Annotated in this window: 35 protein-coding genes (2 of these 35 running past the window's edge); 9 read left to right on the top strand and 26 right to left on the bottom strand. The window is 47.7% G+C overall.

All coding sequences use genetic code 11. From position 1 onward, the window contains the following. The 17 genes from ACOMG9_RS16815 to ACOMG9_RS16735 form a co-directional block, all read right to left on the bottom strand. Positions 1-695: the beginning of a tetratricopeptide repeat protein gene (locus tag ACOMG9_RS16815; protein WP_448217732.1), read on the bottom strand. It extends 1456 nt beyond the left edge of the window; the window shows 695 of its 2151 coding nt (coding positions 1-695); it begins with the start codon at positions 693-695; the stop codon falls past the left edge of the window. A gap of 108 nt (positions 696-803) precedes the next feature. Then, positions 804-3101: a hypothetical protein gene (locus tag ACOMG9_RS16810; protein ID WP_448217731.1), complete on the bottom strand. Its 2298-nt coding sequence runs from the start codon at positions 3099-3101 to the stop codon at positions 804-806. 378 nt (positions 3102-3479) lie between these two features. Next, positions 3480-4463, bottom strand: coding sequence for a transposase (locus ACOMG9_RS16805; protein WP_448217730.1), 984 nt, complete (start codon positions 4461-4463; stop codon positions 3480-3482). Positions 4464-4644: 181 nt separating this feature from the next. Next, positions 4645-7062 carry a hypothetical protein gene (locus ACOMG9_RS16800; RefSeq protein WP_494529135.1) on the bottom strand — a complete coding sequence of 806 codons (2418 nt, stop codon included), beginning with the start codon at positions 7060-7062 and terminating at the stop codon, positions 4645-4647. Positions 7063-7288: 226 nt separating this feature from the next. Then, a complete protein-coding gene (locus ACOMG9_RS16795) occupies positions 7289-8254 on the bottom strand; it encodes a hypothetical protein (protein ID WP_448217728.1) in 966 nt (321 codons plus the stop codon). Then, a complete protein-coding gene (locus ACOMG9_RS16790) occupies positions 8232-8762 on the bottom strand; it encodes a hypothetical protein (protein WP_448217727.1) in 531 nt (176 codons plus the stop codon). The genes ACOMG9_RS16795 and ACOMG9_RS16790 overlap by 23 nt, the downstream gene beginning before the upstream one ends. A 67-nt stretch (positions 8763-8829) precedes the next feature. Beyond that, the gene (locus ACOMG9_RS16785; protein ID WP_494529134.1) at positions 8830-11520 is read right to left on the bottom strand and encodes a tetratricopeptide repeat protein; all 2691 of its coding nucleotides are present in this window, start codon (positions 11518-11520) and stop codon (positions 8830-8832) included. A gap of 62 nt (positions 11521-11582) precedes the next feature. Then, complete coding sequence (locus ACOMG9_RS16780; protein ID WP_448217725.1) at positions 11583-13697, bottom strand: tetratricopeptide repeat protein; 2115 nt, start codon at positions 13695-13697, stop codon at positions 11583-11585. Between the two features lie 62 nt (positions 13698-13759). Beyond that, on the bottom strand, positions 13760-15895 hold the full coding sequence (locus ACOMG9_RS16775; protein ID WP_494529133.1) for a tetratricopeptide repeat protein: 2136 nt from the start codon (positions 15893-15895) through the stop codon (positions 13760-13762). Between the two features lie 67 nt (positions 15896-15962). Continuing rightward, positions 15963-18239, bottom strand: a complete 2277-nt coding sequence (locus ACOMG9_RS16770) for a tetratricopeptide repeat protein (protein ID WP_448217723.1) — start codon at positions 18237-18239, stop codon at positions 15963-15965. Between the two features lie 70 nt (positions 18240-18309). Continuing rightward, a complete protein-coding gene (locus ACOMG9_RS16765; RefSeq protein WP_494529132.1) occupies positions 18310-20775 on the bottom strand; it encodes a hypothetical protein in 2466 nt (821 codons plus the stop codon). Between the two features lie 69 nt (positions 20776-20844). Then, on the bottom strand, positions 20845-23433 hold the full coding sequence (locus ACOMG9_RS16760) for a tetratricopeptide repeat protein (protein WP_448217721.1): 2589 nt from the start codon (positions 23431-23433) through the stop codon (positions 20845-20847). Between the two features lie 70 nt (positions 23434-23503). Next, the gene (locus ACOMG9_RS16755; protein WP_448217720.1) at positions 23504-25966 is read right to left on the bottom strand and encodes a hypothetical protein; all 2463 of its coding nucleotides are present in this window, start codon (positions 25964-25966) and stop codon (positions 23504-23506) included. Between the two features lie 234 nt (positions 25967-26200). Further along, on the bottom strand, positions 26201-28660 hold the full coding sequence (locus ACOMG9_RS16750; RefSeq protein ID WP_494529131.1) for a hypothetical protein: 2460 nt from the start codon (positions 28658-28660) through the stop codon (positions 26201-26203). 78 nt (positions 28661-28738) lie between these two features. Next, positions 28739-31192, bottom strand: a complete 2454-nt coding sequence (locus ACOMG9_RS16745; RefSeq protein WP_494529130.1) for a hypothetical protein — start codon at positions 31190-31192, stop codon at positions 28739-28741. A gap of 234 nt (positions 31193-31426) precedes the next feature. Next, positions 31427-33685 (bottom strand): hypothetical protein, encoded by a 2259-nt coding sequence (locus ACOMG9_RS16740; RefSeq protein ID WP_448217717.1) that lies wholly within the window; start codon positions 33683-33685, stop codon positions 31427-31429. A 42-nt stretch (positions 33686-33727) separates the two neighbouring features. After that, a complete protein-coding gene (locus tag ACOMG9_RS16735; protein WP_494529129.1) occupies positions 33728-36301 on the bottom strand; it encodes a hypothetical protein in 2574 nt (857 codons plus the stop codon). Between the two features lie 55 nt (positions 36302-36356). Between ACOMG9_RS16735 and ACOMG9_RS16730 the strand changes: the two genes are divergently transcribed. Next, positions 36357-36704, top strand: coding sequence for a hypothetical protein (locus ACOMG9_RS16730; RefSeq protein WP_494529128.1), 348 nt, complete (start codon positions 36357-36359; stop codon positions 36702-36704). A gap of 27 nt (positions 36705-36731) precedes the next feature. Here ACOMG9_RS16730 and ACOMG9_RS16725 read toward each other — a convergent pair whose 3' ends face one another. Next, entirely contained in the window at positions 36732-39362 is a 2631-nt protein-coding gene (locus ACOMG9_RS16725) for a PABP-interacting PAM2 motif-containing protein (RefSeq protein WP_494529127.1), read from the bottom strand. A 188-nt stretch (positions 39363-39550) separates the two neighbouring features. Beyond that, positions 39551-41932, bottom strand: coding sequence for a tetratricopeptide repeat protein (locus ACOMG9_RS16720; protein WP_494529126.1), 2382 nt, complete (start codon positions 41930-41932; stop codon positions 39551-39553). A 55-nt stretch (positions 41933-41987) separates the two neighbouring features. On the opposite strand from ACOMG9_RS16720, the gene ACOMG9_RS16715 reads away from it, so the two are divergent. Next, entirely contained in the window at positions 41988-42335 is a 348-nt protein-coding gene (locus tag ACOMG9_RS16715) for a hypothetical protein (protein WP_494529125.1), read from the top strand. 32 nt (positions 42336-42367) lie between these two features. Here the strand turns inward: ACOMG9_RS16715 and ACOMG9_RS16710 are convergent, their stop codons facing one another. Further along, positions 42368-44917, bottom strand: a complete 2550-nt coding sequence (locus ACOMG9_RS16710) for a hypothetical protein (protein ID WP_494529124.1) — start codon at positions 44915-44917, stop codon at positions 42368-42370. Positions 44918-45036: 119 nt separating this feature from the next. Next, complete coding sequence (locus tag ACOMG9_RS16705) at positions 45037-45378, bottom strand: hypothetical protein (RefSeq protein WP_494529123.1); 342 nt, start codon at positions 45376-45378, stop codon at positions 45037-45039. Between the two features lie 36 nt (positions 45379-45414). Here ACOMG9_RS16705 and ACOMG9_RS16700 point away from each other — a divergent pair, with 36 nt between their 5' ends. The 4 genes from ACOMG9_RS16700 to tnpC are packed head-to-tail and all read left to right on the top strand — an operon-like array spanning position 45415 to position 48848. Then, positions 45415-46398, top strand: a complete 984-nt coding sequence (locus ACOMG9_RS16700; RefSeq protein ID WP_494530395.1) for an IS4 family transposase — start codon at positions 45415-45417, stop codon at positions 46396-46398. Between the two features lie 27 nt (positions 46399-46425). After that, positions 46426-46752 carry an IS66 family insertion sequence element accessory protein TnpA gene (gene tnpA / locus ACOMG9_RS16695; RefSeq protein ID WP_448215653.1) on the top strand — a complete coding sequence of 109 codons (327 nt, stop codon included), beginning with the start codon at positions 46426-46428 and terminating at the stop codon, positions 46750-46752. Further along, positions 46749-47117 carry an IS66 family insertion sequence element accessory protein TnpB gene (gene tnpB / locus ACOMG9_RS16690; RefSeq protein ID WP_448215654.1) on the top strand — a complete coding sequence of 123 codons (369 nt, stop codon included), beginning with the start codon at positions 46749-46751 and terminating at the stop codon, positions 47115-47117. The genes tnpA (ACOMG9_RS16695) and tnpB overlap by 4 nt, the downstream gene beginning before the upstream one ends. Positions 47118-47153: 36 nt before the next feature. Then, positions 47154-48848: an IS66 family transposase gene (tnpC, locus tag ACOMG9_RS16685; RefSeq protein WP_494529122.1), complete on the top strand. Its 1695-nt coding sequence runs from the start codon at positions 47154-47156 to the stop codon at positions 48846-48848. A 307-nt stretch (positions 48849-49155) separates the two neighbouring features. Here the strand turns inward: tnpC and ACOMG9_RS16680 are convergent, their stop codons facing one another. Next, positions 49156-49926 carry a LysR family transcriptional regulator gene (locus ACOMG9_RS16680; protein WP_494529121.1) on the bottom strand — a complete coding sequence of 257 codons (771 nt, stop codon included), beginning with the start codon at positions 49924-49926 and terminating at the stop codon, positions 49156-49158. Positions 49927-50079: 153 nt separating this feature from the next. Here ACOMG9_RS16680 and ACOMG9_RS16675 point away from each other — a divergent pair, with 153 nt between their 5' ends. Then, positions 50080-51978, top strand: coding sequence for an amidohydrolase (locus tag ACOMG9_RS16675; RefSeq protein ID WP_448217711.1), 1899 nt, complete (start codon positions 50080-50082; stop codon positions 51976-51978). 104 nt (positions 51979-52082) lie between these two features. On the opposite strand, the gene ACOMG9_RS16670 is transcribed toward ACOMG9_RS16675, so the two are convergent. From ACOMG9_RS16670 to ACOMG9_RS16660, 3 genes are all read right to left on the bottom strand, one after another. Next, a complete protein-coding gene (locus ACOMG9_RS16670) occupies positions 52083-52946 on the bottom strand; it encodes a hypothetical protein (RefSeq protein ID WP_494529120.1) in 864 nt (287 codons plus the stop codon). 343 nt (positions 52947-53289) lie between these two features. Further along, complete coding sequence (locus ACOMG9_RS16665) at positions 53290-53739, bottom strand: zinc ribbon domain-containing protein (RefSeq protein ID WP_494529119.1); 450 nt, start codon at positions 53737-53739, stop codon at positions 53290-53292. 570 nt (positions 53740-54309) lie between these two features. Then, positions 54310-54885 carry an IS607 family transposase gene (locus tag ACOMG9_RS16660; protein WP_494529118.1) on the bottom strand — a complete coding sequence of 192 codons (576 nt, stop codon included), beginning with the start codon at positions 54883-54885 and terminating at the stop codon, positions 54310-54312. Positions 54886-55093: 208 nt separating this feature from the next. On the opposite strand from ACOMG9_RS16660, the gene tnpA (ACOMG9_RS16655) reads away from it, so the two are divergent. Together tnpA (ACOMG9_RS16655) and ACOMG9_RS16650 are read left to right on the top strand one after the other, a co-directional pair. Next, complete coding sequence (gene tnpA / locus ACOMG9_RS16655) at positions 55094-55417, top strand: IS66 family insertion sequence element accessory protein TnpA (RefSeq protein WP_494529117.1); 324 nt, start codon at positions 55094-55096, stop codon at positions 55415-55417. A gap of 261 nt (positions 55418-55678) precedes the next feature. Beyond that, entirely contained in the window at positions 55679-56869 is a 1191-nt protein-coding gene (locus ACOMG9_RS16650; protein WP_494529116.1) for a Fic family protein, read from the top strand. 80 nt (positions 56870-56949) lie between these two features. On the opposite strand, the gene ACOMG9_RS16645 is transcribed toward ACOMG9_RS16650, so the two are convergent. After that, positions 56950-57671, bottom strand: a protein-coding gene (locus ACOMG9_RS16645; protein ID WP_448215008.1) for an IS3 family transposase (it continues 843 nt past the right edge of the window). Within the gene, positions 56950-57671 belong to an annotated coding region that runs on past the window's edge; the region does not span the whole gene.

Genomic DNA, 57671 nt, shown 5'->3' with positions numbered 1-57671 from the left:
GTAATGTCTGCAGCATAATGGCGAGAAGGTTTGCACAGGACCTCCTCATTGGCATTGCACCTTTTCTCTCTCAGTCTCAAAAGTCGTAGTTCGGCATCAAAGTGCCTTCCAAGTGCCTCTTCACAGAGGCTCAGGGTCAGATCAAGGTGATAAGTGGTCGAAGCCCCGAAGCTGGTGAATGTTCCATCTAACCTGAGTTCTTCCAGAATAGAGCAGGCTTCTATCTGTTTTTCGAAGGTTTGCTCTTTTAGCGATCTTGCAAGACCGATGGTTATGTTTTGCTTATCGAATGAACTCAGTATGCCCTGGTTTTTGTGTAAGATGATCCGGAATGCTTTTTCTGCCTCTGTGAAATTTTTGTTATTGAGTATTGCGAAAGCATCACTGACCTCTTCCTCAATAGCTTCAGGAGATGAGCTCTTAGTGCCCGGGTGAAAGGTCCGGGGAGTAACCCCCTGGTATTCAGAGGCCTGACGGTCTGAAAGAGTTGAGAGTATGTTCGAACGTTCTTGTACACCTTGATGAAGTCGCCTGCCTGGAATAAACGTTGGCGCTTCCGGATTTAAGGTAAGCCTGCGCCCTGTTGTTGCAGCCGCATCTGAACCTGACGCACCATACTGTGACCGTTGCGATGCCAAAGTGGTCGTTGAGTTCGAACTTGTGGTAGCACTGGTTGTTGGTAATCCGTAACTCATAGCCATTTAAACTCTCTGGAAAACATTACCCCGTCTGCCTGGAGGTGACACCTTCAGGCAGACGGGGTAGTCGTTGGACAGTCAATGGACAAAAAAGTTCATGGCTATCTACTTAACCTGTGAGGCCAGTAACTTTTGCAGAGCAGTGGTTTCGTTGCTTCGCCAAAAATCAGTTTTAACCTTATATGCCCGGCCGGGGTCGATGATTTCTGCTCTGTTAAACCATTCCCTCCATTCTTGCTCACTGCTTCCCAGCATTCTGAGACAATGCGCTTTTTGTGAATAAGCTCCCGCATTGAAAGGGTATTTTTCCAGTGCCGATTCAATAATCTCAAGTGCCTTCATCAGGTTATCGTTTCCTGACTTCGGACCTTTTTCTGCTATCTGTTCACACGCCAGGCTGAAATAATGGATCGAGGTAACCAGCAAGGTATTGGCACTTTCCGGATAGTTGCTAATCATTTCCATAAATCCTGCCTGCCCTGCAGATAAAGCTAACAGCGTATATTCACATTCATTCGTTTGATACATATCACGGCAACGCCTGAGCAGTATTTCAGCCCATTTATGTTTGCCTGTCTTTGCCCAGACACATACCAGAGCCAGATCAATGTCATGATGACCAGTGGGCTTGCAGAGGCTTTCTTCACTGACATTGAGGGACTTGCTACTCATGTTTAGCAATAGCCTTTCAGTCCGTTCAGGTTTATCCATGATCTGCCAGAGTCGCGCCCGAGTCAGGTCAAGATCATTATGTCCACTGGGCTCACACAGGATCTCTTCAGTGTTATTGGGTTGCATGCCAATCATGTTCAACAACAGTCTTTCACTCAGGTGATATTTGCCCACAACCTCCCAAAATCGCACCAGAGTCAGATCAATGACATAATTCCAGCAGGGCTTGCACAGAATCTCTTCACTGGCAACGGGATGCTTCCCACTCATGTTCAACAGCAGCTTTTCAGCTAATTTATATTTGCCCGTCAGCTCCCAATGTCGAACCAGAGCCAGGTCAATTTCATGATTCCCAGTGAGCTTGCACAGTTCATTCTCGCTGGCACAAGAGTGCTTTTTACTCATGTTTAGCAGCAGCTTTTCAGCTCTTTGAAGTTTGTATAACTTCTGCCAGAGTCGCACCAGAATGAGATCAGTGTCATGATGCCCACAGGGCTTACACAGGACCTCCTCATCGTCATTGAGGTGCTTACAACTCATGTTTAACAGCAGTTTTTCAGCCAGCTTATTTTTGTCTGTCTGTTCCCAGGTTCGCACCAGAGCCAAGTCAATGCCTTGATGGCCAGTGGGCCTGCACAGAATCTCCTCACTGTCATCGGGATGCTTGCGACTCATGCTCAGCAGCAGTCTCTCAGCCCGTTCACGCTTGTCACAATCCAGCCAGATAATAACCAGAGCCAGGTCAATGTCTTTACGATCGGAGTGCTTGCAGAGCTTGTCCTCATTGTCATCGGAGCGCTTGCCAATCATTTCGAGAAGAAGCTCTTCAGATTGTTGATGCTTGTTCATCAACGGCCAGATCCTTCCCAGAGCCAAATTGACGGTATCAAGGTATTTACGCAATCTTGCTGCTTTAGGCGCGTATAGTGTTTTCTGCAGCTCGTTAATCAGCTCTGTCTTTATGTTCAGTAAGAGTGTTTCAGCCAGCGTGTGTTTGCCCATAGACTGCCAGAGTCGGGCATTGGAAATATCTGCGGCATAGTAGCGAGAAGACTTGCACAGCTGGTTCTCATCGGCATTGCGATTTTTTCTTCTCAGTCTCAAAAGTCGTCTTTCGGCTGCAAAGTTCCTTCCAAGTGCCTCTTCACAGCGGCTCAGGGCCAGATCAAGGTTATGAATGGTTGAAGCCCCGAACCTGGTGAATCTTCCATCTAGCCGGAGTTCTTCCAGAATAGAGCAGGCTTCTTTCCGTTTTTCGAAGGTTTGCTCTTTTAACGATTTTGCAAGACCTATGGTTATGTCCTGCTTCTCGGATGAACTCAGTAGGCCCTGGTATTTGTGTAAGATGAGTCGGAATGCTTTTTCTGCCTCTATGAAATCTTTATTATTGAATATTGCGTAAGCCTCATTGATATTTTTCTCAATAGCTTTAGAAGAGGGTCTTTTCGCCACTGGTTGAAACGTCCGGGGAGTATGCCCCCGGTATGCAGTTGCTTGCCGGCCTGAAATATTTGAGGATCTGTTCGACGGTTGATGAACATCTTTTAGAAGTTGGGCTCGCGGAGCAAGAGATTTAGCTTCCCGGTCTGAGGTAGATGGTTGTTTTTTTACCGCATCAGCATATGAACCTGACGCACAATACTGAGACGGTTGCGATGTCACAGTGCCCGGACTGGTCGTGGTGCCCGAACTCGCGGCAGCACTGGTTGTTGTTGGTAATCCGTAACTCATAGCCATTGAAACTCTCTGGAAAATGGGTACCCCGTTTGCCTGAATGTGTTGCCTGAAGACAGAAGAGGTAGTTTTTGGACAGTCAACGGACAAAAAAGTTCAGGGTTATCTATTTAACCTGTGAGGCCTGCACCTTTTGAAGAAAATAAGACACCCATAAAAAAAAAAAGACACCCATTAAATAAATAAGACATTTAAAAACTGTATTCCCAAAAAAGGATCTGAAAACCTATCTTCGAATAGCCTATCAGCGAGCCACACAGGAGCATTCGACGAACAGAGGCTGCTCGAGCCATGTTCAGACGACACAAACTTATTCCGACTTAAAGTCGAGGAGGGATAAAGAGAAAGTGTTTAATTTCTTAACTGACTTCTACGCTAACTTGTCAGATACAACCGCCTGCAGGCGTTTAAACCTCGAAGCCACTTCTGTCCAACTTCAAGTGCAAAGGCCTTCATCGCTTCCAGACGGCCAACTGCCCGATAAAAACGATTATTCCATTGCATGGTTTTCAGCCACTCATCCGGATCAATTTCCAATCTTTCAAGAATCGGAGGGGTGCACGACGGGATGGAACCTTTCTTGTCTGTTCTGACAATGCGACCACTCCAGTCAACCAGTTCCAGATAGTCGTGAAGAAGGTAGGGAAGGGCAACGTCCGTATTCTGGCCCTGCAAACAGAAAGGTTTCAGCGTCAGTGGCTGCCTTTTGGTCTCAGAATGTGCAATCTGCTCCACTCGTTCCTGAATCGACGTGTAGTCCGACTCTTCGGGTGTTTCTACCTTTCCTGCCCGAATCGGATTCAAGTCAACGTAGGTCATGCAGGTCAGTAACGCTGCTTCGTCCAGCAATGCCTGGCTTTTAAAGCGTCCTTCCCAGAAGCGTCCTTTACACTCGTCTTCTTTGTTGGCCTCACGAGCAAGATGTTCATTCAGGCAGCGCATAAACCAGCTGATATCCGTTAAACGACGCCGGTATTCCTCAGCATATTCATCAATACGGGCCAATTCAGCGCTGCCCAGTTTGTCAGCGGCCAGATGCCTTTGCACCAGAAGTGGGCCTGTAAACAAGGTCGTCCAACGGTGAAGCACTTCATTCCGTGACCAGCCTCTGGCAGATGACTGATTGATGTGCAAAACCACGTGATAATGATTCGACATGACAGCGTAAGCGCAGACTTCGATAGCAAAGACTGAAACCAGTTCCCGAAGTTTATCCACCACCCACTGGCGGCGATGCTCGTAGTTCTTGCCAGTCAGATGGTTCTCTCCACAGAGGTAGGCTTGACGAACACATCTTGCCATGCAGTGGTAATAAGGCGTTGAGCCGGGATCAATCAGGGTGTTGCGAGCTTGGGCCATGAACTCACCTGTCTGGGCAAAAAATCAGTTGTAGGTGAAAAGTAGACTAGGTGGATGGTAAAGCAAATTTATGGGTGTCTTTTTTTCTTGTCTTTTTTTCTTTAGCAAATTTATGGGTGTCTTTTTTTTCTTTTCTCTTCGGCTGGACAGTCGGTGGACATAAAAGTTCATGGCTATCTATTTAAACTTTGAGACTGCGCAACTTCAGCAGAGCGGTGGCTTCGTTGTTTCGCCACAAATCAGTTTTCTCTTTATAAAGCCGACCGGGGTCAAGGGATGCTGCTTTTTCAAACCATTCCCTCCATTCTTGCTCACCTCTGCCCAGCATCCTGAGACAATGCGCTTTTTGCGAATAAGCTCCCGTGTATAGAGGGTACTTTTTCAGTATTGACTCAACAATCTCAAGCGCCTTTTCAAGGCTATCCTTTCCTGACTCCGGGTCGTCATTTGTTATCTGCTTACAAGCCAGGTTGAAATAGTGGATCGAGGTGACCAGCAAGGTATTGGCAGTTTCTGGATAGTTGCCAATCATTTCCATAAATCCTGCTTGCCCCGCAGAAAAACATAACAGCGTATATTCACATTCGTTCGTATGATACAAGTCACAGCAACGCCTGAGCAGCCTTCCAGCCCATTCATGTTTGCCCATCATCTCCCAGAGTCGTACCAGAGCCAGGTCAATGTCATGTTGGCCAAAGGGTATGCAAAGGCTTTCTTCACTGTCATTGGCGGACTTGCCACTCATGTTCAGTAGCAGTTTTTCAGCCAGCTCATGTTTTTCCAGTTTTTCCCAGAGTAGCACCAGAGCCAGGTCAATCTCGTTATGGCCACAGGCCCTGCATAGTTCTTGTTCACTGGCACAGGAGGACTTGCCACTCATGTTCAACAGCAGTTTTTCAGACCATTTATATTTGCCCATGACATCCCATTGTCGCACCAGGGTCAGATCAATGACATTTTTCCAGCAAGGCTGAAACAGAATCTCTTCACTGGCACCGGGTTGCTTGCCACTCATGTTCAGCAGTAGTCTTTCAGCCCGTTCATGTTTGCCCATTATCTGCCATAGTCGTGCCAGAGCCAGATCAATGTCATGATGACCAGAGGGTTTGCACAGGCTTTCCTCACTGTCATTGAGGGGCTTGGCACTCATGTTCAGCAGCAGTCTTTCAGCTCGTTCAGTTTTATCCATTTCCTGCCAGATTCTCGCCCGAACCAAGTCAATATCATGATGTCCGCTGGGCTCACACAGGATGTCCTCATCGTCATCGGGGTGCTTGTGAATCATGTTCAACAGCAGTCTTTCACTCAGGCTATGTTTGCCATTAGCCGCCCAATGTCGCACCAGTGTCAGGTCAATTTTAGTCTGCCAGCAGGGCTTGCAGAGAATCTCTTCACTGGCATCGGGATGTTTGCCACTCATTTTCAGCAGCAGCTTTTCAGCCAATTTATTTTTGCCTGTCAGTTCCCAATGCCTTACCAGAGTCAGATCAATGTCATGCTTACGGCAGGGTTTGCACAGTTCTTCCTCGCTGGCACCGGGGCACTTACCACTCATGTTCAGCAGCAGCTTTTCAGCACGGTTATTTTTGCCTTTTATCTGCCACAGTCGTACCAGAGTCAGATCAATGTCATGCTTACGGCAGGGTTTGCACAGTTCTTCCTCGCTGGCACCGGGGCACTTACCACTCATGTTCAGCAGCAGCTTTTCAGCCGATTCATGTTTATTCATCACTTCCCAGAGTCGCACCAGCGCCATATTTACGCTTTCGAGGTATTTCTGCAGCTTTGGTGCAATTGCAGCGGAGGGTTCTGACTGCAGCCTTTCGATCAGATCTGCTTTGATGTTCAGCAGGAGCCTTTCAGCCTGAGTGTTTTTGCCCATAGACTGCCACAGTCGGGCATTATTAATATCTGCGGGATAATAGCGAGAAGACTTGCACAAGGCTCTCTCATTGGCATTGGGACTTACTCTTCTCAGTTTCAAAAGTCGTCTTTCAGCCTCAAGTTGCTTTCCAAGGGCCTCTTCGCAAAGACTCAGGGTCAGGTCAAGGTTACAAATGGTCGAAGCCCCAAACCAGCTGAGTTTACCTTCCAACCTGAGTTCTTCCAGAAGAGAGCAGGCTTCTATCTGTTTTTCGCGGGTTTGCTCTTTTAGTGATCTTGCAAGCCCTACGGTTGTGTTCTCCTTTTCGAACGTAGTCAGTTCGCCCCAATTGTCGGTTAAGATGATCCGGAATGCTTTTTCTGCACCTATGAAATTTTGATTATTGAGTATTGCGTAAGCACTATCGATCTCTTTTGCAATCAGTTGTGAAGAGGCTTCCCTGACAGCTGGTTGAAACGGACGGGAAGTAGACTTCCGGTTTGCAGTTACTTGTCGTTCTGAAATATTTGCAGCCCTGTTCGAACGTTTGTGAACACCATGATGATGCGGAGCACTTGGAATAAACGTTCGAGTTCTCCTGTTAAAGGTAAATCCAGTCTCTGTTGTCGCAGGGGTATCAGTACCTGACGCACAATCCTGTTTCGGTTGTGATGCCGTAGTGGTCGAGGTGCCCGAATTTGCGGCGGCACTGGTTGTTGTTAATCCGTAATTCATAGCCATTTAAACTCTCTGGAAAGCGGTACACTGTCTGAATGTGACAGGTTCAGGCAGTGGGGTAATGGTTGGACAATCAATGGACATAAAAGTTCACGCTCATGTCTGAACCAGTACCGTTTGAAGAGCCGCGTATTCGTTGCTTCGCCAGGCGTCTGTTTTACCCTTATATTTGCGGGCGGAGTCAAGGGCATTGGCTTTTTGGAAGTATTCCCCCCATTCTTGCTCATTTTTCCCCATCATTCTGAGACAGTGCGCTTTTTGTGAATAAGCTCCAGCAGTCAGGGTACCTCTCAAGTGTTAATTCCACATGCTCAAGCGCCTTAATGAGGTTTTCCTCTCCTGACTTGGGACTGGCTTCTGATATCTCCTTACACGCCAGTGCAAAATAATGGATTGAGATAACCAACAACTGATTGGCACTTTCCGGATACCTGTTAATCACCTCCATAAAGCTTGCTTTCCCGACAGATAAGGACAAATGTGATAATTCACATTCATCGGAATGGTATAAGTCACAGCAACGCTCAATCAGTTTTTCAGCCTGTTTATCTTTGTCGATCATCTGCCAGAGGCGTACCAGAGCCAGATCAATATCATGATTCCCGCAAGGCATGCACAGGCTGTCCTCACTGTCGTTGAGGTGCTTGTTGCTCATGTTCAGCAGCAGCCCTTCAGTTAGATGATGTTTGTTTTCTATCTCCCAATGCAGCGCCAGAGCCAGGTCAATGTCATTGTTTCCACAGGGCCTGCAAAGTTCTTCTATAGCGGCATCGGGGCGCTTGTTACTCATGTTCAGCAGCAGCCTTTCGGCCCGTTGATATTGGCCCATTAGCTCCCAGAGTCGTGCAAGAGCCAGATCAATCTCATGTTTTCCAGAGGGCTTGCACAGGATCTCCTCAGTGTCATCGGGGTGCTTGTAAATGACATTGAGCAAGAGTTTTTCACTCAGTTGATGTTTGCCTGTCTCCTGCCAGAGAAGCGCCAGAGCCAGATTGAATTCGGGGTGCACAGAGGGTGTACAGAGGCTCTCGATACCGTCTTTGGAGTCTTTGCCACTCATGTTGAGCAGCAGTTTTTCAGCCCATTCATATTTACCCATCACCTGCCAGTGTCGTACCAGGTCTATGTCATGATGCCCAGAGGGTTTGCAAAGGGTCTCGATACTTTCATCGAGGTGCTTGCCACCCATGTTCAGCACCATGCACCCTGAGTTCTTCCAGACGAGTAAGGGCTTCTTTCTTCTTTTCCGAGGTTTGTTCTTTCAGCGATCTTGCAAGCCCTATGACGGTTCTCTGGTGGTCGAATTCATTCAGTTGTTCATCTTGCAAGATGGTCTGGAATGCTGCTTCTGCATTTATGTAATCTTGTTTTTTTAATAGTTTGAAAGCGCTATTGATCCTTTTAGCCGTTTCAGGACAGGATTTATTCACCCTTTGGTGGAACGTCCCGGGAGACGGCCACTGGTATGCCTTTGCTCGCCGGTCCAGGATATTTGAGGGTGCGCCAGGATCTTCCTGAACAGGTTGCATCCGTGGAACAAACGCTGGCGCTTTCGGGTTTAATTTAAACGGAGGCTTTGTTGTTTCAGTGGTGGCATTTGAACCTGAGGCACAATATTGCAGCGGCTGAGATCTGGCAACGGTTGCGGTGCACGAAAGGGGCGCGGAACGGGTTGTTGTTGGTAATTCGTAATTCATAGCCTCATTAATTCCCTGAAACTTTCACTTTATGACAGGCAGTGGATGTAATAAAGTACAAGGCCATCTAACCTGTGAGACCTCGTACTATCTCAAGAGCAATGTATTCATTCCTCCGCCAGAAATCAGCTTTCCCCTTTTGGGTTCGGCTGTAGTCAAGGGCTTGCGCTCTAGCAAAACATTCTGTCCATTCTTGCTTACTTCGACCCAGCATCCTGAGACAATGGGCTTTTTGTGAATAAGCTCCGGCATTCGGAGGGTACTTTTGTAACGCTGATTCAACCTGCTCAAACGCCTTTTCAAGGTTCTCCTTTGCAGACTCCGGGCCGTCTTTTTTTATCTGGTCACAAGCCAGGGTGAAATAATGGATCGAGGTAGCCACCAGAGTATTGACACTTTCCGGACAGCGGCTGATCATTTCCAGAAATCCCGCTTTCCCGGTAGATAAGCACAACAGGGTTAATTGACATTCATTCGAATGATATAACTCACAGCAACGCCTGGTCAGTCTTTCAGCCTCTTCACATTTGCCCGTAGTGTCCCATAGTCTTATCAAAGTCAGGTCAATCTGTTGATTCCCGGAAGGTTTGCACAGGCTGTCTTCATCGGCATTGAAGTGCTTGCCACTCATGTTCAGCAGCAGCCTTTCAGACAGTTCAAATTTGTTCATTTTCTGCCAGAGTCGCGCCCGAGTCAGGTCAATGTCATGATGCCCAAATGGTTTGCACAGCTCTTCTGCAATAGCTCCGGGGGGCATGCCAATCATGTTCAGCATCAGCTTTTCAGACCATTCATGTTTGCCCATCATTTCCCAGAGTCTCACCAGAGCCAGGTCAATTTCCATGTTCCCACAGGAGCTGCACAGGCTGTGTATATTGGCATTGGGGTGCTTGCCAGACATGTTCAGCAGCAGCTTTTCAGCCAGTTTATATTTGCCCGCCAGCTCCCAATGTCGTGTCAGAGTCAAATCAATTTCACGATTCCCACAGAACTTGCACAGTTCTTCCTCGCTGTCACCGGGGCGCTTTCCACTCATGTTCAGCAGCAGCTTTTCAGCCAGTTTATATTTGCCCGTCAGTTCATAATGTCGTGCCAGAGCCATATCAATTCCACGATTCCCAGAGAGCTTGCACAGTTCTTCCTCGCTGTCACCGGGGCACTTTCCACTCATGTTCAGCAGCAGTTTTTCTGCCAGCTCTTGTTTGTTCATTACTTCCCAGAGTCGCACCAGAGCCATATCAATTTCACGATTCCCACAGAGCTTGCACAGTTCTTCCTCGCTGTCACCGGGGCGCTTTCCACTCATGTTCAGCAGCAGCTTTTCAGTCAGTTTATATTTGCCCGTCAGCTCCCAATGTCGTACCAGAGCCATATCAATTTCAAGATTCCCAGAGAGCTTGCACAGTTCTTCCTCGCTGTCACCGGGGCGCTTTCCACTCATGTTCAGAAGCAGTTTTTCTGCTAGCTCTTGTTTGTTCATTACTTCCCAGAGTCGCACCAGAGCCAGGTCAATGTCACGATGGTTAATGGGGTTGCACAGAATCTCCTCACTGTCATCGGGACGCTTGCGACTCATGTTCAGCAGCAGTCTCTCAGCCCGTTGGTAGTTACCCCTCACTTGCCAGATTCGCACCAGAGCCAAGTCAATGTCGTTGTGGCTGGTGGAGTTGCACAGAGTTTCCTCACTGTCATCGGGATGCTTTTGGCTCATGCTCAGCAGCAGTCTCTCAGCCTGTTCATATTTACCCTTTGCTTGCCAGACTCGCACCAGAGCCAGGTCAATGTCTTTATGACCAGAGTGCTTGCAGAGCGTGTCTTCACTGTCACCGGAGTGTTTGCCAACCATCTCCAGCAGCACTTCTTCAGCCATTTGATGTTTGTCCATCAACTGCCAGATTCGCCCCAGAGCCAAATTGACGGTATCGAGGTATTTACGCAGTTTTGATGTATCAGGAGAATAGGGATTTGACTGCAGCTTTTTGATCAGTTCTTTTTTTATGTTCAGGAACAGTGTTTCAGCCAGAGTGTATTTGCCCATAGACTGCCACAGTCGGGCATTATTAATATCTGCGTTATAATAGCAAGTAGGTTCGCACAGGGTTTTCTCATCGGCATTGCGGCTTTTTTTTCTCAGTCTCAACAGTCGGGTTTCGGCATCAAAGAGTCTTCCAAGTGCCTCTTCACAGAGGCTCAGGGTAAGATCAAGGTTATAAATGATCGAAGCCCCAAACCTGGTGAATTTTCCATCTAACCTGAGTTCTTCCAGAATAGAGCAGGCTTCCAGCTGTTTTTCGCAGGTTTGCTCTTTTAGCGATCTTGCAAGTCCTATGATCACGTTATGCTTGTCGAACGGATCCGGTATGTCATGCTTGCCGTGTAAGATGACCCGGAATGCTTTTTCTGCATCTATGAAATTTTTATTGTTGAGCATTGTGTAAGCGCTACTGATCTCTTTTTTAAGAGCGTCAGGAGGGTAGGTCTTCGCCTCTGGTTGAAACGTCCGGGGAGTAGGTCTCTGGCATGCAGTTGTTGACCGGTCTGGAATATTTAAGGGTCTGTTCGAATGCTGATGACCACGATGATCTCCATGAGGAAGTTGCGAACGTGGGATAAATGTTTCAGCGTTCGGATTCAAGGTAAATTTTCGCCCTTTTGACGCACCGGTATCTGAACCTGATGCAGAATACTCTGACGGCTGTGATGTCGTGGTGCTTTTAGAACTGGTCGAGGCAATTTTTGTGGGTAATCCGTAGCTCATGGCCAAATGACCTTCCTGGGAACTTACGCTCTTGGACAGTCAATAGACATAAAAGTTCATGCTTATGTCTGAGCAAATACTTTTTGAAGAGCCGCGTATTCGTTGCTTCGCCAGGCGTCCGTTTTACCCTTATATTTACGGGCGGAGTCAAGGGCATTCGCTTTTTGGAAGTATTCCCCCCATTCTTGCTCATTTTTCCCCATCATTCTGAGACAGTGCGCTTTTTGTGAATAAGCTCCAGCAGTCGGGGGGTACCTCTCAAGTGTTAATTCCACATGCTCAAGCGCCTTAATGAGGTTTTCCTCTCCTGACTTGGGACTGGCTTCTGATATCTCCTTACACGCCAGTGCAAAATAATGGATTGAGATAACCAACAACTGATTGGCATTTTCCGGATACCTGTTAATCACCTCCATAAAGCTTGCTTTCCCGACAGATAAGGACAAATGTGATAATTCACATTCATCGGAATGGTATAAGTCACAGCAACGCTCAATCAGTTTTTCAGCCTGTTTATCTTTGTCGATCATCTGCCAGAGGCGTACCAGAGCCAGATCAATATCATGATTCCCGCAAGGCATGCACAGGCTGTCCTCACTGTCGAAAAGGTGCTTGTTGCTCATGTTCAGCAGCAGCCCTTCAGTTAGATGATGTTTGTTCTCTATCTCCCAATGCAGCGCCAGAGCCAGGTCAATATCATGGTTTCCACAGGGCCTGCAAAGTTCTTCCATAGCGGCATCGGGGCGCTTGTTACTCATGTTCAGCAGCAGTATTTCTGCTTGTTTATGTTTGTTCAACCTCTGCCAGAGTCGAACCAGAGTCAGGTCAATGTCATTATATCCACAGGGCTGACACAAGGTCTCCTCATTCACATCGGGGTGCCTGACACTCATGCTCAACAGCAGTTTTTCGGACCGTTGATATTGGCCCGTTACCTCCCAGAGTCGTGCAAGAGCCAGATCAATATCATGTTTTCCAGAGGGCGTGAACAGGATCTCCTCAGCGTCATCGGGGTGCTTGTCAATTAGGTTGAGCAACAGTTTTTCACTCAGTTGATGTTTGCCTGTCACCTGCCAGAATTGTGCCAGAGTCAGATCAATTTCATGTTTTCCAAAAGGCGTGCACAGGGTCTCCTCATTGTCATCGGGGCACTTGCCACTCATGGCCAGCATTAGTCTTTCAGCCAGCTCATGTTTACCCTTTACTTCCCAGAGTCGCACCAGGGCCAGGTTCACGTCATTATGACGGGAGGGCTTGCACAGGAGCTCGATACTGTTACCGGGGTACTTGCCACTCATGTTGAGCAGCAGATCTTCAGCCCATTCATATTGGCCTGTCTCTTGCCAGCATCGCGCGAGAGCTATATTGACTTTATGGAGGAAATCTTGCAGTTTTTCTGCAAGCGCTGCGTGCAGGTTCCACTGCAGCCTGTCAATGAGCCCGTATTTCATGCTGTGCAGCAGTTTTTCAGTCAGCTGGTATTTCCTCATAAACTGCCATAGTCGTGCATTAGCCATGTCAGCATCAAAATAATTAGAATGCTGGCAAAGGGTTTCTTCATCAGCACCGGGCTTTTTGTCTCTCAGTTTCAAAAGTCGTGCTTCAGCATCAGGGTTCTTCCCAAGTGTCTGTTCACAGAGACTCAGGGTCAGATCAAGGTTACGAATGGTCGAAGCCCCGAATTCGTTTAACTCTCCAGTCAACCTTAGTTTTTCCAGATGAAAACAGGCTTCTTTTTGCTTTTCACAGGTTTGCTCTCTGAGTGATCTTGCCAGCCCTATGATTGATCTTTGGTAGTCGGATGTTCTCAGTAAGTCCGCGTATTCTTGCAAGATGGCCCGGAATGTGTTTTCCGCGTCAATGAAATTTTGGTTCATCAATAAATCGAAAGCGCTATTGATCTTTTCACTGGCCGCTTCAGGAGATGTCCTCTTCACCGATGGGTGCAATGTCTGGGAAGAAAGTGTCAGGCACGCAGTTGTTTTTCGGCGATTAATAGTTGTGGGTGTGTTCGAAAGTCGATCAACACCAGAAGCACGAGGAATAAACGGTGGAGCTTTCGGGTTTAATTTAAATGGAGGCTTTGCTTCCTCATTGGAGTCAGTAAAGCGATTTTGCGCCGGTTGCGATGTCGTACCGGATGCGCAGTTGTAGGTTGGTGGTAATCCGTCATTCATAGTCATGAAACTTCCTCTGAAACTTGTGCCATTGGACAGTCAACGGATATAAAAGTTCATGCTTATGTCTGAGCCAGTACTTTTTGAAGAGCCGCGTATTCGTTGCTTCGCCAGGTATCCGATTTACCCTTCTGTTTTCGGTTGGAGTCAAGGGCTTGGGCTTTTTGGAAGCATTTCCTCCATTCTTGCTCATTGGCGCCCAGCATTCTGAGACAGTGCGCTTTTTGTGAATAAGCTCCCGCAGTCGGGGGGTACCTCTCAAGTGTTAATTGCACATGCTCAAGCGCCTTAATGAGGTTTTCTTCTCCTGACTTCGGACTGGCTTCTGATATCTGCTTACACGCCATCACAAAATAGTGGATTGAGATAAGCAGCAACTTATTGGCACTTTCCGAATACCCGTTAATCACCTCCATAAACTTTGCTTTCCCGGCAGATAAGGACAGATAGGATAATTCACATTCATCCGAATGGTATAATTCACAGCAACGCTCAATCAGTCTTTCAGCCTGTTTACCTTTGTCGATTAGCTCCCAGAGGCGTACCAGAGCCAGATCAATATCATGATTCCCGCAAGGCATGCACAGACTGTCCTCACTGTCGTTGAGGTCCTTGTTGCTCATGTTCAGCAGCAGCCCTTCAGTTAGATGATGTTTATTCACTATCTCCCAATGCAGCGCCAGAGCCAGGTCAATGTCACGGTTGCCACAGGGCCTGCAAAGTTCTTCCATAGCGGCATCGGGGCGCTTGCCACTCATGTTCAGCAGCAGTATTCCTGCTTGTTTATGTTTGTTCAACTTCTGCCAGAGTCGAGCGAGGGTCAGGTCAATGTCATGATGCCCACAGGGCTGACACAAGGACTCCTCTCTCTCATCGGGGTGTTTGAGACTCAGGTTTAACAGCAGTATTTCAGCCCTTTGATATTCGCCCATCTCCTGCCAGAGTCGTACAAGAGCCAGATCAATCTCATGTTTTCCAGAGGGCGTACACAGGATCTCCTCAGCGTTATCGGGATGCTTGACAATCATGTTGAGCAGCAGTTTTTCACTCAGTTGATATCTGCCTGTCGCATGCCAGAGAAGCGCCAGAGACAGATCGAATTCGGGGTGCTCAGAGGCTGTACAGAGGATCTCGATACTGTCTTTGGAGTCTTTGCCAATCATGTTGAGCAGCAGTTTTTCAGCCCATTCATATTTGCCCATCACCTGCCAGTGTCTTACCAGGTCTACGTCGTGATGCTCAGAGGGCTTGCACAGGGTTTCGATACTTTCATCCGGGTGCTTGCCACCCATGTTTAGCAGCAGATCTTCGGCCCGATCATATTGGCACACCTCTTGCCAGTATCGCACCAGAGCTATATTTACACTATCGAGGTAATTATGCAGCCTTTCCACTATGCCAGCGTGTGGGTCCGACTGCAGCTTTTCAATCAGCCCTGCTTTCATGCCCAACAGCAGTTTTTCAGCCAGCTGGTATTTTCTCATATGCTGCCATAGTCGTGCATTAGCGATATCAACGTCAAAATAGCCAGAGTGCTGGCAAAGTGTCTCCGCGTCTGCATCGGGCTTTTTGTTTCTCAACCTTAAAAGTCGTGCTTGCGCATCATGGAACCGTCCAAGTGCCTGTTCGCAGAGGCTCATGGTCAGATCAAGGTTACGAATGGTTGAAGCTCCAGACTCGGTGAACGTACCATTCACCCTGAGTTCTTCCAGACGAGTAAGGGCTTCTTTCTTCTTTTCCGAGGTTTGTTCTTTCAGCGATCTTGCAAGCCCTATGACGGTTCTCTGGTGATCGAATTCATTCAGTTGTTCATCTTGCAAGATGGTGCGGAATGCTGCTTCTGCATTTATGTAATCTTGTTTTTTTAATAGTTTGAAAGCGCTATCGATCCTTTTAGCCGTTTCAGGACAGGATTTATTCACCCTTTGCTGAAACGTTCGGGGAGACATACACTGGTATGCCTTTGCCCGCCGGTCCAGGATATTTGAGGGTACGCCCGGATCTTTCTGAACAGGCTGATCAGGTTGCATCCGTGGAATAAACGCTGGCGCTTTCGGGTTTAATTTAAACGGAGGCTTTGTTGTTTCAGTGTTAGCATTTGAACCTGAGGCACAATATTGCAGCGGTTGAGGTGTGGCAACGGTTGCGGTGCACGAACGGGTCGCGAAACGGGTTGTTGTTGGTAATCCGTAATTCATAGCCTCATTAATTCCCTGAAACTTAGACTTTTTGACAGGCAGTGGACGTAATAAAGTACAAGGCCATCTAACCTGTGAGACCTCTTACTATCTCAAGAGCAATGTATTCGTGCCTCCGCCAAAAATCGGCTTTCTCCTTTTGGTTTCGCCTGGAGTCAAGGGCTTGCGCTCTAGCAAAACATTCTGTCCATTGTTGCTTACTTCGACCCAGCATCCTGAGACAATGGGCTTTTTGTGAATAAGCTCCCGCATTCGGAGGGTATTTTTGCAACGCTGATTCAACCTGCTCAAGCGCCTTTTCAAGGTTCTCCTTTGCAGACTCCGGGCCGTCTTTTTTTATCTGGTCACAAGCCAGGGTGAAATAATGGATCGAGGTAGCCACCAGAGTATTGACACTTTCCGGACAGCGGCTGATCATTTCCAGAAATCCCGCTTTCCCGGTAGATAAGCACAACAGGGTTAATTGCCATTCATTCGAATGATATAACTCACAGCAACGCCTGGTCAGTCTTTCAGCCTCTTCACATTTGCCCGAAGTGTCCCATAGTCTTACCAAAGTCAGGTCAATCTGTTGATTCCCGGAAGGTTTGCACAGGCTGTCTTCATCGGCATCAAGGTGCTTGCCACTCATGTTCAGCAGCAGCCTTTCAGACAGTTCAAATTTCTTCATTTCCTGCCAGAGTCGCGCCCGAGTCAGGTCAATGTCATGATGCCCAAATGGTTTGCACAGCTCTTCCACAATAGCTCCGGGGGGCATGCCAATCATGTTCAGCATCAGCTTTTCAGACCATTCATGTTTGCCCATCATTTCCCAGAGTCTCACCCGAGCGAGGTCATTTTCCATGTTCCCACAGGAGCTGCACAGGCTGTCTATACTGGCATTGGGGTGCATGCCACAGATGTTCAGAAGCAGCTTTTCAGCCAGTTTATATCTGCCCGTCAGCTCCCAATGTCGTGCCAGAGCCAAATCAATTTCACGATTCCCAGAGAGCTTGCACAGTTCTTCCTCGCTGTCACCGGGGCGCTTTCCACTCATGTTGAGCAGTAGTTTTTCAGCTCGTATATATTTGTATTTCCTCTGCCAGCGCAGTGCCAGACCGAGATCAATATCATGATGCCCAAAGGGTTCACACAGGAGCTCCTCATTGTCGTCGGGTCTCTTGCCACTTATGTTCAGCAGCAGCTTTTCAGCCAGCTCAAATTTGTCCATTTCTTCCCAGGTTCGCACCAGAACTATGTCAATGGCAGGATCGCCAGTGGGGCGACAGAGAATCTCCTCACTGTCATCGGGATGCTTGCGACTGATGTTCAGCAGCAGCCTCTCAGCCCGCTCATGCTGGCCCAACGCCCGCCAGATAAACGTCAGAGCCAGATCAACGTCTTTACGATCAGATTGCCTGCAGAGTACGTCCTCATGGTCATCGGGGCGCTTGCCAATGATTCCGAGCATCAGGAGTTCAGCCTCTTGATGTTTGTCCATAGACTGCCAGAGTCGCACCAGGGCTATATTGACGGTATCGAGGTATTTACGCAGTTTTGATGTATCAGGAGAATAGGGATTTGACTGCAGCTTTTTAATCAGTTCTTTTTTTATGTTCAGGAACAGTGTTTCAGCCAGAGTGTATTTGCCCATAGACTGCCACAGTCGGGCATTATTAATATCTGCGGCATAATAGCGAGAAGGTTCGCACAGGGTTCTCTCATCGGCATCGAGCCTTTTTTTTCTCAGCCTCAACAGTCGGGTTTCGGCATCAAAGTGTCTTCCAAGTGCCTCTTCACAGAGGCTCAGGGTCAGATCAAGGTTATAAATGGTCGAAGCCCCGAACCTGTTGAGTGTTCCATCTAACCTGAGTTCTTCCAGAATAGAGCAGGCTTCCAACTGTTTTTCGCAGGTTTGCTCTTTTAGCGATCTTGCAAGCCCTACGGTTACGTTCCGCTTTTCGAATGGATCCGGTATGCCATGTATGCTGTTTAAGATGACCCGGAATTTTTTTTCTGCATCAATGAAATTTTGATTGTTGAGCATTGCGAAAGCGCTATCGATCTCTTTTCTAAGGGCTATAGGAGAGTAGGTCTTCGCCTCTGGGTGAAACGTCCGGGGAGTAGGGCGCTGACATGCAGTTACTGGCCGGTCTTGAATATTTGAGGGTCTGTGCCAATGTTGATGACCACGATGAGGAAGTTGTGAACGTGGAATAAACGTTTCAGCGTTCGGATTTAAGGTAAATTCACGCCCTTTTGCTGCACCGGTATCTGAACCTGACGCACAATATTGAGATAATTGCGATGTCGTAGTGCCCGAACTCGCTGGAGCGTTAGTTGTAGGTGTTGGCCCGTAACTCATAATGATATAGATTCCCTGAAAATCTATGCTGTTGGACAGTCATCAGGCATAAAGGTTCAAGGATGTTTTTTTATTCTTTGAGATTCGATAACTTCTGGAGGGCAGCGGCTTCCCTACTTCGCCAAAAATGAGTTTTTGCCCTGTATGCCCGGCTGACGTCGAAGGCTTCCGCTCTATCAAACCATTCCCTCCATTCTTGCTCATTTTTCCCCAGCATTCTGAGACAGTGCGCTTTTTGCGAAAAAGCTCCCGCACTAGGAGGGTATTTCTTTAGTGCCGATTCCACAATTTCCAGAGCCTTATGAAGGTTATCTTGTCCTGACTCTGGACCTGTATCGATTATTTGCTTGCAAGCCAGGTTGAAATAATGGATCGAGGTAGCCAACAGGGTATTGATCGTTTCCGGATAGTGGCTAATCATTTCCATAAATCCTTCTTGCCCGGCAGATTGGCTGAGTAGTGCCTGTTCAAATTCATTCGAATGATATAATTTACAGCCTTGCTTAAGCAGTCTTTCAGCCTGTTCATGTTTGCCTATCCTCCCCCAAAAGCGTGCCAGAGCCATATCAACGTTATGATTGCCAGAGGGTTTGCACAGGCTGTCTTCAGTGTCATTGGCGTGCTTGCTGCTCATGTTCAGTAGCAGGAGTACAGTCCATTCGGGTTTATCCATGATCTCCCAGAGCATCGCCTGAGCCAGATCAAAATCATGATTCCCACAGGGCTTGCAAAGGATCTCCTTACTGCCATCGGGGTCCTTGCCACTCATGTTCAGCAGCAGCCTTTCAGAGAGGTGATATTTGCCAGTGACCTCCCAGTGTCGCATCAGTGTCAGATCAATTTCCTGCTGCCAGCAGGGCTTGCAGAGAATCTCTTCACTGGCACCGGGATGCTTGCCACCCATGTTCAGCAGCAGCCTTTCAGCCAGGTTGTGTCTGCCCTCCATCTGCCAGAATCGAGCCCGGGTCAGGTCAGTGTCACAATGCCCGGAGGGCATGCACATTTCTTCCTCACTGGCACCGGGTCGCGAACCGCACATGTTCAGCAGAAGTTCTGAAGACTGTTTAAATTTGCCCATTATCTGCCAGAGCCGCACCAGGGCCAGGTCAATGTTAGCTTTCCCAAAGGGCTTACACAGAACCTTCACACTGTCATTGGGGTGCTTGCCAATCATGAGTATCAGCAGTTTTTCAGCCAGCTCATGTTTACGCGTTTCTTCCCAGAGTCGCACCAGAGCCAGGTCAATGTCATGATTCCCGGAAGGTTTGCAGAGAGTGTCCTCACTGTCATCGGGACGTTTGTTACTCATGTTCAGCAGCAGTCTCTCAGACTGTTCATATTTGCCCATTAACCGCCAGAGTACCGACAGAGCCAAGTCAATGTCTTCACACTTGGTGGGCTTGCAGAGAATGTCCATATAGTCATCGGGGTGCTTGCCGCTCATGTCCAGCAAGAGGTCTTCAGCCAGTTGATATTTCTCCATCAGCTGCCAGAGTCGCGCCAGGGCCATATTGACCTTACCGAGGTATTTACGCAGTTTTTGTGCCGCAAGAGAGTCCGGTTTCGACTGCAGCTTTTTAATCAACTCCTCTTTTATTTTCAGGAGGAGTGTTTCAGCCAGCCTGTGTTTGCCCATAGACTGCCACAGTCTGGCATTAGTAATATCTGCAGCATAATAGCCAGAAGGCTTGCACAGGGTCTTCTCATAGGCATTGGTGCTTTTCCGTCTGAGCCTCAAAAGTCGTGTTTCGGCGGCAAAGTGCCATCCAAGTGCCTCTTCACAGAGGCTCAGGTTCAGATCAAGGTTGTGAATGGTCGAAGCGCCAAACTTATTGCATGTTCCATCCAATCTGAGCGCTTCCAGAAGAGAGTAGGCTTCTAACTGTTTTTCGTTGGTCTGTTCTTTCAGCGCTCTTGCAAGCCCTATGGTCGTGTTCTGTTTGTTGAATGGACTCAGATTGCCTTGGTATTTCTTTAAGATGACTCGAAATGCTTTTTCTGCGTCTGTGAAATTTTGATGTCTCAGTATTGCGAAAGCACTATTGATCTCTTTTCTAATAGCTGCAGGAGAGGGGGTCTTTGCCTCTGGATAAAGCGTCCTGGGGGTAGACCTTTGGTAAGCTGATGCCTGCTGGCCTGAAATATTTGAGGATTTGTTCGAATGTTGATGAACACCCTTTGCCAGTTGAGCGCGTGGAGCAAGAGGTTTAGCTTCCCGATTTGGGGCAGATGGCGGCTTTTTTGCCGCATCGGCATAGGAACCTGACGCACAATACCGTGACGGTTGCGATGTCGTAGCAGGCTGGCAGGCAGATGCCTGCCGACCTGAAATATTTGAGGGACTGGTCGAACGTTGATGAACAACTTGTGGAAGTTGAGCCGGTGGATTAAGAGATTTAGCTTGCTGATTTGAGCTAGATGGACGTTTTTTTGCCGCATCGGCATAGGAACCTGACGCACAATATGGAGACGAGTGCGATGTCGTAGTGCTCGAACTCACTGGAGCGCTGGTTGTTGGTGTTGGCCCGTAACTCATAATGATGGAGATTCCCTGAAAATCTAGGCTGTTGGACAGTCATCAGTCATAAAGGTTCAAGGGCGTTTTTTATTCTTTGAGATTCGATAACTTCTGAAGGGCAGCGGCTTCCCTGTTTCGCCATAAATGAGTTTTAGCCCTGTATGTCCGGCTGGAGTCAGAGGCTTCCGCTCTATCAAACCATTCCCTCCATTCTTGCTCACTTTTCCCCAGCATTCTGAGACAGTGCGCTTTTTGGGAAAAAGCTCCCGCAATCGGTGGGTACTTTTTCAGTGCCGATTCCACAAATTCCAGAGCCTTATGAAGGTTATCTTGTCCTGACTCAGGGTTATCCTGAATGATCTGCTCACAAGCCAGACTGAAATAATGGATCGATTTAGCCACCAAGGTATTGGCACTTTCCGGATAGTAGCTAACCATTTCCATAAATCCTTCTTGCCCGGTTAATAACTTTAATAGTGTGAGTTCAAATTCATTCGAATGATAAAATTCACAGCCACGCTTAAGCAGCCTTTCAGCCCGTCCAAGTTTGCCGGTATTCTCCCAGCAGCGTGCCAGAGTCAGGTCAATGTCGTGATTGCCAGAGGGCTTGCACAGGCTGTCTTCGTCGTCACCGGGGTGCTTACCACTTATGTTCAGCAGCAGTCTTTCAGTCCGTTCAGGTTTATCCATCATCTCCCAGAGCCGTGCGAGAGCCAGGTAAAGAACATCATGACCACCGGACTTGCCCGGGATCTCCTCACTGTCATTGGGTTGCCAGCCAATCATATTCAACAGCAGTCTTTCAGAAAGTTTATATTTGCCTGTAAGCTGCCAGCATCGCACCAGAGCCAGATCAATGTCATGCTGCCAGCAGGGGTTGCACAGAATCTCTTCACTGGCGTCGGGATGCTTGCGACTCATGTTCAGCAGCAGCTTTTCAGCCAGTGTATATCTGCCCGTCAGCTCCCAAAATCGAACCAGAGCCAGGTCACTTTCACGATTCCCACAGAGCTTGCACAATTCTTCCTCGCTGTCACCGGGTCGCTTTCCACTCATGTTCAGCAGTAGCTTTTCAGTTCGTATATATTTGTATATCCTTTGCCAGAGTAGTGCCAGAGAGAGATCAATGTCATGATGCCCGCAGGGCTTGCACAGTTCTTCCTCGCTGTCACCGGGGCGCTTTCCACTCATGTTCAGCAGTCGCTTTTCAGTTCGTATATATTTGTATTTCCTCTGCCAGATTAGTGCCAGAGAGAGATCAATGTCATGATGCCCACAGGGCTTGCACAGTTCATCCTCGCTGTCACCGGGGCGCTTTCCACTCATGTTCAGCAGTAGCTTTTCAGCCAGCTCAAGTTTGTTCATTTCATCCCAGGTGCGCATCAGAGCCATGTCAATGGCACGATGGCCAGTGGGGCGACACAGAATCTCTTCACTGTCATCGGGATGCTTGCGACTCATGTTCAGCAGCAGTCTCTCAGCCCGCTTATGCTTGCCCAACGCCCGCCAGATAAACGTCAGAGCCAGATCAACGTCTTTATGATCAGATTGCCTGCAGAGTATGTCCTCATCGTCATCGGGGCGCTTGCCAATGAGGTCGAGCATCAGAAGTTCAGCCTTTTGATGTTTGCCCATCAACTGCCAGAGTCGCATCAGGGCCATGTTGACGGTATCGAGGTGTCTACGCAGTTTTGATGTCGCAGGAGAATAGGGTTTTGACTGCAGGTTTTTAATCAGTTCTGTCTTTAAGTTCAGTAACAATGTTTCAGCCAGAGTGTATTTGCCCATAAGCTGCCAAAGTCGTGCATTACTGATATCTGCGGCATAATAGTGAGAAGGTTCGCACAGGGCTCTCTCATTGGCATTGCGCATTTTTTTTCTCAGTCTCAACAGTCGGGTTTCGGCATCAAGGTGTCTTCCAAGTGCTTCTTCACAGAGGCTCAGGCACAGATCAAGGTGACTAATGGTCGAGGCTCCTAACCTGGTAAGTTTTCCATCTAACCTGAGCTCTTCCAAAATAGAGCAGGCTTCCAGCTGTTTTTCGTGGGTTTGCTCTCTTAGAGATCTTGCAAGCCCTATGGTTGCTTCCTGCTTGTCGAAGCGATTCGGTATGCCATGCTTGCCGTTTAAGAGGGTCCGGAATGCTTTTTCTGCATCTATGAAATTTTGATTGTTGAGCATTGCGTAAGCGCTTTTGATCTCTTTTTTAAAAACGTCAGGAGGGCAGGTCTTCGCCTCTGGGTGAAAGGTCCGGAGAGTAGAACTCTGGTCTGCAGTTGCTGGTCTTGAGGGTCTGTTCGAATCTTGATGACCACCATGAGGAAGTTGTGAACGTGGAATAAACGTTTTAGCGTTCGGATTTAAGGTAGATCTACGCCCTTTTGATGCACCGGTATCTGAGCCTGACGCACAGTACCCTGACGGCTGAGATGTCGTAGCAGGCTGGCAGGCAGATGCCTGCCGACCTGAAATATCTGAGGGACTGGTGGAACGTTGATGAACAACTTGTGGAAGTTGAGCCGATTGAGTAAGAGATTTTATTTCCCGATTTGAGGTGGATTGACGGTTTCTTGCCGCATCGGCATAGGAACCTGACGCGCAATATGGAGACGATTGCGATGTCGTACAGCTCGAACTGGCTGGAACGCTGGTTGTAGGTGTTGGCCCGTAACTCATAATGATGTAGATTCCCTGAAAATCTATGCTGTTGGACAGTCATCAGTCAAAAAGGTTCAAGGATGTTTTTTTATTCTTTGAGATTCGATAGCTTCTGAAGGGCAGCGGCCTCCCTGTTTCGCCAAAAATGAGTTTTCGCCCTGTATGTCCGGCTGGAGTCAAAGGCTTCCGCTCTATCAAACCATTCCCTCCATTCTTGCTCACTTTTTCCCAGCATTCTGAGACAGTGCGCTTTTTGGGAATAAACTCCCGCACTCGGTGGGTACTTTTTCAGTGCTGATTCCACAAATTCCAGAGCCTTATGAAGGTTATCTTGCCCTGACTCAGGGTTATCCTGAATGATCTGCTGACAAGCCAGGCTGAAATAATGGATCGAGTTAGCCAGCAAGGTATTGGCACTTTCCGGATAGCGGCTAATCATTTCCATAAATCCTTCTTGCCCGACAGATAATTTTAACAGTGTGAGTTCAAATTCATTCGAATGATAGAATTCACAGCCACGCTCAACCAGTCTTTTAGCCCATCCTAGTTTACCTGTAATCTCCCAGCAGCGTGCCAGAGTCAGGTCAATGTCATGATTGCCAGAGGGCTTGCAAAGGCTGTCTTCGTCGTTATCGAGGTGCTTACCACTCAGGTTCAGCAGCAGTCTTTCAGTCCGTTCAGGTTTATCCATCATCTCCCAGAGCATCGCCAGAGCCAGATCAAAATCATTGTTTCCACAAGGCTTGCAAAGGCTCTCCTCACTGTCATCGGGGTCCTTGCCACTCATGTTAAGCAGCAGTCTTTCACAGAGGTGATATTTGCCCAAGACCTCCCAGTATCGCACCAGTGTCAGATCAATTTCCTGCTGCCAGCAGGGTTTGCACAGGATCTCTTCACTGGCGCCGGGATGCTTGCGACTCATGTTCAGCAGTAGCTTTTCGGCCAGTTTATATTTGCCCGTCAGCTCCCAATATCGCATCAGAGCCATGTCAATTTCACGATTCCCACAGAGCTTGCACAGTGCTTCCTCGCTGTCACCGGGGCGCTTTCCACTCATGTTCAGCAGTAGCTTTTCAGTTCGTATATAGTTGTATTTCTTCTGCCAGAGTAGTGCCAGAGTGAGATCAGTGTCATGATGCCCACAGGGCTTGCACAGTTCTTCCTCGCTGTCTCCGGGGCGCTTTCCACTCATGTTCAGCAGTAGCTTTTCAGCCAGCTCAAATTTGTCCATTTCATCCCAGGTTCGCACCAGAGTCATGTCAATGGCACGATGGCCAGTGGGGCTACACAGAATCTCCTCACTGTCATCGGGATGCTTGCGACTCATGATCAGCAGCAGCCTCTCAGCCCGTTCATGCTTGCCCAACGCCCGCCAGATAACCGTCAGAGCCAGATCAACGTCTTTATGATCAGATTGCCTGCAGAGTATGTCCTCATCGTCATCGGGGCGCTTGCCAATGATGTCGAGCATCAGAAGTTCTGCCTTTTGATGTTTGTCCAGCAACTGCCAGAGTCGCCCCAGGGCTATATTGACGGTATCGAGGTATTTAGGCAGTTGTGCTATAGCAGGAGAGTAGGGTTTTGACTGCAGGTTTTTAATCAGTTCTGTTTTTATGTTCTGTAACAGTGTTTCAGCCAGAGTGTATTTGCCCATAGACTGCCACAGTCGTGCATGAGTAATATCTGCGTCATAATAGCGGGAAGGTTTGCACAGGGCTTTCTTATCGGCATCGCGCCATTTTCTTCTCAGTCTCAACAGCCGGGTTTCGGCATCAAGGTGTCTTCCAAGTGCTTCTTCACAAAGGCTCAGGGTCAGATCAAGGTTGTTAATGGTCGAAGCCCCGAACCTGTTGAGTGTTCCATCTAACCTGAGTTCTTCCAGAATAGAGCAGGCTTCCATCTGTTTTTCGCAGGTTTGCTCTTTTAGAGATCTTGCAAGTCCTATGGTTGCTTCCTGCTTCTCGAACCGATTCGGTATACCATACTTGCCGTTTAAGATGGTCCGGAATGCTTTTTCTGCATCTATGAAATTTTGATTTTTGAGGATTGCGAAAGTGCTTTTGATCTCTTTTTTAACCGCTTCAGGAGGGCAGGTCTCTGCCTCCGGGTTAAACGTCCGGGGAGTAGAGCTCTGGTATGCAGTTGCTGGCCAGTCTGGAGTATTTGAGGGTCTGTTCGAATGCTGATGACCATGATGAAGTTGCGAACGTGGAATAAACGTTTCAGCGTTTGGATTTAAGGTAAATTTATGCCCTTTTGATGCACCGGTATCTGAACCTGACGCACAATACCCTGACGGTTGTAGTGTCGTAGCAGGCTGGCAGGCAGATGCCTGCCGACCCGAAATATCTGAGGGATTGGTGGAACGGTGATGAACAACTTGTGGAAGTTGAGCCGGTTGAGTAAGAGATTTAGTTTCCCGGCCTGAGGTAGTTAGAGACTTTTTTGCCGCATCGGCATAGGAAACTGGCGCACAATACTGGGACGATTGCGACGTCGTAGTGCTCGAACTGGCTGGAGCGCTGGCTGTAGGTGATGGCCCGTAACTCATGATGATGTGGATTCCCTGAAAATCTATGCTTAAGTACCTGGCCAGTTGGTTTCGCATATTCTGGCGAGTGGATTTTTTCATCCTTCAAGGCGCAACGACGGGCGCGTAGCCATAGCTACGCAACCAGAGTTGGAACGCAGAAGGATGGAAAAAGCCGCCGTCCAGAATATGCGAAACCAACTGGTTAGGTACTTATTGGACAGTCATCAGTCATAAAGGTTCAAGGATGTTTTTTTATTCTTTGAGATTCGATAACTTCTGAAGGGCAGCGGCCTCCCTGTTTCGCCAAAAATGAGTTTTAGCCCTCTGTGCCCGTCTGAAGTCAAAGGCTCTCGCTCGATCAAACCATTCCTTCCATTCTTGCTCATTTTTCCCCAGCATTCTGAGACAGTGCGCTTTTTGGGAAAAAGCTCCCGCACTCGGTGGGTATTTTTTCAGTGCCGATTCCACAAATTCCAGAGCCTTATGAAGGTTGTCTTGTCCTGACTCCGGGTCATCCTGAATGATCTGTTCACAAGCCAGGCTGAAATAATGGACCGAGTTAGCCAGCAAAGTATTGGCACTTTCCGGATAGCGACTGATCATTTCCATAAATCCTTCTTGCCCGCTAGGTAACTTTAATAGTGAGAGTTCAAATTCAATCGAATGATAGAATTCACAGCCACGCTCAAGCAGTCTTTTAGCCCGTCCAAATTTGCCTGTATTCTCCCAGCAGCGTGCCAGAGTCAGGTCAATCTCATGATTGCCAGAGGGCTTGCACAGGCTGTCTTCGTCGTCACCGGGCTGCTTACCACCCATGTTCAGCAACAGTCTTTCAGTCTGTTCAGGTTTATCCATCATCTCCCAGAGCATCGCCAGCGCCAGATCAACATCATGATTTCCACAAGGCTTGCAAAGGATCTCCTCACTGTCATCGGGGTCCTTGCCACTCATGTTAAGCAGCAGTCTTTCAGAGAGGTGATATTTGCCCGAGATCCCCCAGTGTCGCACCAGTGTCAGATCAATTTCCAGCTGCCAGCAGGGCTTGCACAGGATCTCTTCACTGGCGCCGGGATGCTTGCGACTCATGTTCAACAGCAGCTTTTCAGCCAGTTCATATTTGCCTTTCAGTTCCCAAAATCGAACCAGAGCCAGGTTAATTTCGCGATTCTCAGAGAGCTTGCACAGTGCTTCCTCGCCGTCACCGGGGTGCTTTCCACTCATGTTCAGCAGTAGCTTTTCAGTTCGTATATATTTGTATTTCCTCTGCCAGACTAGTGCCAGAGAGAGATCAATGTCATGATGCCCACAGGGCTTGCACAGTTCTTCCTCGCTGTCACCGGGGCGCTTTCCACTCATGTTCAGCAGTAGCTTTTCAGCCAGCTCAAGTTTGTCCATTTCTTCCCAGGTTCGCACCAGAGCCATGTCAATGGCACGATGGCCAGTGGGGCGACACAGAATCTCCTCACTGTCATCGGGATGCTTGCGACTCATGTTCAGCAGCAGCCTCTCAGCGCGCCCACGCTTGCCCAACCCCCGCCAGATAAACGTCAGAGCCAGATCAACGTCTTTACGATCAGATCGCCTGCAGAGGACGTCCTCATCGTCATTGGGGTGCTTGCCAATGATGCCGAGCATCAGAAGTTCAGCCTTTTGATGTTTGCCCATCAACTGCCAGAGTCGCACCAGGGTCATGTTGACGGTATCGAGGTATTTACGCAGTTTTGATATAGCAGGAGAATAGGGTTTTGACTGCAGGTTTTTAATCAGTTCTGTCTTTAAGTTCAGTAACAATGTTTCAGCCAGAGTGTATTTGCCCATAAGCTGCCACAGTCGTGCATTACTAATATCTGCGGCATAATAGTGAGAAGGTTCGCACAGGACTCTCTCATTGGCATCGCGCATTTTTTTTCTCAGTCTCAACAGTCGGGTTTCGGCATCAAGGTATCTTCCAAGTGCTTCTTCACAGAGGCTCAGGCACAGATCAAGGTGACTAATGGTCGAAGCTCCGAACCTGTTAAGTTTTCCATCTAACCTGAGTTCTTCCAGAATAGAGCAGGCTTCTATCTGTTTTTCGCGGGTTTGCTCATTTAGAGATCTTGCAAGCCCTATGGTTGCTTCCTGCTTGTCGAACCGGTTCGGTATGCCATGTTTGCCGTTTAAGATGGCCCGGAATGCTTTTTCTGCAGCTGTGAAATTTTGATTGTTGAGCATCGCGAAAGCGCTATCGATCGCTTTTTTAAGCGCCTGAGGAGGGCAGGTCTTCGCCTGAAAGGTCCGGGGAGTAGAACTCTGGTCTGCAGTTGCTGGCCAGTCTGGAATATTTGAGGGACTGTTCAAATGTTGATGATCACCATGAGGACGTTGCGAACGTGGAATAAACGTTTCAGCGTTTGGATTTAAGGTAAATTTACGCCCTTTTGATGCACCGATATCTGAACCTGACGCACAATACAGTGATGGTTGCGATGTCGTAGCAGGCTGGCAGGTAGATGCCTGCCGACCTGAAATGTTTGAGGGACTGGTGGAACGTTGATGAACAACTTGTGGAAGTTGAGCCGCTTGAGTAAGAGATTTTATTTCCCGATTTGAGGTGGATAGACGTCTTTTTACCGCCTCGGCATAGGAACCTGACGCACAATATGGAGACGATTGCGATGTCGAAGTGCTCGAGCTGGCTGGAGCGCTGGCTGAAGGTGTTGGCCCGTAACTCATAATGATGTAGATTCCCTGAAAATCTATGCTGCTGACATGTTGGACAGTCATCAGTCATAAAGGTTAAAGGAAGTTTTTTTATTCTTTGGAATTCGATAACTTCTGAAGGGCAGCGGCCTCCCTGTTTCGCCAAAAATGAGTTTTAGCCCTGTGTGTCCGGCTGGAGTCAAAGGCTCTCGCTCTATCAAACCATTCTTTCCATTCATGCTTATTTTTCCCCAGCATTCTGAGACAGTGCGCTTTTTGCGAAAAAGCTCCCGCAGTCGGTGGGTATTTTTTCAGTGCTGATTCCACAAATTCCAGAGCCTTATGAAGGTTATCTTGTCCTGACTCCGGGGTATCCTGAATGATCTGCTTACAAGCCAGGTTGAAATAATGGACCGAGTTAGCCAGCAAGGTATTGGCACTTTCCGGATAGTGGCTAATCATTTCCATAAATCCTTCTTGCCCGGTAGGTAACTTTAATAGTGTGAGTTCAAATTCAATCGAATGATAGAATTCACAGCCACGCTCAAGCAGTCTTTTAGCCCGTCCAAATTTGCCTGCATTCTCCCAGCAGCGTGCCAGAATCAGGTCAATCTCATGATTGCCAGAGGGCTTGCACAGGCTGTCTTCGTCGTCACCGGGGTGCTTGCCACTCATATTCAGCAGCAGTCTTTCAGTCTGTTCAGGTTTATCCATCACCTCCCAGAGCATCACCAGAGCCAGATCAATATCATGATTTCCACAAGGCTTGCAAAGGATCTCCTCACTGTCATCGGGGTCCTTGCCACTCATGTTAAGCAGCAGTCTTTCAGAGAGGCGATATTTGCCCGAGACCTCCCAGTATTGCACCAGTGTCAGATCAATTTCCAGCTGCCAGCAGGGCTTGCACAGAATCTCTTCACTGGCGCCGGGATGCTTGCGACTCATGTTCAGCAGCAGCTTTTCAGCCAGTTCATATTTGCCCGTCAGCTCCCAAAATCGAACCAGAGCCAGGTCAATTTCACGATTCCCACTGAGCTTGCACAGTGCTTCCTCGCTGTCACCGGAGCGCTTTCCACTCATGTTCAGCAGTAGCTTTTCAGTTCGTATATATTTGAATTTCCTCTCCCAGACCAGTGCCAGAGAGAGATCAATGTCATGGTGCCCACAGGGCTTGCACAGTGCTACCTCGCTGTCACCTGGGCGCTTTCCGCTCATGTTCAGTAGTAGCTTTTCAGCCAGCTCAAGTTTGTCCATTTCATCCCAGGTTCGCACCAGAGCCATGTCAATGGCACGATGGCCAGTGGGGCTACACAGAATCTCCTCACTGTCATCGGGATGCTTGCGACTCATGTTCAGCAGCAGCCTCTCAGCCCGCTCACGCTTGCCCAACGCCCGCCAGATAAACGTCAGAGCCAGATCAACGTCTTTATGATCAGATGGCCTGCAGAGTATGTCCTCATCGTCATCGGGGCGCTTGCCAATGATGCCGAGCATCAGAAGTTCAGCCTTTTGATGTTTGTCCATCAACTGCCAGAGTCGCATCAGGGCCATGTTGACGGTATCGAGGTGTTTACGAAGTTTTGATGTAGCAGGAGAATAGGGTTTCGACTGCAGGTTTTTGATCAGTTCTTTTTTTATGTTCAGGAACAGTGTTTCAGCCTGAGTGTATTTGCCCATAAGCTGCCACAGTCGGGCATTACTAATATCTGCGACATAATAGCTAGAGGGTTCGCACAGGGCTCTCTCATCGGCATCGCGCCTTTTTCTTCTCAGTCTCAACAGTCGAGTTTCGGCATCAAGGTGTCTTCCAAGTGCTTCTTCACAGAGGCTCAGGCACAGATCAAGGTTATGAATGGTCGAAGCTCCGAACCTGGTAAGTTTTCCATCTAACCTGAGTTTTTCCAGAATAGAGCAGGCTTCCATCTGTTTTTCGCGGGTTTGCTCTTTTAGAGATCTTGCAAGCCCGATGGTTGCCTCCTGCTTGTCGAACCGATTCGGTATGCCATGATTTCCGTTTAAGATGGTCCGGAATGCTTTTTCTGCATCTGTGAAATTTTGATTGTTGAGCATTGCGAAAGCGCTATTGATCGCTTTTTTAAGCGCTTCAGGAGGGCAGGTCTTCGCCTCTGGGTGAAACGTCCTGGGAGTAGAGCTCTGGTATGCAGTTGCTGGCCTTGAGGGTCTGTTCGAATGTTGATGACCACCATGGGGAAGTTGCGAATGTGGAATAAACGTTTCAGTGTTCGGATTTAAGGTAGATCTACGCCCTTTTAACGCATCGGCATAGGAACCTGACGCACAATACCGTGATGGCTGAGATGTCTTGGCAGGCTGGCAGACAGATGCCTGCCGACCTGAAATATCTGAGGGATTGGTCGAATGTTGACGAACACCTTCTGGAAGTTGAGTTGGTGGATTGAGAGGTTTAACTTCCCGACTTGAATTAGAAGGACGTTTTTTTGCCGCATCGGCATAGGAAACTGGCGCACAATACTGGGACGATTGCGACGTCGTAGTGCTCGAACTGGCTGGAGCGCTGGCTGTAGGTGATGGCCCGTAACTCATGATGATGTGGATTCCCTGAAAATCTATGCTTAAGTACCTGGCCAGTTGGTTTCGCATATTCTGGCGAGTGGATTTTTTCATCCTTCAAGGCGCAACGACGGGCGCGTAGCCATAGCTACGCAACCAGAGTTGGAACGCAGAAGGATGGAAAAAGCCGCCGTCCAGAATATGCGAAACCAACTGGTTAGGTACTTATTGGACAGTCATCAGTCATAAAGGTTCAAGGATGTTTTTTTATTCTTTGAGATTCGATAACTTCTGAAGGGCAGCGGCCTCCCTGTTTCGCCAAAAATGAGTTTTAGCCCTCTGTGCCCGTCTGAAGTCAAAGGCTCTCGCTCGATCAAACCATTCCTTCCATTCTTGCTCATTTTTCCCCAGCATTCTGAGACAGTGCGCTTTTTGGGAAAAAGCTCCCGCACTCGGTGGGTATTTTTTCAGTGCCGATTCCACAAATTCCAGAGCCTTATGAAGGTTGTCTTGTCCTGACTCCGGGTCATCCTGAATGATCTGTTCACAAGCCAGGCTGAAATAATGGACCGAGTTAGCCAGCAAAGTATTGGCACTTTCCGGATAGCGACTGATCATTTCCATAAATCCTTCTTGCCCGCTAGGTAACTTTAATAGTGAGAGTTCAAATTCAATCGAATGATAGAATTCACAGCCACGCTCAAGCAGTCTTTTAGCCCGTCCAAATTTGCCTGTATTCTCCCAGCAGCGTGCCAGAGTCAGGTCAATCTCATGATTGCCAGAGGGCTTGCACAGGCTGTCTTCGTCGTCACCGGGCTGCTTACCACCCATGTTCAGCAACAGTCTTTCAGTCTGTTCAGGTTTATCCATCATCTCCCAGAGCATCGCCAGCGCCAGATCAACATCATGATTTCCACAAGGCTTGCAAAGGATCTCCTCACTGTCATCGGGGTCCTTGCCACTCATGTTAAGCAGCAGTCTTTCAGAGAGGTGATATTTGCCCGAGATCCCCCAGTGTCGCACCAGTGTCAGATCAATTTCCAGCTGCCAGCAGGGCTTGCACAGGATCTCTTCACTGGCGCCGGGATGCTTGCGACTCATGTTCAACAGCAGCTTTTCAGCCAGTTCATATTTGCCTTTCAGTTCCCAAAATCGAACCAGAGCCAGGTTAATTTCGCGATTCTCAGAGAGCTTGCACAGTGCTTCCTCGCCGTCACCGGGGTGCTTTCCACTCATGTTCAGCAGTAGCTTTTCAGTTCGTATATATTTGTATTTCCTCTGCCAGACTAGTGCCAGAGAGAGATCAATGTCATGATGCCCACAGGGCTTGCACAGTTCTTCCTCGCTGTCACCGGGGCGCTTTCCACTCATGTTCAGCAGTAGCTTTTCAGCCAGCTCAAGTTTGTCCATTTCTTCCCAGGTTCGCACCAGAGCCATGTCAATGGCACGATGGCCAGTGGGGCGACACAGAATCTCCTCACTGTCATCGGGATGCTTGCGACTCATGTTCAGCAGCAGCCTCTCAGCGCGCCCACGCTTGCCCAACCCCCGCCAGATAAACGTCAGAGCCAGATCAACGTCTTTACGATCAGATCGCCTGCAGAGGACGTCCTCATCGTCATTGGGGTGCTTGCCAATGATGCCGAGCATCAGAAGTTCAGCCTTTTGATGTTTGCCCATCAACTGCCAGAGTCGCACCAGGGTCATGTTGACGGTATCGAGGTATTTACGCAGTTTTGATATAGCAGGAGAATAGGGTTTTGACTGCAGGTTTTTAATCAGTTCTGTCTTTAAGTTCAGTAACAATGTTTCAGCCAGAGTGTATTTGCCCATAAGCTGCCACAGTCGTGCATTACTAATATCTGCGGCATAATAGTGAGAAGGTTCGCACAGGACTCTCTCATTGGCATCGCGCATTTTTTTTCTCAGTCTCAACAGTCGGGTTTCGGCATCAAGGTATCTTCCAAGTGCTTCTTCACAGAGGCTCAGGCACAGATCAAGGTGACTAATGGTCGAAGCTCCGAACCTGTTAAGTTTTCCATCTAACCTGAGTTCTTCCAGAATAGAGCAGGCTTCTATCTGTTTTTCGCGGGTTTGCTCATTTAGAGATCTTGCAAGCCCTATGGTTGCTTCCTGCTTGTCGAACCGGTTCGGTATGCCATGTTTGCCGTTTAAGATGGCCCGGAATGCTTTTTCTGCAGCTGTGAAATTTTGATTGTTGAGCATCGCGAAAGCGCTATCGATCGCTTTTTTAAGCGCCTGAGGAGGGCAGGTCTTCGCCTGAAAGGTCCGGGGAGTAGAACTCTGGTATGCAGTTGCTTGCCTTGAGGGTCTGTTCGAATGTTGACGAACACCTTCTGGAAGTTGAGTCGGTGGATTGAGAGGTTTAGCTTGCCGATTTGAGGTAGATGGAGGCTTTTTTGCCGCATCGGCATAGGAAACTGGCGCACAATATTGAGGCGATTGCGATGTCTCAGTGCCCGAACTGGCTGGAGCGCTGGTTGTAGGTGTTGGCCCGTAACTCATAATGATGTAGATTCCTTGAAAATCTATGCTGTTGGACAGTCATCAGTCATAAAGGTTCAAAGAAGTTTTTTTATTCTTTGAGATTGATAACTTCTGAAGGGCAGCGGCTTCCCTGTTTCGCCAAAAATCAGTTTTACTCCTCTGCAATCGGTTGGGGTCAAGGAAGTTGGTTTTTTGGAACCATTGCTTCCATTCTTTCTCGCTGGCACCCATCATTCTGAGACAATGCGCTTTTTGCGAAAAAGCGCCTGCACTCGGGGGGTACTTTTCTAATGCTGATTCAACAAGCTCTAGCGCCTTGTTTAAGTTATCTTTTCCTGACCCCGGGACGTCCTCTGCTATTTGCTCACATGCCAGTCTGAAATAATGGATCGAGCAAGTCAGCAGGGTATTAGCACTCTCCGGATACCTGCTGATCATTGCCAAAAATCCTGCTTGCCCGGCAGATAAGCTCAACAGTGATAATTCACACTCACTCGAAGGGTATAAGTCACAGCAGCGTGTGATCAGTTCTTTAGCCCATTCATATTTGCCAATTCTCTGCCAGTGTCGTACCAGTGTCAGATCTATAACATTATTCCCGCAAGGCATGCACAGATGGTCGTCACTGTCATCGGGGTGCTTGTTACTCATGTTCAGCAATAGCCTTTCGGCCAGATAATGTTTGTCCATTAACTCCCAAAGTCGCGCCAGAGCCAGGTCAATGAAATGATTCCCGCAAGGTTTGCACAGGCTGTCTTCGTTGGCATTGGGGTGCTTGCCACTCATGTTCAGTAACAGTCTTTCAGTCAGGTAATATTTGTCCATTGACTCCCAAAGTCGCGCCAGAGCCAGGTCAATGAGATGATTACCGCAAGGTTTGCAGAGGCTGCCTTCATCGGCATCGGGATGCTTGCCACTCACGTTCAGTAACAGCTTTTCAGTCAGGTAATATTTGTCCATTAACTCCCAGTGTCTCGCCAGGGACAGGTCAACGGCATGATTTCCACAGGGCCTGCACAGTTCTTCCTCACCGGCACAAAAGTACTTACCACTCATGTTCAGCAGCAACTTCTCAGACAGTTGATATTTGCTCGTATTTTGCCAGAGTCGCACCCGAGCCAGGTCGATGTCTTGATTCCCGGAAGGTTTGCACAGGGTGTCTTCATCGGCATTGTCTTCATCGGCATTGTCTTCATCGCCATTGTGCTGCATGCCAATCATATTCAGCAGTAGCCTCTCGGACAGTTTATTTTTACCGATACGTAGCCAGAGTCGCACCCGAGCCATATCAATGTCATGATTTCCTGAAGGCCTGCACAGGCTGTCTTCATCGGCATTGGGATGTAGGCCAATCATGTTCAGTAGCAGCCTTTCAGAGCGTTCATGTTTGCCCATTAGCTGCCCGAGTCGGATCCGGGTCAGGTCAATTTCCTGATTCCCACAAGGTTTGCAAAGGCTGTCTTCACTGGCATCCGGGTGCGTGCCGCACAGGTTAAGGAGCAGTCTTTCAGCCAGTTGATATTTGCCCGCCAGCTCCCAATGTCGCGCCAGAGTGAGGTCGATAATAGGATGCCCAGAGGGCTTGCACAGGCTGTCTTCACTGTCATGAGGATGCTTGTGGCTCATGTTTAGCAGCAGTCTTACAGACAGTTCATGTTTGTCCATATCCTGCCAGAGGCGAACCTGAGCCAGATCAATAATATGATTTCCGGAGGGCTTGCACAGGTAGTCCCAACTCTCATCGGGGTGCTTGCCACAAGTGCTCAGCAGCAGTCTTTCAGCCAGCTTATGTTTGCCCATAATGATCCATAGTCTTGCCAGAGCCAGGTCAATGTTATGATCTCCTGTGGGCCTGCAGAGAATGTGCTCAGTGTCCTCAGGATGCTTTTTGCTCATTTTCAGCAGCAGTCTTTCGGCCTGTTTATGTTTACCCATATCCTGCCAGAGACGCACCAGAGCCAGGTTGATGTCATCATGGGCGGAGGGCTTGCAGAGAATGTCCTCACTGTCATCGGGATGTTTGCCCATCATATCCAGCAGCAGGTTCTCAGACAGTTGGAATTTTTCCAGATGCTGCCAGAGTCGAGCCAGAGTCAAATTTACGGTGTGGAGTTTTCTGCGCAAGTTTTTTACATCATATGGATTCAACAGCAGGCTATTAATCAGCCCTGCTCTCATGTTCAGCAGGAGTTTTTCAGACAGCGAGTATTTGTGTAAATGTTGCCATACCAGGGCCATAGTAATATCTGCGTCAAAATTGCCAGAAAGCGCACACAGGGCATTTTCATTATCATTGAGCCTTTTGTGTCTCAACGTCAAAAGTCGTGCTTCTGCGTTCAGTTGCAAACCAATTTTCTCTTCACAAAGGCTCAGGGTCAGATCAAGGTTATGAATGGTTGAAGCCCCAAATGCATTAAGCGGTCCTTTTGATCTGAGTTGTTTCAGAATATTGCAGGCTTCTATCTGTTTGTTAACCGTTTGCTCTTTTAGCGACCTTGCAAGCCCTATGATTATGTCTTGATAGCCGAACTGACTTTGTATGCCCTGGTTTTCGCTTAAGAGGGTCCGGAATATTTCTTCTGCTTTTATGAAATTTTGTTTTTTTAGTGCTTCGTAAGCGTTATTAACCTTCATTGCAGTTTCTTTGGAATAATTTTTCCTCCTCTGTTTTTGAAACGTCTGAGGAGGAATGTTCTGGCCTGCAGTCGTTTGTGGGTATCTGACAGATAAGGGTGTGTCCGGACTTTGCTTAAACTGTTCAGAGCGTGGAATAAACGGTTCTGCATTCGGATTTAAGGAAGATTTATTCGCTTCAGGCGTTGCTGCCGGAGCGCTGGAACTGACCGCAGTGCCGGTCGTCGGTGTTGGTCCATATGCCATAGAACTATTACATTTTTGTAAAACGGTGCTCCTTGGACAGCAAACGGACATTAAAGTTCATGGTTGTTCGTCTATATTGAGAGCCTGCAAGGTTTGCACTTTCCGGATAGCGGCTCATCATTTCCATAAATCCTTCTTGCCCGGCAGATGGGCTTAAGTTATCAGGCATATCAGGGGTGTCTGTTTACTCTTTGAGATCCCGTAACTTTTGAAGAGCAGAGGATTCTTTGCTTCGCCAAAAATCAGTTTTACTCCTCTGCAATCGGTTGGGTTCAAGGAAGTTGGCTTTTTGGAACCATTGCTTCCATTCTTTCTCGCTGGCACCCATCATTCTGAGACAATGCGCTTTTTGCGAATAAGCGCCTGCACTGGGGGGGTACTTTTCCAATGCTGATTCAACAAGCCCGAGCGCCTTGTTTAGGTTATCTTTTCCTGACCCCGGGACGCCCTCTGTTATTTGCTCACATGCCAGTCTGAAATAATGGATCGAGCAAGTCAGCAGGGTATTAGCATTCTCCGGATACCTGCTGATCATTTCCAAAAATCCTGCTTGCCCGGCAGATAAACTCAACAGTGCTAATTCACACTCACTCGAAGGGTATACATCACAGCAGCGTGTGATCAGTTCTTTAGCCCATTCATATTTGCCGGTTCTCTGCCAGAGTCGAACCAGTGTCTGATCTATAAGATGATTCCCGCAAGGCATGCACAGACGATCGTCACTGTCATCGGGGTGCTTGCTACTCATGTTCAGCAATAGCCTTTCGGCCAGATAATGCTTGTCCATTAACTCCCAAAGTCGCGCCAGAGCCAGGTCAATGGAATGATTCCCGCAAGGTTTGCACAGGCTGCCTTCGTCGGCATCGGGGGGCTTGCCACTCATGTTCAGCAGCAGCCTTTCAGTCAGGTAATCTTTGTCCATGAACTCCCAAAGTCGCGCCAGGGACAGGTCAGTGAGATGATTTCCACAGGGCCTGCAGAGTTCCTCCTCACTGGCACATAAGTACTTACCACTCATGTTCAGCAGCAGCCTCTCAGACAGTTCATATTTGCTCTTGTCTTGCCAGAGTCGCACCCGAGCCAGATCAATCTCATGATTCCCGGAAGGTTTGCACAGGCTGTCTTCATCGGCATCGGGCTGCAGGCCAATCATATTCAGCAGCAGCCTCTCGGACAGTTCATCTTTGCCGATAACTTGCCAGACTCGCACCCGGGCCATATCAATGTCATGATTCCCTGAAGGCCTGCACAGGCTGTCTTCATCGGCATTGGGGTGCAGGCCAATCATATTCAGTAGCAGCCTTTCAGACCGTTCATGTTTGCCCATTAGCTGCCCGAGTCGCATCCGGGCCAGATCAATTTCCTGATTCCCACAAGGTTTGCAAAGGCTGTCTTCATTGGCATCCGGGTGCGTGCCACACAGGTTAAGCAGCAGTCTTTCAGCCAGTTGATATTTGCCCTCCAGCTCCCAATGTCGCACCAGAGCGATGTCGATAACAGGATGCCCAGTGGGCTTGCACAGGCTGTCCTCACTGTCATGAGGATGCTTGTGGCACAGGTTCAGCAGCAGTCTTCCAGACAGTTGATGTTTGTCCGTTTCCTGCCAGAGGCGTACCAGAGCCAGATCAATAACATGATGCCCGGAGGGCTTGCACAGGTAGTCCCAACTCTCATCGGGCTGCTTGCCACAAGTGCTCAGCAGCAGTCTTTCAGCCAGCTTATGTTTGCCCATAATTATCCATAATCTTGCCAGAGCCAGGTCAATGTCATGATCCCCAGAGGGCCGGCAGAGAATGTCCTCAGTGTCCTCAGGATGCTTTTTGCTCATTTTCAGCAGCAGTCTTTCAGCCAGCTTATGTTTGCCCATAAATATCCATAATCTTGCCAGAGCCAGGTCAATGTCATGATCCCCAGAGGGCCTGCAGAGAATGACCTCAGTGTCTTCAGGATGCTTTTTGCTCATTTTTAGCAGCAGTGTTTCGGCCTGTTTATGTTGACCCATATCCTGCCAGAGAAACACCAGAGCCAAATTAACGAGATGGAGGTGTCTGTGCAATTTTTGTACATCGTATGGATTCAACAGCAGGCTATTAATCAGCTCTGCTCTTATGTTCAGCAGGAGTTTTTCAGACAGCGAGTATTTGTGTAAATGTTGCCATACCCGGGCCATAGCAATATCTGCGTCAAAATTGCCAGAAAGCACGCACAGGGCATTTTCATTATCATTAAGCCTTTTGTTTCTCAACATCAAAAGTCGTGCTTCCGCGTTCAGTTGCAAACCAATTTTCTCTTCACAAAGGCTCAGGGTCAGATCAAGGTTATGAATGGTTGAAGCCCCAAATGCATTAAGCGGTCCTTTTGATCTGAGTTGTTTCAGAATATTGCAGGCTTCTATCTGTTTGTTAACCGTTTGCTCTTTTAGCGACCTTGCAAGCCCTATGATTATGTCTTGATAGCCGAACTGACTTTGTATGCCCTGGTTTTCGCTTAAGAGGGTCCGGAATATTTCTTCTGCTTTTATGAAATCTTGTTTTTTTAGTGTTTCGTAGGCCTTACCAACCTTCATTGCAGTTTCATCGGAATAATCTTTTATCCTCTGTTTTTGAAACGTATGAGGAGCAATGTTCTGGACTGCAGTCGTTTGTGGGTATCTGACAGATAAGGGTGCTTGCGGGCCTTGCTTAACCTGTTCAGAGCGTGGAATAAAGGGTTCTGCATTCGGGTTTAAGGAAGATTTACTCGCTTGGGGTGTCGTAAATGTCGGAGCGCTGGAACTGACCGTGGCGCTGTTGGTTGATGTTGGTCCGTATGTCATTGCAATACATCTCTGTAAAACTGTGCTCCTTGGACAGCAAACGGACATTAAAGTTCATGGTTGTTCGTCTATATTGAGAGCCTGCAAGGTATTCGCACTTTTCGGATAGCGGCTCATCATACCCATAAATCATTCTTGTCCGGCAGATAGGCCTGAGTCATCAGGCATAAAGATTCAAGGATGTCTGTTTACTCTTTGAGATTCGATAACTTCTGAAGGGCAGCGGCTTCTTTGCTTCGCCAAAAATCAGTTTTACTCCTCTGCAATCGGTTGGGTTCAAGGAAGTTGGCTTTTTGGAACCATTCCTTCCATTCTTTCTCCCTGGCTCCCACCATTCTGAGACAATGCGCTTTTTGCGAACAAACTCTTGCACTCGGGGGGTACTTTTCCAATGCTGATTCAACAAGCTCGAGCGCCTTGTTTAAGTTATCTTTTCCTGACTCCGGGACGCCCTCTGTTATTTGCTCACATGCCAGCCTGAAATAATGGATCGAGCAAGTCAGCAGGGTATTAGCATTCTCCGGGTGCCTGCTGATCATTTCCAAAAATCCTGCTTGCCCGGCAGATAATCTCAACAGTGCTAATTCACACTCACTCGAAGGGTATACATCACAGCAGCGCGTGATCAGTTCTTTTGCCCATTCATATTTGCCGATTCTCTGCCAGAGTCGTACCAGTGCCAGATCTATATGATGATTCCCGCAAGGCATGCACAGACGATCGTCACTGTCATCGGGGTGCTTGCTACTCATGTTCAGCAATAGCTTTTCGGCCAGATAATTTTTATCCATGAACTCCCAAAGTCGCGCCAGAGCCAGGTCAATGAAATGATTCCCGCAAGGTTTGCACAGGCTGCCTTCGTCGGCATTGGGGTGCTTGCCACTCATGTTCAGTAACAGCCTTTCAGTCAGGTAATCTTTGTCCATGAACTCCCAAAGTCGCGCCAGGGACAGGTCAGTGAGATGATTTCCACAGGGCCTGCAGAGTTCCTCCTCACTGGCACATAAGTACTTACCACTCATGTTCAGCAGCAGCCTCTCAGACAGTTCATATTTGCTCTTATCTTGCCAGAGTCGCACCCGAGCCAGATCAATCTCATGATTCCCGGAAGGTTTGCACAGGCTGTCTTCATCGGCATCGGGCTGCAGGCCAATCATATTCAGCAGCAGCCTCTCGGACAGTTCATCTTTGCCGATAACTTGCCAGACTCGCACCCGGGCCATATCAATGTCATGATTCCCTGAGGGCCTGCACAGGCTGTCTTCATCGGCATTGGGGTGTAGGCCAATCATATTCAGTAGCAGCCTTTCAGAGCGTTCATGTTTGCCCATTAGCTGCCCGAGTCGCATCCGGGCCAGATCAATTTCCTGATTCCCACAAGGTTTGCAAAGGCTGTCTTCACTGGCATCCGGGTGCGTGCCACACAGGTTAAGCAACAGTCTTTCAGCCAGTTGATATTTGCCCTCCAGCTCCCAATGTCGCACCAGAGCGATGTCGATAATAGGATGCCCAGTGGGCTTACACAGGCTGTCTGCACTGTCATGAGGATGCTTGTGGCACATGTTCAGCAGCAGTCTTTCAGACAGTTCATGTTTGTCCATTTCCTGCCAGAGGCGTACCTGAGCCAGATCAATAACATGATGCCCGGTGGGCTTGCACAGGTAGTCCCAACTCTCATCGGGGCGCTTGCCACAAGTGCTCAGCAGCAGTCTTTCAGCCAGCTTATGTTTGCCCATAATTATCCATAATCTTGCCAGAGCCAGGTCAATGTCATGATCCCCAGAGGGCCGACAGAGAATGTCCTCAGTGTCCTCAGGATGCTTTTTGCTCATTTTCAGCAGCAGTCTTTCGGACTGTTTATGTTTCCCCATATCCTGCCAGAGACGCACCAGAGCCAGGTTGATGTCATCATGGGCGGAGGGCTTGCAGAGAATGTCCTCACTGTCATCGGGATGTTTGCCCATCATTTCCAGCAGCAGGCCCTCAGACAGTTGGAATTTTTGCATAAGCTGCCAGAGTCGAACCAGAGCCAAATTTACGAGATGGAGGTGTCTGCGCAATTTTTCTACATCGTATGGATTCAACAACAGGCTATTAATCAGCGCTGCTCTTATGTTCAACAGGAGTTTTTCAGACAGCGACCATTTGTGTAAAAATTGCCATATTCGGGCCATGTTAATGTCTGCGTCAAAATTGCCAGAAATCGCACACAGGGCATTTTCATTATCATTGAGCCTTTTGTTTCTCAACATCAAAAGTCGTGCTTCCGCGTTCAGTGGCAAACCAATTTTCTCTTCACAAAGGCTCAGGGTCAGATCAAGGTCATGAATGGTCGAAGCCCCAAATGCATTAAGCGGTCCTTCTGATCTGAGTTGATTCAGAATATTGCAGGCTTCTATCTGTTTGTTAACCGCTTGCTCTTTTAGCGACCTTGCAAGCCCTATGATTATGTCTTGATAGCCCAACTGACTTTGTATGCCCTGGTTTTCGCTTAAGAGGGTCCGGAATATTTCTTCTGCTTTTATGAAATTTTGTTTTTTTAGTGCTTCGTAAGCGTTATTAACCTTCATTGCAGTTTCTTTGGAATAATTTTTTATCCTCTGTTTTTGAAACGTCTGAGGAGTGATGTTCTGGCCTGCAGTCGTTTGTGGGTATCTGACAGATAAGGGTGTGTCCGGACTTTGCTTAACCTGTTCAGAGCGTGGAATAAACGGTTCTGCATTCGGGTTTAAGGAAGATTTACTCGCTTGGGGTGTCGTAAATGTCGGAGCGCTGGAACTGACCGTGGCGCTGTTGGTTGATGTTGGTCCGTATGTCATTGCAATACATCTCTGTAAAACTGTGCTCCTTGGACAGCAAACGGACATTAAAGTTCATGTTTGTTCGTCTATATTGAGAGCCTGCAAGGTTCGCACTTTCCGGATAGCGACTCATCATGTCCATAAATCCTTCTTGCCCGGCAGGCTGGCCTGAGTCATCAGGCATAAAGGTTCAAAAATGTCTGTTTACTCTTTGAGATCCCATAACTTTTGAAGAGCAGCGGATTCTTTGCTTCGCCAAAAATCAGTTTTACTCTTTTGTAATCGGTTGGGGTCAAGGAGGTTGGCTTTTTGGAACCATTCCTTCCATTCTTTCTCGCTGGCACCCATCATTCTGAGACAATGCGCTTTTTGCGAACAAGCGCCTGCACTTGGGGGGAACTTTGCCAATGCAGATTCAACAAGCTCGATCGCCTTGTTTAAGTTATCTTTTCCTAAACCCGGGACGTCCTCTGTTATTTGCTCACATGCCAGTCTGAAATAATGGATCGATTTAGCCAGCAGGGTATTAGCGCTCACCGGATAACTGCTGGTCATTTCGAAAAATCCTGCTTCTCCGGCACATAAGCTCAACATTGCTAATTCACACTCACTCGAGTGGTATAAATCATAGCAGTGAGTGATCAGTACTTTAGCCCATTCATATCTGCCTGTTTTTTGCCAGAGTCGAACCATTGCCAGGTCAACGTTACGATTCCCACAAGGCATGCACAGACGATCCTCACTGTCGAAGGGGTGCTTGTTACTCATGTTCAGCAAGAGTCTTTCAGACAGATACAGTTTGTCTGTTTCCTCCCAGTGTCGCGTTATAGTCATGTCTAGTTCCAGATTTCCACAGGGGCTGCATCGTTCTTCCTCACTGGCATAGAGGTGAGTACCTCTCATGTTCAGCAGCAGGCTTTCAGCTATTTTATTTTTTCCCGTTATCTTCCAGAGTCGAACCAGGGCCAGATCAACTTCACGATTCCCGGAAGGCGTGCAGAGCCTGTCTTCATCGGCATTAGGGTGCTTGTGACTTATGTTCAGCAGCAGCCTCTCAGACAGTTCATATTTGTTCATATTTTGCCAGATTCGTGCCTGGCACACGTCAATGCTATGATTCCCGGAAGGCGAGCAAAGGGTGTCTTCATCGGCATTGGGGGGCTTGCCTCTCATATTCAGGGTCAGTCTCTCAGACCATTCATATTTGCCCATCAGCTGCCAGAGTCGCATACGGGTGAGGTCAATTTCCTGATTCTCACCAGGTGTGCAAAGGGTGTCTTCACTGGCATTTGGGTCTATACCACACATGTTTAGCAGCAGTCTTTCAGAGCGGTTATATTTGCCCGCCAGCTCCCAATGTCGTGCCAGAGTGATGTCGATAACATGATTTCCAATGGGCTTGCACAGGGTGTCTTCGCTGTCATCGGGATGCTTGTGGCTCATGTTCAGCAGCAGTCTTTCAGACAGTTCATGTTTGTCCATATCCTGCCATAGACGCAGCAGAGCCAGATCAATGACATGCTGCCCACATGGCCTGCAAAGGATGTCCGAACTCATACCAAGGTGCTTGCCACTCATATTCAGCAGCAGTCTCTCAGCCCGATCATATCTACCCATCTTCTGCCAAAGCCGCACCAGAGCCAGATCAATTTTACGATGATCAGAGGGGGTGCACATAATCTCCTCACTGGCATAAGGAGGCTTGTTGCTCAGGCTCAGCAGCAGTCTTTCAGATTGATAATTTTTGTCCATCACGTTCCAGAGTCTTGCCAGCGCCAGTTTAATGTCATGATGACAGGGACGGTGCAGGAACTCCTCACTGCCATTGGCGGCTTCACCCATTATGCTCAACAGCAGACCTTCAGCCCATTGATTTTTGCCTCTCTCCTGCCAGAATATTGCCAGAGTCATATTAACTGTATGGAGGTTTTTATGCAGTTTTTGTAAGGCGTAAGCGGATCGGACCGACTGTAAATTAATAGTCAACACTGATCGCATGTTGAGCAGCAATGTTTCAGTCAGTGTGTGTTTTTCCATAACCTGCCACAGCTTGCTATTAGACATATCAGCGTCAAAATTGTCAGAAGGCTGACAAAGGCTCGTCTCATCAGCATCGGGGTTTATGTTTCTCAGTCTCAAAAGTCGTGCTTCAGCATCAGGGTACCTTCCAAGTGCCATTTCACATTGACTCAGGGTCAGATCAAGGCTTTTAATGGTCGAAGCCCTGAGCGTGGTGAGCTTTCCTTTCAACCTGAGTTTTTCCAGAAGGTCGCAGGCTTCTCTCTTTTTTTCATAAGTTTGCTCTTTTAGCGATCTTGCAAGCCCTATGGTTGTGTTCTGCTCTTCTAACAGGGTCAGCTTGCCCTGGTTTTCGTTTAAGATGGCCCGGAATGTTGCTTCTGCATTTATGAAGTCCTTATCTTTTAATGTATCGAAACCGCTACTGATCTTTTCTTTAATCGCTTGTTGAGTCGCTTCAGGGCGAGGGCTACTTGCTCTTTGGCCAAACCTCCGGGGAGTAGACGTTGGGTATTCAGTGGCTTGTCGGTGCCCGATATCTGGAGGTGTGTTCGTACATTCCTGAACACCTTGAGCACGTGGCACAAACGGTCGAGCTTCCGGGTTTAAGTCAGATTTACGCTTTGGTGCAGTATCGGTACTTGAACCTGACGAATAATACTGTGATGGTTGCGATGTCGTAGTGGTACTCGAACTGGCGGCGGCATGGGTTGTTGTTGGTAATCCGTAACTCATAGCAATAGAACATCCAAAGAAATCTATGCCATTCGACAGTAAACAGGCATAAAAGTTCATGGTTATCCAGTCCGGAGTTCTTGATTCCGCTATTTCTCTGGAGTGTGAGTACCTTGCAACTAGCGGAAATTACTCTTGGCAAATACCTGTAATGCAGATTTAACAGCTGCAACTTCCGGATAACGTTCTAATTCCGGAGGACAATAAAATGATAAATGTACCCGAAGCGCGTTAGCCAGTTCATTAACATTGAGTTGCACCAACTGACCACTTTGCAACAAGGGCGCAGCTAAAGAGTGCTCCAGGATCGCCCACCCGTCTTCAAGCAGCAGAGTCAGTAGTACATCATTATTACTCACTCTTAGGGTAGACATTAAGCTCAAAAAAGCTTCATTTCCAGCGGCAGAACTCACCTTGAACAGCCAAAATAAAGCTTCGCGAAAAGTATCAAGGCTGAACAAGATGAGTATCGCAAATAGTAGACTAGTTCAAAAAAACTGCTGACGTGTTTCGACCGGTCTGAACTTCTCAGTATGGCGGAACAGCTTGGTTTTACTATACGACAGCGAGATATCCGCCCCTTGGACTTTATCCTTTCACTGATTGATGCCCTTGCTGGTGATGGAAACTGCGATACTCAAGCCGATCTCCACCGTAAATTTAATGAGTTGACGGGGCTGAATGTCTCCTATCGTTCCTGGGCAAATCAAGCTAAAAAAGACGCGATGCCTGCTCTTGTCCTCTGGCTATGGGTGCAGTGTCTGGAAGTCTTTACCCGCAAAGTCATGGCGTTTGATGAGGACAGTCCATTTTCAGAGTTCGAGCACATTCTGATTCATGACGGCTCATCGCAGGCTGTCTACAATGCCCTAAAGGAAACATTTCCCGGCAGGTTCTCAACGGTCAGTCCTGCTGCTGTAGAACTTCATACGACAATGGATCTTCTTACCAACAATCTGGTGCGCGTGCAGCTCACTGAAGATACCCGTTCAGAAAGAGACTGTCTGCCACCACTGCCAACCTCCATGGCTAATATCCTGATGCTGATCGATGCCGGTTATTTTGAGTTGGAACGCTTTGCTGCCATTGATGATCGGGAAGGTTCTTTTATCTGCAAGGCACCTCAGAGTATCAACCCGACGATACTCAGCGCAGTACGGGAGGATGGCAAAAATCTGAATCGCTACAAAGGGAAAAAACTTAAGGAAGTGTTGTCTGGCTTCCCTAAAGATCAATGCCTCGACCTGGATGTAGAATGGCCAGGATTCAAAGCCTGGCCATATCGTTTGGTTGTCCGCTGGAATGACAGGAAACTGAAATGGGTATTCGTTGTAAGCAACCTTAACCGGGTTGAGTTCACCCTGAATGAAGTACTTCAGGCCTATCGTCTACGATGGCAAATAGAGCTTATCTTCAAAGAGATCAAGTGTAAACGCCAAATAAACCCACGCCCTTCAGAATCAAAACCCCATTTGAAATGATTAGCCTCCCGATATAAGGAGGCCAATATGTCAAAGAAATTACCCGCAGACAGTGAATGGCTAGAGCGTGTTCAGTCGTGGCGGGATTCAGGTTTGACTCAGAGTGCGTGGTGCCAACAGCATGGTATAAGGGTATCCAAATTCGGATACTGGAAGCGTAAACTCGACACAACCCCCAGCGTAAAACCGACCCCGAACAACTCTGGCTTTGTCCAGGTAACACCCCAACCAGAACCTGGTGCGCCTTCTCGGATAACACCACTCTCCATCACCCTACCCAGTGGTGTAACAGTGTCCGGTATTGATGAAAGTAACCTGTCGCTTTGTGAGCAACTGGTGAGGGATATGCTATGAACACCCCGGTTATGCGACCGTCAGAGGTATTACCAAAGGTGTTTCTCTACCGGGAGCCGATTGACTTTCGCAAGTCATTTCGTGGGCTTGCTGTGTTGGTTGAACAAGAGCTGGGGCACAACCCCTTTGACGGCTATTTATATGCGTTTACCAACCGGCAGCGTAATAAAATCAAGTGCCTGTTCTGGGAAGATAATGGTTTTGTGCTTTATTACAAGAGCCTGTCTGAGGACAAATTCCACTGGCCCAAACCGGACGAAGAGCTGGTTACATTAACCGGGAAACAATTAAACTGGCTGCTGGACGGCTACAATCTCAATGCCATGCAACCCCATAAAAAAAGGCATTATGAGAGCTGTTTTTAGTCCTGTTTTTCAGGGTTTTATGGTAAAATAGCGACCATGAAATCGACCGCCGACACTCTGATTTTTCAGCCGAAATCCGCACTGGATTTGCCCTTTCATCAGGCTGAGACTAACCCTGAAATGGTCGCCTTGTTTGAGGCGATCCATTCGCAGGAAAGTGTCATTCTTGAAAAAGAAAATGCCCTTCTTGAAAAAGAAAATGCCCTTCTTGAAAAAGACGACATTATTCAAAAGAAGTCAGAGGTCATCGATTCTCAAAAAAAACGCATTGCGCAACTGGAAGAGTACCTGAGGCTCTCCCGATCCCGCCTGTACGGAAGAAGCACTGAAAAAAACAACAGCCAGGTCGACATTTTCAACGAGGTGGAGCTGGAAGGCTGCACCGGAGAGCAAGACGAAGCTGAAGGTCAGCCAGAGCAAGAGCCTCCAAAACCACGCAAAAAGAAAACAGGGCGCAAGTCATTTTCAGAGTCTCTGCCCAGAGTGCAGGAACGCTCTGAACTCAGTGAAGAAGAAAAAGCCGGAGCCATTGATACCTTCTTTGTCAAAGTCCGTGAAGAGCTTGATATCGTTCCGACCAAGGTTCAGGTGAAAGAAATTCTGCAAGAGAAAGCAGTCTTTCCAGAAGTCGATGAGCATGGACAGGAGAAGCGGGTCATTAAAGTTGCAGAGCTGCCAAAACACCCACTGCCCAAATCTTCACTCTCTGTTTGCACACTGGCCTGGATCATTGTCTCCAAGTACTGCGACGCACTGCCTTTGTACAGGCAAGAGAATATCCTCAAGCGATACGGTGGCTCTGTCACCCGGACGACGATGGCCAACTCTTTGATTCGGCTGTCTACAGAACTGCGGCCACTCATCAATTTGATGAGAGATCATCAAAAGACCGGTTCGGTGATCCATGCTGACGAAACCCGAATTCAGGTGATCAAGGAAACCAGCAAGTCCATCAACTCTGACAAATATATGTGGGTCAGCCTTGGTGGGCCACCCGGACAAACATCGGTGGTGTTTGAATACGATCCCTCAAGAGGCAAGGAGGTTCCCCTGCGTCTGTTCGAAGGGTTCAGCGGTTACCTGCAAACTGACGGGTATGCCAGTTACGACGCTGTATGCAAACAAGAAGGCATCACCCAGGCGGGTTGCTTCGACCACGTTCGCAGGAAATTTCTGGATGCCAGGAAGGGCGAAGCCAAACCGGGCAAAAAGGTGAAAAACACCCGCGTTAGCAAGGCGAATGTCGCTTTAGGCAAAATCGGTAAGCTTTACGCCATTGAGAAAGAAATAGGAGATCTTCCTCCATCAGAAAAAGCCATCCTGCGTCAGCAAAAGAGTAAGCCACTACTGGACGACTTTCATGTATGGCTGGAGAAAAACATAACCAGGCTAGACCCGGGCAGCCTGTCGCACCAAGCCATGAGCTATGCATTGAACCAATGGCCAAAACTGGTCGTTTACTGTGACAACGGCCACCTGGATATCAGTAATGCCGCAGCGGAAAACACCATCCGCCCCTTCGCTATTGGCCGCAAGAACTGGATGTTTGCAGACACGCCAAAAGGGGCGCAAGCCAGTGCCCTTTTATACAGCCTGATTGAAAGCGCAAAGGTGAATGGTCTGGAGCCTTTCAATTACCTGAACCATATTTTAAAAGAGCTGCCTTACGCCGATACCGTTGAGAAACTGGAACAGCTTCTCCCCTGGAATGTTAAGACAGGCAAAGAATAAGAAATCTTGGGGGCGGCAGCCAGTACGCTGGTTTATTTGGCGCTTACGATCAAGTCCTATTCAGGGTGGCATCGTTTTAACACTAAATCAGCGACACTGGTGTTTAGCCTGATTCTGATGTCCTTCGTGGTTGTGACGTTGAAAAGGTATCTTGCCCATGCTGCACAGGCGAACCTCTATGAAAGTGGAGCCATTGAAGAAATCTCGACGCATAAGGCGATGAAAAGTGGAACCCGACTGTTTGGTAATGTCATTTTATCCCTTATGAATGCAGGAAAGTCTCTGCTCTCACATACAAGGAAGCTGCTCAACTTCTGGGCAGATAATGCGAAACGTGAACACCCTGCACGAGATGGTTGTTCAGGGCGTACAAGATTAGGTCTTTGTGCTGTGGGTGGGGCTTAATGTCTACCTTAAGATTACTCACTAAGCATACATGGGTAGAAATGGAATAAAGTTCAGGATTACTATTATGGTGGTTTTCGCTTAAGTATTGCGTGGCCAGTTCAAGCTCATCCATTTGAATACAATCTCGCTTTGCCAGTGCGTGCTCAGGATGACAATAAAAACCGTGTTCACTGGTACCCAGATTAATAAAACTGAAGGTACGCTCAGGCATGTTTCTAAGCCGGCTTTGCATAATGGCAACACAATGCTGGTTGCTCACTAACGCGTCCAGCGTCTCATCCCGGTTTCGATGCAACCAATGCAGGCGCAACATCGGAAACTGATCCCTGACTGATTGATTAACCAGTCTTATCAAGCTATTGGGTACCAGGTTGTCATGGTAAACAATCAGAGATTCAAGTGTCTGTTTGTAGCTGTCGATCATTCGGCGATAGAGAAGATTACTGTTTTTAACCAGCACCTTTGCCTGACGATAGAGGGCATCAGCTTCGTTTGTTGCCACGGCTTTCTTTCCCTCAATGGCAAACAAACGGATTGCAAAACTGTCTTCTAACGCCTTCACTTGCTCACGAATGGTGGTTCTGTCTTTGTTCAGTTTCTTTGCTGCTTTGCTGTAGCTGGCTTCTTCAAACGTGGCGCAAAATGCGGCTAAGTGCTCGTATGAGAACATTTATCTTTCTCCTGCTGCCCATAAAAAATGAATGTAATTGCCCATCATAATGCATTTATCATGGCCGTTTAATATTGCTATTTTTTGCATCTTGCCTTTTGGTGGAGTGGTTAACCCGGGGATGCTCTGCCTTTTTCATTGACGGTTTGTAATATGAAAAATATCTTCAAAGTTTCCGCATTAACTGTGTCCTTATCCATCCTGGCAGGGTGCTCAATCGGAGGGGGTCCAGATGAGTCTGTTACCAGCCCCATCACTGTATTTGTCTCCAATGACATCATTACCCTCTCAGAGACCATTAAAGACAAACCCACCGCCATTGCAGTTCAGGACGGGAAGGTTATCAATATCGGCCATCAGGAAGCGTTGATAGAAGCCTACAAAAACGAAAGTAATCTGGTGGTAGATACACAATACATCGATAAAACGATTCTGCCGGGTTTTGTCGAGCCTCATATGCATATCTGGATGAGCAGTCTGTTACTGAGTATGGATTTCATCACCCCCGCAGACTGGGCATTCCCCTGGGGGTATGTGAATGGTGTCCAAAATGAGAAAGCCTACTTTGACCAGCTTGCTCGACTGGAACAGTCTCTGCCTGAGAACGAACCTCTTATTACCTGGGGATATCACAACTATTTTCATGGTCAGAACATGAGCAAAAAGGCCTTGAATAAGCTCTCCGAAACCCGGCCAATTATTGTATGGCACCGTAGCTTTCACGAGGTTTATTTTAACGATGCTGCCCTTAAGATGCTGGGCTGGAACGAAACGGATTGGAAGAAAAAACAAATATCCCAGCTTAATTGGGATAGAGGTCACGCCTACGAGACGGGTCTGAAAGCGATCATGAACGAGCTCTTTATGTATTTCTTGGACTCGGGACGATTTGCCAAAGGGGTTAAACGCACTAAAGACTATGTCCATTCAGGCGGTATCACCACGGTGATTGACCCGGGTGTCCTGCTCTCTGCGCAGATGTATAACGAAATGGTGGATGTCTTGACCAATGATACCTTTCCGATGGACTACTGGTTGATCCCGGCAGGCAATTTCACCTACATGCTATCGCAAAATGATGCCGAAAAAGGCAAAGCCATGGCAGAACAACAAACCCGGACCTACAAAGAATCTGACCAAATCAATTGGCTGCCAAAGTACGTCAAATTATTTTCTGACGGGGCAATGTATAGCCAGTTAATGCATATGAAAGATGGCTATACCGATGGCCACAAAGGCGAATGGATCCAAAAACCGGAAGAACTCGAAGACAGCATGAGGCCTTACTGGTACGACGATTACACGGTTATTGTCCATGCAAATGGTGACCTCGGGTTTGAAACCGCTATCGATATTGTTGAAACGCTAAACAATGAAGCGCCCAGAGAAGATCACCGAACCGGATACCACCACCTGGGCTTTACCGGCAAAGACGATATTACCCGAGCCGTTGACCAGGGCGCCAACTTCAGCGTTAATCCTTACTACACCCACATACTGGGTGAGCTTTATAGCGTGCACGGAATCGGGAAAGAGCGGGCGGAAACCATGTCCCGTGGCCAATCGTTCATTGATGCAGGCGGTGTACTTTCCCTACACTCTGATGCACCCATGGCACCGGCGCAGCCACTGAGCCTGGCTTGGGCAGCAGTTAACCGCTTAGGCTTATCCGGCAGTAGAACACTTGGGCCTCTGGAGCGGATCAGTGTCGAAGAAGCACTCAAGGCCATCACTATCAACGCGGCCTATACTGCCCGCTTAGAAAACCAGATTGGCACCATTGATGTCGGGAAGTACGCCAACTTCACTGTATTGGACGAGAGCCCGTTTGAAGTCGATCCGAAAGATCTGAACAAGATCACCGTCTCAGCCACAGTCTACCGGGGAGAGCCTGCGCCGGTTAAACACAGTAATGCCGGTCTGGATATGACCTTTCGCTCCCACAAGGCAGTGAGAGTAATTAATAGGCTTTCAGCCAGAGATGGTTCAGGGGATTTCTGCACCACCAGTATTGAGATGCAGCGCAGTGCGCTGGGAGTGGCAGAGCATTAACTGAACCATAAGGCTTCAATATCACCAGGCTGCTGTACCGGGTGCCCTGCGCGAGCGGGGAAGGGTATTCCCCTGCCTGGTATTTAAGCAGATTTGGCGCAGGCTTAATCGGACAATAGTGGTAATTCAGCGGAAATCGCCATGGAACATTCATGTTTGCGTTTCATATAGAGCTGTGCAGTATTGTCCCAGATGACGTCTGCAAAGATACTTTTGTCAAGGTTGTCGTCTACCTGACATTTTATGGAATAGGCCTCAGAAGGTTTGGCAGTCCCCCATGGAATCTTGTAATAGTCACCATTAGCGCTTCTTGTCCATAAATTCTCTATTAGCGATGTATCATCACTCTCTATTGAGTCGCCAAAGGTAGCTGAAAATAAAAGGCCCTCCTCTGAACGGAGAGAAAAAGTGTCGTTCCCATTTACTTTTTTGACTGTCATTGAGCCATAAGATGTATTGTATTTGTCGAAATATTTGAGAACATATTTCATTTTCAATGAATCAGTATGTGCTTTGATTGCCAGATATGAGCCTTTGCTGAGTTCCAGCATCCAGATAGCCTCGGTGTAAACTGGTTGAAAGAAGTTAGGCAATGGAATCTTGAAGGCGCTATCAATGTTAATGGTGACCACCAGCATAGCGCAGCTTACTCGTTCCGGTGAGTCTGCCGGTGAAACGAATTGAAAAGCCTCACCGGCCAGCTCAATAGCTTTGTCCCGGGGAACGGAGCCTTTTATAAAGAATCCCACATACTCATTGCCCACAAAAGAATACCCAGGTTCCGGTTCAGCCTTGTCTTTTGATGCCGAAGGGGCGCTTGACGGATTACATTCAGTCGCTGCCCCCGGGTCTTTATGACCCGAACATTCGTCAGAATAGGAGCCACTCACCTGCATGAGCAGAGAGACAAAAGCCAGGGCCAACAACTTGAAGAGCTGATAATAATGATAAAAAACGAGACGAAACATAATAACAACACCAAAGTAAAATCGTGAAGCGAGCTAAAGTCATTAGCTCGAATAAATTGCTACACTGACCGACAGCTTTAAAGAGTAGACGATGATAAAAGACAGAAGGTTTAGATTGGGTAAGATTCTTAATCTACGAATTCGGTGGGGGTATGAGGAAAGGCTCGGCTTGTCGTCTGGTTTTCAGGCTCATGTTTGTTTTGTCAGACCCCGAACCTAAAAAAACAGTGGGTTCGTTGTTAAGTCAATGCCCTATTGACCATAACAAAAGTGCAGCCTGTTCACTTGCTCTTGATTAAAACCGCAACGAGCGCAACACTCGCTGTTATGGCTAAGGTTCAAGCTACCTTGTCAAACACTTAAGAAAGACATTTCTGGCACCGTTGATGTCACGATCAACGATGAAGCCCTCACCCTTAATAATTTTGGAAGAACCTAATTTTTCGTCAATGGTACCGTTCCATGATTGAGTCTTGGATGTATAGGCTTCGTTGCAATCAACTACATGCTTTCCATACTTTTTTGCGTACCACTTAAGCCGCTTTTTGAATGGGTAGTGATTGAGGTCAAGCATCTGGCGGCAGGTGTTACGGCGAATGGTGCGAACCTTCTTATCTTTGCGTGTGACCATACCTCTTGTCTCAAAGGTTGGCAAAAATACAACGTCGTAGTTCGACACCAACTCGAACGCCAGCCGGTTATGCAGATCAAGAACAATGTCATCCTTTTTGCATTTCAGCCGGTCAATTTCCCTGTTGAAATGAATAATCCGATCTCTTGCCCACTGGGGCATGTCGGGGAACTCAACGCCTCTTTTTCGCTGTAGCAAGTGGCAAAGGTGCGAACTCCGGGGTCAACTCCAACGCATCTAACCTTCCCTTGGATTTCGGGATTTAGCTCAATATGTTGTTGAACCTGAATGAACCAGCGACCTTTGTCGTAGGTTACGACACAAGATTTACCAATCGCTTCTGCTGGCACATCTTCTGTCAGGTGAATCTTGCCAAGAGCCTGTACGCAGGGATTTAATCCCTTTGGCAAACGGTCAATAGAGAATGAGTGCCTGCTACCTTTGCGGCTTTTGAAACTGATTTCTGCAAAGCCCTCTTTAGCTCCATTGAGCTTCTTGTTGTGCTCGCAGACCGCTTTGAATGTGGTCGCTGCCGCCAGTGTTCCATTATCAGAAACAATCGAGTTATAAGCCCTGCCACTTTCTTTTTGCTCCTGCTCCACTTGAGCTTTAATGGCAGGTCGCATGTTGATGAATTTTCCGCTGGCATCTTTATAGTCATCGTTGCGGAAACGCTCAACAGCAAGGTTGTACGACCTGCGATAGAGTATCAGGGCATCGTGATAGGCTTGCTTATTCTCTGGGTAAAACCTGATCTTTTTTGACGCTACTATCTTCGCGTCCTTTGCGTCTTTTAGCAGATCGCTTCCCGTAGTGGCTATTGCAGAATGAGGTAATGAAACCGATAAGCTCTTGGGTGTCGAATGACTCACTGGCGTTATCCGGGTCATCCAAAACCTCGATGTGTCCTCCCGATAATTCAACAAGCCATTTGATGAGTCCAAACCCTGATCGGGCAAGGCGATCTTTTGTGGCAACCACAATATAGGTTGGATTTCCGCACACCGCTGATTCCAGAATGGTTTGCAGTCCTTTTCGCTTAAAGTTGAAAGCACTGGCAATGTTGCTGATAAATTCTGCATCAGGGTGCTCTTTGAGTAAGATACGCTTTTGCGTGTCAATGCTGGATTTTTGCTTTCCAGAACTCACTCTTGTATAGCATATCTTCCTCTGCTGGTTAATGAATATGCGGAAGTGACCACCACTGGTTTGCTTCACTTTTTCGTAGTGACCGCTTTCGATCTTGCGCCTCATAGTTTGGCTGGTTACGCCTTCAAACTTGGCTAGCTTTGTAGTTGAACCCCACAAGATAAATTCACCTTTTGACGATTTATCTTGTGTCTGGCGTAATTGATTTTGCGATTGTTGCAATTTTATTTGACTGTCAAAAACTACAGTGGGAGTTGAGGTTGAGAAGTTATGAACTGTTGATGTTTATCATGTTACTCATATAGTCTGTCCCTATAATGTGAAACTCTTGTCAGAAAGTGGAAGCAGGCATGTCTTTCTATAACTATTGGGGCGCTTTCAAAATTGCAACCTGGCTTCAGCCTTACCCCTGTATACAACGCAGGAGATATTAGGTGTTAAGCAACTGACAAAACCCTTTACCCGTCTCAACTCTGAACAGTGGCAACACATTATTGATCAGCAAATGGCCAGTGGTTTAAGCCAGAAAGCTTTTTGCCAAACTCAAAACATCAGCTTGAGCACCTTCACAAACTGGAAACGTAAACTTAGAGTTAATATCCCAGTTGTGATTATCAAGCCTCCGGCGACCTTAAACTGGCAATTCGAATTTGAGTGGTTTGGTGGTGTTATTCTTCATATACGTCGCTGATCATGTTTTTTATGGAGTCTCAGATTCAAGTCTGCCTCCATAATTGGCTGATCCACTGGCACGTGAAAGAGTTTGCTTTTAATGCCTTAAGTAAGTAGGTTGCCCCAAAGCGGTACCCCTTCTTGGTTCGATCATTGGCAAGCCTCTATTCCGGAATTTTTACTCTATCAAAAACCGGCAAAAAATAATGGAAAATATCCATAAAACCCTTTGTTTAGCTATGCTAGACTGGAAAAAAGATCGGCAAAAAGATCGGCAAAAATGACTTCCATAACACCATTTTTACTTCAGGATAGTGCTTCAGGGGAGCTACAAGATGCTGCGGTTGAGCTGATGCAACTTGATGCAGCACTCAATGCCCATATACCTGAATCTCTCAGAGAATCGCTCAAATTTATGCTTAGAGTTGTAAACTCTTTCTACAGTAACCGCATAGAAGGAAATCCAACTCAGCCAGCAGAAATACTAAAGGCACAATTAAACAAAGAAAAAGATTTAAAAGATGATTTATTTGAAATAAAGCATCATATTGATGTTCAAAAATATTTAAATCAAAAGTCGTTAGATAGAAATGAAATTTGCACTGTTGATTTTTTAAAAGAACTTCACAGATCCTTTTATGAAGGGATGCCTAAGAAATTTCTTGAGATTGACAACGACGAAACCGGTGAGAAAATCAACATTCAACCTGGTAAGCTTCGCACAAGAGATGCTCATGTAGGAAAACATATTGCTCCCGAATACCAAGAACTCACACGCCTTCTAAACTGGTTTTCGAACGCTTACAGCCCAGATAGGATTTTTGGGACCAACCGCATTTTTGCTGCCGCTGCCTCACACCACAGACTAATGTGGATTCACCCCTTTATGGATGGAAATGGTAGAGTGGGCAGGCTATTCACAGATAACTATATGAAACACTGTGCCAACCTTGGTGGGTATGGTTTGTGGTCGATTAGCCGTGGTTTTGGCAGGGATGTTGACTCTTATTACCAAGCTCTTGCAGCAGCTGACATGGAGCGACAGGGTTCAAGTGATGGCAGAGGGATGCTATCAGATAGAGGCTTATTAAAATTCACGACCTATTTTATTGAAACCGCATTGGATCAAGTTAAGTTCTTTTATGAACTACTCGACCCTAAACGCTTGGTTGAGCGAGTAGATATTTATTTTGAAATGAGAAACAGGCAGGCTATAACAGGCTTGGATGGTAGCCATCTTCCAAAAATGAGGCCTGAAGTTAAGACAATATATAAAGAACTGCTGACAACAAGAACAGGCGAATTAGAAAGAACTGAGATACAAGGAATGTTCAATCTTGGAGAGAGAACAATAAGAACTATTTTATCTCAAATGGTCGATGAGCGTTTGGTCAGCGCCCCTCCCAGAAAGCCAGTATCTCTCTCTTTGTCTCCAAACTCAGTGGAAATCCTGTTCCCAAGATTGTGGTAAATCATTGCACGTGTTAGCGTAACCGCCGATAAAGTGCTTCTGTCGGAGTTTTTCAAGATAGTTGTCCCGAAAACTGAATTTTAGGCTGCCTTTTTCTCGTTAATTCTTGCTTCAGACAACCGCTCAGGATTCAGTGCAACCGCACCTACAGGCTCCCAGTTTCTGATAACTCCTGACCAGCGCGTTGGATTAGCTTCTCGCGCTTTGGTATACACCTGTTTCCGGTGATTCAGGATTTCCTGATCTCTTTTCTCATGCCGTTGCGCAGGTGTCACAAAGCGGATTGAGCTATGGCGGTGTTCATTGTTATAAAAGCGCTCAAACTTCAGCATCCACTGTCGACTGTGTTCTAACGTCAGAAAACCTTGAGATGGCCACTGAGGACAGTACTTCACCGTTTTAAAGATCGATTCTGCAAATGCGTTATCGTTACTCACCCTTGGGCGACTATGAGAGGGAATAATGCCCAATTCCTCAAGCTTGGCCTTAAAGGTACTCGACGTCATTGGAGCCCCATTGTCTGAGTGCAGTACAAGCGGTGTTTTAGTGCATTTTTCAGCCACCATTGTCCGGTTAATCAGTTCACTGGCTAACTCACCAGACTCACGGCTATGAATCTCCCAACCAACAATCTTACGACTGTAAACGTCCAGTATCAGGTAGAGGTACCAGAACTGGCCGCGTACCCTGGAAGGTATGTAACTGATGTCCCAACACCAGACCTGGTTAGGGCCAGTAGCAACATAGGTTGTCGGCTTGTTGCTTTTCGATCGCTTTCTTGAACGACCGCGGTGGTGCAACT

The sequence above is a fragment of the Endozoicomonas sp. PH6C genome (assembly GCF_059322965.1).
Note: the sequence above shows the minus strand (reverse complement) of the source record. Positions and strands in the feature narration are given on the sequence as shown.

Bases quoted from the DNA above. Each gene is read 5' to 3' on its own strand.
- ACOMG9_RS16745 (WP_494529130.1), bottom strand. From the start codon at position 31,192: ATGAGTTACGGGCCATCACCTACAGCCAGCGCTCCAGCCAGTTCGAGC.
- ACOMG9_RS16800 (WP_494529135.1), bottom strand. From the start codon at position 7,062: ATGAATTACGGATTAACAACAACCAGTGCCGCCGCAAATTCGGGCACC.
- ACOMG9_RS16795 (WP_448217728.1), bottom strand. From the start codon at position 8,254: ATGGGTGGCAAGCACCTCGATGAAAGTATCGAGACCCTTTGCAAACCC.
- ACOMG9_RS16785 (WP_494529134.1), bottom strand. From the start codon at position 11,520: ATGAGCTACGGATTACCCACAAAAATTGCCTCGACCAGTTCTAAAAGC.
- ACOMG9_RS16725 (WP_494529127.1), bottom strand. From the start codon at position 39,362: ATGACATACGGACCAACATCAACCAACAGCGCCACGGTCAGTTCCAGC.
- tnpA (WP_448215653.1), top strand. From the start codon at position 46,426: ATGTCAAAGAAATTACCCGCAGACAGTGAATGGCTAGAGCGTGTTCAG.
- ACOMG9_RS16770 (WP_448217723.1), bottom strand. From the start codon at position 18,239: ATGAGTTACGGGCCAACACCTACAACTAACGCTCCAGCGAGTTCGGGC.
- ACOMG9_RS16740 (WP_448217717.1), bottom strand. From the start codon at position 33,685: ATGAGTTACGGGCCAACACCTACAACCAGCGCTCCAGCCAGTTCGGGC.
- ACOMG9_RS16730 (WP_494529128.1), top strand. From the start codon at position 36,357: ATGTTCTGGCCTGCAGTCGTTTGTGGGTATCTGACAGATAAGGGTGTG.
- ACOMG9_RS16710 (WP_494529124.1), bottom strand. From the start codon at position 44,917: ATGAGTTACGGATTACCAACAACAACCCATGCCGCCGCCAGTTCGAGT.
- ACOMG9_RS16665 (WP_494529119.1), bottom strand. From the start codon at position 53,739: ATGCCCCAGTGGGCAAGAGATCGGATTATTCATTTCAACAGGGAAATT.
- ACOMG9_RS16720 (WP_494529126.1), bottom strand. From the start codon at position 41,932: ATGAAGGTTAATAACGCTTACGAAGCACTAAAAAAACAAAATTTCATA.
- ACOMG9_RS16735 (WP_494529129.1), bottom strand. From the start codon at position 36,301: ATGAAGGTTAATAACGCTTACGAAGCACTAAAAAAACAAAATTTCATA.
- ACOMG9_RS16670 (WP_494529120.1), bottom strand. From the start codon at position 52,946: ATGTTTCGTCTCGTTTTTTATCATTATTATCAGCTCTTCAAGTTGTTG.
- ACOMG9_RS16680 (WP_494529121.1), bottom strand. From the start codon at position 49,926: ATGTTCTCATACGAGCACTTAGCCGCATTTTGCGCCACGTTTGAAGAA.
- ACOMG9_RS16715 (WP_494529125.1), top strand. From the start codon at position 41,988: ATGTTCTGGCCTGCAGTCGTTTGTGGGTATCTGACAGATAAGGGTGTG.
- ACOMG9_RS16810 (WP_448217731.1), bottom strand. From the start codon at position 3,101: ATGAGTTACGGATTACCAACAACAACCAGTGCTGCCGCGAGTTCGGGC.
- ACOMG9_RS16805 (WP_448217730.1), bottom strand. From the start codon at position 4,463: ATGGCCCAAGCTCGCAACACCCTGATTGATCCCGGCTCAACGCCTTAT.
- ACOMG9_RS16790 (WP_448217727.1), bottom strand. From the start codon at position 8,762: ATGAATTACGAATTACCAACAACAACCCGTTCCGCGCCCCTTTCGTGC.
- ACOMG9_RS16750 (WP_494529131.1), bottom strand. From the start codon at position 28,660: ATGAGTTACGGGCCAACACCTTCAGCCAGCGCTCCAGCCAGCTCGAGC.
- ACOMG9_RS16675 (WP_448217711.1), top strand. From the start codon at position 50,080: ATGAAAAATATCTTCAAAGTTTCCGCATTAACTGTGTCCTTATCCATC.
- ACOMG9_RS16650 (WP_494529116.1), top strand. From the start codon at position 55,679: ATGACTTCCATAACACCATTTTTACTTCAGGATAGTGCTTCAGGGGAG.
- ACOMG9_RS16780 (WP_448217725.1), bottom strand. From the start codon at position 13,697: ATGAATGACGGATTACCACCAACCTACAACTGCGCATCCGGTACGACA.
- ACOMG9_RS16755 (WP_448217720.1), bottom strand. From the start codon at position 25,966: ATGAGTTACGGGCCATCACCTACAGCCAGCGCTCCAGCCAGTTCGAGC.
- ACOMG9_RS16765 (WP_494529132.1), bottom strand. From the start codon at position 20,775: ATGAGTTACGGGCCAACACCAACAACCAGCGCTCCAGTGAGTTCGAGC.
- ACOMG9_RS16775 (WP_494529133.1), bottom strand. From the start codon at position 15,895: ATGAATTACGGATTACCAACAACAACCCGTTTCGCGACCCGTTCGTGC.
- tnpC (WP_494529122.1), top strand. From the start codon at position 47,154: ATGAAATCGACCGCCGACACTCTGATTTTTCAGCCGAAATCCGCACTG.
- tnpB (WP_448215654.1), top strand. From the start codon at position 46,749: ATGAACACCCCGGTTATGCGACCGTCAGAGGTATTACCAAAGGTGTTT.
- ACOMG9_RS16760 (WP_448217721.1), bottom strand. From the start codon at position 23,433: ATGAGTTACGGGCCAACACCTACAACCAGCGTTCCAGCCAGTTCGAGC.